Origin of the sequence: Mycobacterium sp., assembly GCF_044223235.1 — a bacterium.
In the GTDB taxonomy this organism is placed as follows: domain Bacteria; phylum Actinomycetota; class Actinomycetes; order Mycobacteriales; family Mycobacteriaceae; genus Mycobacterium.
The window spans coordinates 1-46,094 of sequence record NZ_JBGAME010000031.1 but is presented as its reverse complement, the minus strand read 5'-3'; the positions used below and the strand labels follow the sequence as shown (position 1 = coordinate 46,094).

Sequence of the window (46,094 nt, the reverse complement as noted above, 5' to 3'; positions counted from 1 at the left end):
GGCGACAGCGCAACCGACGTCCCCGCCGCCGTCGAAGCCCTCTACGCGCGAGCGGATCCAGAACGATTGCGCCAGCTCGCCACCGAACAGCGCCGCTTGGCCTCCCTGCGCCGGGCAGCAGACTGGGCGGGGGTCGATCATGGATCCTGACGAACGTGACTCAGTCGCAACGCAGTTCGGCGTGTCCAACGAACAAGTTGAGCGCGACCACCTCATTTCCCACGTCCTCGCGTTCCTCAGCCGTGAGTTCAGCGACCGCCTCCACTTCATCGGCGGCACCGCCCTGGCCCGCACCCACCTCCCCGACGGACGGCTAAGTGAGGACATCGATCTCATCGCCATCGGCCGCCGCGCGGACGTGGCACGAGAACTCGACCGCGCACTTCCGCGCGCAGTAGCACGAAGCCACGGAAGGCTGGCCGTGGAACCCGCCCTGGGCGACGCCCGAGACACGATCCCTGTTCTCTTGCGGCCGGACGACGGACGCCCAGTCCGGCTCCAATTGCTATCGCCACACGACCGCGTCGTTTGGCCCACGGAGCGCCGCGAACTCGTTCAACGCTATGCGGATGCTCCTGCCGCTGAATTGCTCGTGCCCACACTCCCCGCCTTCGCTGCCTCAAAGACCGCGACGTGGACGGACCGGCACGCACCCCGCGACCTCTGGGATCTGTGGGCGCTGAACCGACTCGGCGCGATCGACGCGAACGCCGCCGCGCTGTTTCGGCGGTACGGACCCACCAACAGACCACCGGCCCTGTACATGTTTGACCGCGCCCCGACGGACGCTCAGTGGCAGGCGCAACTCGCTGGACAGACCCGCCTCACCGTTACGGCAGCCGAAGCGCTCTCCGCTCGTACGCGGGGCGTGGCGGCAGGCCGTACAACCTGCGAAGACCGTCATAAACGGTGAATAAACGTTGAGTTCAAGATTTTGATCTTGAAAAACACCGTCTGAAGTGGGGCGGGCGGGGCTCGAACCCGCGACCAATGGATTATGAGTCCACGGCTCTAACCGACTGAGCTACCGCCCCTCGATGCGATGATCGCGGCACTCATGCTCGCACATCGCGATCCGCCCGAGCATCCGCGGCACCCCACCTCCGGTACCGCCGTCATCGCCCATAGGCCACCACAATATGGCACCTCCCGCGCTGGGCTGTAATGACAGATATTGCACGGCGGCGCAGGCAGCGCGGAAACGGGCTACCCGCCCACTAGGCTGGCGCCCGTGATCCGTTTCCTGCTGCGCACCGCGATCTTCCTGGGGTCCTCAGCGATCGGCCTGCTTGTCGCGGCGTGGCTGGTACCCGGCTTCACCGTCAGGCCTGCGGGGTTCATCACCGCGGTCGTCATCTTCACCGTCGCACAGGCCATCCTGTCGCCCTTCTTCCTGAAGATGGCCAGCCGTTACGCATCGGCGTTCCTCGGCGGCGTCGGGCTGGTCTCGACGCTGGCCGCGCTGATCCTGGCCTCGATCTTCACCCGCGGACTGAGCATCACCGGCATCGGATCCTGGGTGGGCGCCACGGTGGTCGTGTGGCTCGTCACCGCGCTGGCCACGGTCCTGCTTCCGTTGGTGGTCTTCAAGAAGAAGGCCACCAACGCCTAGCCGACGCAGCGGGTTGCAGGTTCACCCGCGCCGATGAGCGAAGTCGGGGCGCCGGCGTAGATTGCCGTTGAGGCCTCGACGGAAATTGGTGCGCTGTGGTCACGGTCGCTGGGCATGCGGTGGTGTTGGGTGCGAGCATGGCCGGACTTCTCGCGGCGCAGGCGCTGTCGGGCTTCTACGAAACAGTGACGATTGTCGAACGCGACGCATTGCCCGCCGCACCTGCCAACCGCCGCGGAGTGCCCCAGGGCCGACAGGTCCATGTGTTGCTGCCGCGCGGCGCGCTGGCATTCGACGAGCTGCTTCCCGGGCTGCTCGAAGAGCTCGTCGGCGGTGGCGCCCCCTGCCTCGACGGCAGCGACATGACACTGCTCCACTACGATCTGGCGGGCCACCGGATGGTCAACACCGGTTCCGTCGAGTCGTTCTGCGCCTACCTCGCCACCAGGCCGTTCCTGGAGCATCACGTCCGCCGCCGTGTCCGCGCCACCGCGAACGTGTCCATGCTCGACTGCCACGACGTCGTCGACGTGATCTCCACGACGGACCGCCGCCGGGTCATCGGGGCGCGGACGGTGGATCGGCGCACCCACGGCGAACACGAGCTGACCGCCGCCCTCGTCGTCGATGCCACCGGCCGCGGGTCGCGCACCCAGATCTGGCTCGACGACCTGGGCTACGACCGTCCCGCCGAGGACCACGTCGTGATGCACCTGAGCTATGGCACCCAGCTATTGCGGATGCCGCCGGATGCGCTGCACGAGATGGTCTTCGTCGTCGGCCCCGTGCCGGGCAGGCCAACGGGACTCGCGTTGCAGCGCTGCGAAGATGACACGTGGGTGTTCGCCACGTTCGGGATGGCAGGCCACGAGCCGGCCGACGATCTTGCCGGAATGCGGGAAAGCGCCACGGCTTTCGCCCCCGCGCACCTGCTGGCAGCCATCCGGGCGGCCGAGCCGATCGGACAGGTCGCGCGATACCGGATGCCGTCGAGCCAGTGGCGACGCTACGACAGGTTGCGACGATTTCCGGACGGACTGCTCGTCATCGGGGACGGGATCTGCAGCGTCAACCCGATCTACGCGCAAGGCATGACAGTGGCCGCGCTGGAAGCTCTGGCGTTACGGGACTGCCTGTCCGACGGGACCAACCGGCTGGCGCAACGCTTCTTCAAGGCCGCTGCCAAACCCATCCGTCAGGCCTGGCAGCTGGCTACCGGCAGCGATCTGGCGCTCCCCGAGATCGGAGGCAGGCAGCCCCTGCCGATGCGGCTCCTCAACGGCTACGTCGACCGGGTCCTCACCGCCGCCGAGCACGACACCGTCGCGCGAAATCAGTTTCTGCGGGTGACGGCACTGATCGACCCGACCGCCCGGCTGGTACGGCCCGAAATGCTGCGCCGCGCCGCCACGGCCAACCGCCGGCAATAGCGGGCGAACTACTGCGCCTGGCTCACCGAGGACATGTGGAAGTCGGGAATCCGCAGCGACGGCATCGCCGCCCTGGTCGCCCAGTCACCCCACTCCCGGGGCAGCGTCACCTCGCAAACCCCGGCCTCGGCGGTTCGCCGCAGCAGATCCAACGGTGATTCGTTGAACCGGAAGTTGTTCACCGCCGCCGTCACCTCACCGCCTTCGACCAGGTAGACCCCGTCACGCGTGAGCCCGGTCAGCAGCAGCACCGTCGGGTCCACCTCGCGGATGTACCACAGCGTGGTCAACAGCAGGCCTCTTTCGGTGCCGGCGATCATGTCCGACAGGCTGCCCGCACCACCCGTCATCAACAGATTGTCGGCGGGCACCGCGACGGGCTGACCGAACTCGGCGGCCGCGGCCCGCGGATACGCCAGTGTGTTGATCACGCCGTCGTTGATCCAATCCAGCCGGTGCAGCTCCATCCCGTTGTCGAATACCGACATCCGCTCCGACGAGCTGGGCACCGCGACGAACGGCATGCACTGCAGCGGCCTGACCGTCGGATCGGAGTACAAGGTCAGCGGCAGCTCGGTGAGTCGCTCTCCCACCCGGGTGCCGCCGGGCCCGGCCAGCGCCGTGCGCCCTTCCTGCGCACCGCGGCCGTCCATCGTCCACGCCAGGTAGATCATCATGTCCGCCACCGCCGACGGCGGCAGGATCGTCTCGTAACGTCCGGCCGGCAGCTGCACGGTCCGCGCCGCCCAGCCCAGCCGCGTCGAGAGTTCGTCGAGCATGGAATCGATGGGCACATCGACATAGTCGGGTGTGCTGATCCCCACCCAGGCGCTCGCCCCGTCGCGTTTGGCGTTGATCTCCACCGACCCGGTCGGCTGGGTGTAGCGCCTGCGCACACCACCGGAGGTCGCCACGAACGTCGTCTCCACGACATGCCTGGCGTAGCCGTAAAGCTGATCGGTGCCGCGAAAGCCGCGCGCCAGCCCGTCGGCAATCCGCGAGAACACCCTCGCCCGAGTCACCGGAACCGGCGCATCCCAATCGTCCGGCACGTCGGTGGCAGGCAGCTGTTCGGCGCTGTCGCGGGCCTGCGGCGCCCCCTGCGCGGCGGCCTGCGACGCCGCCACCAGATCCGGGATGCGCGCCGGGTCCACCTCGCTGGACTGGATCGACCCGACGTGTGCCCGATCCCCTTTGCGCACAACCGATATGACGGTGGTGCTGCGACTGACCGACTCGCCATTGGTGGTCATCGAGTTGCCCGCCCACCGCAGCGACGCGTCGGCGCGGTCGGTGACCAGAACCATCGTTTCGTCGGCACCACCCGCGCGCTCGGCCTCCGCCAGCGCCGTGTCGATGACCTGCTGCGCCCCGATCATCGGCCCCTCCTTCCCCCGGCGATTTCGGCGCGCTTTCCGTCGCTTAGCGCACGAAAGCGCGCCGCCACCCTCCTCGCGGGTGTTCAGCACATTGATCCCCCGAAACAGCGCCGAGGGACATCCATGGCTGACCGCGGCCACCTGACCGGGCTGGGCCTTGCCGCAGTTGAACGCGCCGCCGAGCCGCCAGGTCGACGGTCCGCCAACGGCTTCCAGCGCACCCCAGAAATCGGTGGTCGTCGCCTGATAGGCCACATCGCGCAGCTGGCCGTCCAGCTTGCCGTCACGGATCCGGAAGAACCGCTGGCCGGTGAACTGGAAGTTGTACCGCTGCATGTCAATTGACCACGATTTGTCGCCGACCACGTAGATGCCGTCCGCCACCCGTGAGATGAGATCCTCGGTGCTCACCTCGTCGGCACCGGGTGACAGGGACACATTGGCCATCCGCTGGATCGGGACATGGTGCGGCGAGTCGGCATACGAACAGCCGTTGGACCGCGCGACACCGAGTCGCGGCGCGAACACCCGGTCGAGCTGATAGCCGACGAAGATCCCGTCCCGCACCAGGTCCCAGCGCTGGGCGCGCACCCCTTCGTCATCGAAACCGACTGTAGCCAGACCGAATTCGACGGTACGGTCGGCGGTCACGTTCATCACCGGCGAGCCGTAGCGCATGACGCCGAGTTTGTTGGGCGTCGCGAACGACGTGCCCGCGTAGGCGGCCTCGTAGCCGATCGCCCGGTCGTATTCGGTGGCGTGGCCGATGGATTCGTGGATCGTCAGCCACAGGTTGGTGGGATCGATCACCAGATCCGTCGGCCCCGCGGACACGCTGGGCGCCTTGACCTTCTCCGCGAGCAGCGAGGGCAGCTCGGCAAGCTCACCCGACCAGTCCCACACCTCGTCGCCGGCCACCGCCTCCCAGCCCCGCGCGGTGGGCGGCGCCAGGGTGCGCATGGTGTCGAAGGTTCCCGCGGCGGCATCCACGGTCACCGCCTCCAGCGTCGGCTGCACCCGCACCCGCTGCTGGGTGATCGACGTACCGAACGTGTCGGCATAGAACGTGTGCTCCTTGGCCGCGTGCAGGCTCGCCGATACGTGGTCGACCCCGTCGGCGGCGAGCAGCCTGCCCGAGTACTCGCCCAGCACGGCGATCTTGTCCGCCGCCGTCACGGCGAAGGGATCGATCCGGTAGTCCGAGACCCAGCTGACGTCGGAGTAGACGGGCTCGGCGGCCAGCTCGATGCGCTCGCCGTTGAGCGGCGCGAGCGTCGTCGCCACCCGCACCGCGCGCTGCGCGGTCTCGGCGGCCACCGTCGGGTCCAGCTCGGCGTGCGAGGCGAATCCCCACGTTCCGTCCACGATGACCCGTACCGCCAGGCCGATCTCGCGGGTGACGACGGACGTCTCCAGCGCGCCGTCGCGCAGCTGCACGATCTCGGTGGTCACACCGTGAATGCGCAGGTCAGCGTACTCGGCGCCGGCCTTCACGGCCGCCGACAGCGCCGCGTCGGCGAGTTGGTGCCGCGGCAGGGCCAGGAACTCCGCGTCGACGCGGCGGAGACCGCGCAACGGGGGCCCTGGCGGCGCAGTCGGTGATGTGGGCTCTGTCACGGGTCATACCGTAGCGGCAGGACCCTCCCGGCGGCGCTCGTGTCGGGTGCGTTTCGATACGGTCTACAGGGGCCGTTCAGTGCAGCCCGTAGGGCATGGCCCGCTCCAAGACGACGGCCTGCACAGTTCCGTCCGGCAGCGCGTAGGTGCGCCGGTCGCCGGTGGCCGCCCCGCTGATCGCCCTGCCCAGCGGGCAATCCACTGAATAGACCTCGATGCCGCCGTAGTCCGCGCCGCCCGTGCCGAGCAGGAACGTCTCGGAGTCGGCGGTGCCCTCGTACCGCACGGTCACCACCATGCCGGGCTCGTCGATGCCGCCGTTGGGCGGCTCTTCCCCGATCACGGCGTTCATCAACATGTCGTGAATCTGCTGAATGCGGCCCTGCTGGGCGCGCCGCACGGCGACGGCGGTGCTGTCCGCAGACGCCTCGTCGGCGGGATCCGCGCTGTCCTTGCGCAGCTGGGCCAGCTCACGGCGCAGCCGGTCATGCGCGTCGGGGGTGAGCCAGACACGGTGCGCAGTGGTCATATCGGGCTCCTGACTCGAGGGGATTGCCGTCAGGGGCGGGTCCTACTGGAAACGCCGCCCCTGACGACGGGAGGAAAGCGGTGTGCGCCTTCGGCGCGGCGGGCTATCCCGCCGATGCCGCCATCATGGCCGGTTCCGGGATGCCGCGACTGGGGGCTTCCGACAATGCAGCCTCAGCCGATTGTGTGATTTCTACACGCGTGGATCCGGTAAGGCGGCCAGCTCGATCATCATCGCCAGTCGTTTGCGGGCGTCGTCCAGCTCCATCGACGTGATCTCGGCCATTCGGCGCAGCCGGTTACGCACCGTGTTTTCATGCACGCCGAGGGCCTCGCCGGCGCGCGCGGGTTCACCCTGCGCCTCCAGCCAGGCCCTCAGCGTCGCGACGTACGCGGTGCCGTGCTCGCGGTCGTGGCGCATCAGGTCGGCCACCGGCCCACGCTTCGGCGTCCGCCCCGACACGGATGCCGCGCGCAGCCGGCGCAGCAGAACGGCGTCCCAGGCTTCGTCGTAGGCGGGCACGACATCGGGCTGTCCCGACTCGTGCAGCGCCAGGCACTCGTCGGCCTCCCGGCGGGCCGCAGACAGCTCGCCGGCGTCGGCGACCCCGCTGATTCCCGCGAAGACGATCACCTCCGCAGGCAAGGACCGATGCAGCTCGGTCACCCAGCGACGCGCCGCGTCGGCCCCGCCGCCGGGCAGCACGGTGTAGACGGCGTTGTCCGCCAAGGCACTTCGGCCGGGTCGCGACCACCCGAAGCCGGCCGTCGCCGCGTCGAATGCCAACATCGGGGCGGTGTGCCGGTCGCCCGGCAGCCGCGCGTGCAGCGCGATCACCCGCAGCGGTCCGTTCGGCAGCCCCAACCTGCTGGCCAGCGTGGCCGCGTCCGCTGAACCGTCGAGCAGCCGCAGCACCGCGTCGGACTCCACCTGACGTTCCAGATCGGCGCTGGCGCGTGACCGCAGCAGATGCAGCGAGACCGTTCGCCCGCCGTCGCTGAGCGCAGCCCGGCGCGCTCCGCGCAGCGGCGCCGGGCAGCTCACCCACACCGAGCCGAGCAGCTCGCGCCCGACGCGGGCGGCGACGACCATCCGGCCGCCGACGCCGTTCCCGGGATCGGCCGGGATGAACAGCGGTTCGGCCGACGTCTCCAGGTGCGAGAAGACACCGGCGCCCTCGAACACCGCGCGCAAACGATCGGGGATCTGCCTGTTGAGGATCGTCTCGGCGCGCGCAGGGTCGTCGTCGGCCTGCATCCGCGAGTAGGCCAGCACCTGCGAGCGGCGATCGTCGATGACGATCGCCGCACCGATCGCGCCGGCCAGGCTGTCGGCCAGGGCGAACAGGTCCGTGGGTCCACGGCCCGACTCGGTTTCGCGTCCCTCCAGCACGAGGCCGTACACCACGGCGGCCAGCTCACTCCACGGCACGGAGCGATCCAACGACAGCACGGCGACGGCCCCGACATCCCCGACGAACGGCTCGTCCCCTGCACGCACCAGCACCGCGACCGCCCGCGCAGCCGTCGCCCACCGCAGCGCCTGCGTGACGGTGTCGGCGCCGATCGCCAGCAGCACATCGCCCGTCGCGGTGCCCGTCGCCTCGGGCACCGCCACACTGCGCAGTTCGGCCGACCGGGGCACCGATCCCAGCCGGGACCGGACGCCATAACCGCCCAACACGTTCACCAGACGGTCCAGGCTGATCACTACCGAAGCCTAACGAGCTGTTAAATGGCACCATGGCGGGCCGGCGGGGACGGGATACCACGCTCGGCTACGCGTTGTTGGCGCCCAGCCTGTTCGGGGTGGTCGCCTTCCTGGTGTTGCCCATGCTGGTGGTGCTGTGGCTGAGCCTGCAGCGCTGGGACCTGCTCGGCCCCATCGAGTATGTGGGGCTGCGCAATTGGCGGGCTGTGCTCACCGACGGGTCATTCGCCACCTCGCTGGTGGTGACGCTGCTGTTCATCGCGCTGGTCGTGCCCGTACAGACCGTCCTCGGCCTCGCGGCGGGCGCGATGCTCTCCCGCGGCCTGCCCGGCACCGGGTTCTTCCGCACCGTCTACGTGCTGCCGTGGATCTGTGCGCCGCTGGCGATCGCGGTGCTGTGGCGCTGGATCCTGGCACCCACCGACGGCGTCGTGAGCACCGTGCTGGGCCACCGCATCGAATGGCTGACCGACCCCACGTGGGCTCTTCCCGTCGTGTCGGCGGTGGTGATCTGGACCAATGTCGGCTACGTGACGCTGTTCTTCCTGGCCGGCATCCTGGCCATCCCCGAGGACATCAACCGCGCGGCCCGCATCGACGGCGCCACCACCTGGCAGCGGTTCTGGCGGATCACCCTGCCGATGCTGCGACCGACGACGTTTTTTGTCCTGGTCACCGGAATCATCAGCGCCGCACAGGTTTTCGACACCGTGTACGCGCTGACCGCGGGTGGGCCGCAGGGCCGCACCGACCTGGTGGCCCACCGCGTCTACGCCGAGGCGTTCGGCGCCGCTGCCGTCGGCAGGGCGGCGGTGATGGCGGTGATCCTGTTCGTCCTGCTGGTCGGCGTGACCATTGTGCAGCACCTCTACTTCCGACGACGGATCTCCTATGACGTCGTCTAACCGCATCCTGTCGGGGGTGCTGATCTACCCGATGCTGGCGCTGGGCGCGCTGATCACGCTGGCACCGTTCGCCCTTGGGTTGCTGACGTCGTTCACCTCGGCGCAGCAGTTCAACACCGGCACACCGCTATCGCTGCCGCGGCCGCCGACGCTGGAGAACTACGCCAGCCTGGGCGACGCCGGGTTCGGCCGGGCGATCGTGGTGACGGCGCTGATGGCGGCGGTCATCCTGCTGGGCCAGCTGACGTTCTCGGTCCTCGCCGCCTACGCCTTCGCCCGGCTGGAGTTCCCTGGGCGCGATGCGCTGTTCTGGATCTACCTCGCGACGCTGATGGTTCCCGCGACGGTGACCGTGGTGCCGCTGTATCTGATGATGGCCGAAGCCGGGCTGCGCAACACCTTCTGGGCGCTGGTGCTGCCGTTCATGTTCGGCTCGCCCTACGCGATCTTCCTGCTGCGGGAGCACTTTCGCGCCATCCCGGCCGAGCTCATCAACGCGGCCCGCATCGACGGGGCCAACACCCTGGACATCATCGTGCACGTGGTGGTGCCGTCCAGCCGCGCGATCCTGGTCACGCTCGGACTGATCACCGTTGTGTCGCAATGGAACAACTTCCTGTGGCCGCTGGTCATCACCAGCGGCGACAAGTGGCAGGTGCTGACGGTGGCGACCGCGGGTCTGCAGTCGCGCTACGACGCGCAGTGGACGGTCGTGATGGCCGCGACGACGGTGGCGATCGTCCCGCTGATCGTGCTGTTCATCGCCTTCAGCCGCCACATCGTCCGCTCGATCGTCGTCACAGGCCTCAAATGAGTTCCCCCGACGCCGAAATAGCGTTGGCGGTTGTGATTCGGCCCGATTCACAGCCATGGCTTCTCACTCGGTGCCGGGGTCAGACATGAGGCCCCGCTTCTCGACGCTGGTGGCCACCGCCCTGGCCCTGACGATGGCCGTGCTGCTGGTCTCGGCCATGCTGCTGGGCCGCTCGACCGAACCCGGCGACGGCACCACGGTCGTCACCGTGCGGCTGTGGGATGAGCAGGTCGCCGCGGCCTACCGGGAATCCTTCGCCGAGTTCCACCGCGAGAACCCCGACGTCGACGTGCGAGTGGGCGTGGTGGCGTACTCGACGTATTTCGACACCTTGCGCACCGATGTAGCCGGGGGCAGCGCCGACGACATCTTCTGGCTGTCCAGCGCCTACTTCGCGGGATACGCCGACTCCGGCCGCCTGATGGATATCCGGCAGGCGCTGGGGCCGGCCGCGCTACGGGACTGGGAGCCCTCGGTGGTCAACCAGTTCACCCGCGACGGCACGCTGTGGGCGGTCCCGCAGCTCACCGACGCCGGAATCGCGGTGTACTTCAACGCCGATCTGCTCGACGCCGCAGGCGTCCCGCTGAGCGAGCTGATGTCGCTGCGCTGGTCGACCGGTCCCGACGACACGCTGCGGCCGCTGCTGGCCCGGCTCACCGTCGACGCCGACGGAAACACCGCAGGATCACCGGGTTTCGACGCCGGACGGATACGGCAGTGGGGCTACAACGCCGCCAACGACCTGCAGGGTATCTACCTGAACTACATCGGCTCGGCGGGCGGCGTCTTCACCGTCGACGACCGGTTCGCCTTCGACAACCCCAACGCGGTGCAGGCCTTCGACTACCTGGTGGGCTTGATCAACGACGACCACGTGGCCCCGCCGGCGTCGGACACCAACACCAACGGCGACTTCTCCCGCAACCAGTTCCTCGCCGGGCGGATGGCTCTGTTCCAGTCCGGCACCTACAACCTGGCCGCGATCGCCGACCAGGCCCGCTTCCGCTGGGGTGTGGCGATGCTGCCCAGCGGACCCGAGGGCCGCGTCAGCGTGACCAACGGGATCGCCGCGGCGGGCAACGCCGCCACCCGCCATCCCGATGCGGTGCGCCGGGTGCTGGCCTGGATGGGCGGCAAGCGGGGCAACGAGTTCGTCGGTGCGCACGGTTCCGCCATCCCCGCCGTGCTGACCGCGCAGCCGGTCTACTTCGACCACTGGGCCGCCCGGGGAGTCGACGTGAGCCCGTTCTTCCGGGTGCTCAACGGCCCGCGCATCGCGGCGCCCGGCGGTCCCGGCTTCGCCGCCGGCTACCAGGCACTCGCCCCGTACTTCGACGAGATGTTCCTCGGCCGCCGCGACGTGGCGGGCACCCTGGCCGACGCCCAGTGGGCGGCCAACAGCGCCGCCGACCGCTAGTGCCGGGCTCGCGCGCTGGTCCCCCACACCGTCAGCTCCAACGCCAGCGCCGCACCGCACACCGCGATCACCACCGCGAAAGCCGCCCAGTCGATCGCCTTGGGCCGCGAGGGTGCCGCCGAGATCTGCCCGGCGCCGCCGCGGGCGGTGATTGCGTCGCCCATCTCGTCGGCCCGGCGCAGCGCCACGGTGATGGCGGCCGCCAGCAGGTCGACCAGTTCGATCATCCAGCGCCGTCCGCGCACCCGGCGGCTGCGCAGATGCGGCGGCTGGGGACGCAGCCTGCGGGCCGCGTAGAGCGTGCGGAACTCGTCGATGAGCATCGGGAAGGCGCGCAACGCCAGCGCGATGGTCACCGCCCAGTCGTCGACCGGGATACGAAAGAACCGCAGCGGGCGGCCCAACGTCGCCACCGCGGGCGCCACGTCGGCGACGTTGGTGGTCCACGACACCATCGCGCCCAGCCCGATCAGCACGATCGACAACGCGGTGATCCGCAGGAAGTTCAGCAACCCACCCAGGCCCACGTCGAACGATCCGACGCTGACGACGGGGCTGCCGCCGGCGAATGCCGCGGTCAGGGCCCCGAGCGCCAAAAGGATCCACAGGAACAGCGGGATAGTCGGCAGCACACCGCGCGGTATCCGCGCCATCCGGGCGGCGACCAGCACCAGCACCGCGACGAACCCGATCGGCACCCAGCCCGGATAGAACGTCAGCAGCACGCCGATGGCCGCCACAACGAGCAGCTTCGTGCCGGCCCACAGGTCGTGGATTACCGTCCTGCCTGGCACCGGGCGCAGGAGCACGATCGATTTGCGCTGCTTGCGGGCCCGCCCAGGGGCCGGACGCGCCGTCACGACAGGCCCCCCGCCTTCGTCGGGGCCGACGCGAGCACCCCGCCGTGCAGGTGCAGCGTGCGCGGGCACAGCTCCTCGAGGCCGTGGAAGTCGTGGGAGATGACGACAACCGTCAACCCGTTGTTGCGGCGCAACTCCTCGAGCAGCCGCAGCAGCCCGCGCTGGCTGGCGGCGTCCAGCCCGGCCAGTGGCTCGTCGAGGATCAGCGCCCGCGGCGAGCGGGCGAGCAATCCGGCCAGCACCACCCGGCGCATCTGACCGCCGCTGAGCTGGTCGATGCGCCGTGCACCCAGCGCGGGGTCGAGTCCCACCATCGTCAGGGCCTGCGCCACCCGGGCGCGGTCGCGCACCGAGAACCCGGCCGCCGCGGCCACCTCCACGTCGACACGGCTGCGCATGAGCTGCAGCCGGGCCGCCTGGAAGGAGATGGCCACCGCGCCGATCTGGTCCGAGACCGGCTTTCCGTCCAGCAGGCAGCTGCCGACGGTCGGCACGGTCAGGCCGGCCATGATCCAGGCGAGCGTCGATTTACCCGAGCCGTTCAGGCCGTGGATCAGCACCCCGTCACCCTCGCGGACGGTGAAGGTGATGTCGCGCAGCGCGGTCTTGGCCCACGGCGTCCCGCTGCCGTATTCGTGGCCGACGCCGACGAGTTCGAGCACCGGCTCGCCGCCGTGGTGCCCGGTCGGCATGGTGGCGGCGGGCGCCGCGGCCGTCTCCACCATGTCGGTGTTGTCCCCGGTGCCGGTCAGGTTGACGGTGCGGTCGGCCGAGGCGGCCTCGTCGTTGTAATGCGTGATGTGCACCAGCGACATGTCGTGGTGCTGAGTCAGGCCGGACAGCACCGCCATCAGCCCGTCGCGACCGTCCTGGTCGACCATGCTGGTCACCTCGTCGGCGATGAGCAGCGACGGCTCCCTGGCCAACGCGCCGGCCACCGCGAGGCGCTGCAACTCACCGCCGGACAACCCCCCGGTGTCACGTTCGGCCATGCCGTCGAGCCCGACCTCGCCGAGCAGCCGGTTGACATCGGTGGTCTTACCCGGCGGAAGGCCCCACACCACGTCGTCGGCCACCCGCGTCCCGAGCACCTGACTTTCGGGGTGCTGCATGATCACCGCGGTTCCGCCGAGCCGGCCCAGGCCCACCGCGCCGGGCCGCTCGACGCTGCCCGAGGTGGGTTTGCGGCCCACCAACACCAGCATCAGGGTGGTCTTGCCCGACCCGTTGGCGCCGGTCACGGCGATGTGTTCGCCGGGCTCGACGTCCAGCGTCACCGGGCCGAGCGCGTCGTGATCGGCGCCGGGATAGCGGAACCGAACATCGCGCAGCCGGGTGGGCACCGGCGCGATGGGCGGCTCCACACCCGATCCGGGGACCACGTCGAGTTTGTGGACATCGGGGACGCCGGCCAACCGGTTGAGCACCCGCGATAGCGCCCACCAGCCGATCAGCGACACGACCACGATCGCGAACATCCCATAGCCCAGGATCAGCCACTGCCAGTACGACAGCGCGGTGGCGAAGAACGTCTTGAGGTCGTCGGCGGCGGGGCGGAACTCGGGCACCCGGGACAGCACCGCGGCCACGCCGTTCACGTTGGCCGTCATGGAGTCGAAGATGAGATGGCGCAGCCGCGACAGGATCGTCAGGGCCAGCACCGCGGCACCACCGAACAGCGCCCCTGCGACGACGGCGGCGGCCAGTACGGTCGGGGTGCCGCGTCGGCGGCGTTTGACGATGCCGGTCAGCCCGCCGATGTAGGCGCAGTTGAGGACAGTCAAGAATCCGCCCATACCGGCGATCAGGAAGGCGATCATGGCACCCGCCACGGTTGCTGCGACCAGCACCTTCAGCCGATAGCGATAGGCCAGCAAACCCATCGGAACCGTGCCGAGCAGCGAAAGCCCCGCGGCGAACGGCACCACCACCGCGACGATAGCGGTGGCAGCGCACAGCGCGGCCATCACCGACGCCTGAGCCAGCTCACCGGGGGCCAGCGAGCCCGCTCGTCGAGGCTGGCTCGCCGGCCGGGTCGCGGTCATTTCACGATTCTGCCAGCCCTGGCCGACGCAACCTGGATACGCCCTGTGAGAGGTGCCACCCGTCGTGCGTTTGATGTACATAGAGGCTCTATGTAACTATGGTTTCATGCCCCCATCCGCACCCAAGACCGTCTCCGGCACCGTGGGCCGCCAGCTGGGGTCGGATCTGCTGACCGTGGTGGCACGCCTCAACCGGCTGGCCAACCAGCGCATTCGACTACCGGTGCCGTGGGCACAGGCTCGGTTGCTGTCGACGATCGATGATCACGGCGAGGCCCGCATATCCGATCTGGCTGCCCTCGATCACTGCTCCCAGCCGACCATGACGACGCAGGTGCGCAGGCTCGAGGACGCGGGCCTGGTGTCGCGCACCACCGATCCCGTCGACGCCCGCGCCGTGCTCATCCGCATCACCGACGACGGCAAGAGGGTCCTCGCCGACGCCAGACGCGACCGGGCCGAGGCAATCGATCCGTGGCTCGAGCGCCTCGGCGCCGAGGACCGCGAAACTCTCAGCGATGCGGTGGACGTCATCCGGCGGCTCCTACGCGACGTCGCCGAGAACTCCACCTTCGACAGGTAGGAGTAGTTCCCCGAAGTAGCGCCAACCCAAGGCGGTATGGGCCGTGGCAGCCTCAGCTGACGGAGCCGATGTCGTTGCATGGCAACTGCTGCAGCCCAGGCTAAGCGACCGTGGTGCCGACGAGCAGGCCCACGGCATAGGTGGCGGCGATCGCGACGGCGCCCAGCGTCAGCTGGCGCATACCGGCGACCCAGATCGGCTTTCGGGTGAACCGCGCCGCGACGGCGCCGGCGATCAGCAGGCCGACGCCACCGAACGCCAAACCGGCCCACAGTGATTCGTAGCCCAGCAGGTACGGGATCAGCGGGATGATCGCCCCGATCGCGAACATCGCGAACGACGATCCCGCGGCCACCCACGGCGACGGCTTGTCCTCCGGATGCACCCCGAGTTCCTGCACCAGGTGAAAGGTCACCGCACGGTTCTCATCGCGGTGGATCTCGTCGGCGGCAGTGGTCGCGGTCTCGGCGGTCAGGCCGATCTGCACCAGCGTCTCGACCAGCTCGGCCCGTTCGGCCCGCGGATCCTTGAGGAAGGAACGACGTTCGACGCGCACCTCCGAATCGATCTGCTCGTTGGCCGTGATGACCGACGTGTACTCGCCGAGTGCCATCGAGAACGCCCCGGCGAGCAGTCCCGCCACGCCGCTGAGCACCACGGTCTGCGCGCCGGCCGTTGCGGCGACACCTGCGATGAGCGCGGTGTTACTGACCAATCCGTCCATGGCGCCGAAGGTGGCCGCGCGCAGCCAGCCTCCGGTGACGTTGGCGTGCCGGTGGTCGACGACGTGCGGCATACCGACGGGTGGTGGCCCCTCCGACTCGGTCATGGCATCGATTCAAACGCAACGATCGGCGAGCGGCTCACTAAGGTCGCACTACGTTTGCGAACTCACAGTTTCCGTGACCGCCCGCGAGGTTACTGTCAAGTATGATCACCACCGCGGAGCACTTACGGAACGCGCTCGACGGCCGCTGGCGCGACACCAAGAACCGCGTGCGGGAAAAGCTGGCGCAGCCGGTGTTCCGCCCGCACTACACACCCAACACGGTCATCGCCCGGACCAAGGTGGGCCAACAGCTGAAGATCATGGCCGCCGCGGGGGCCGCCGAGGACGGCTTCCGCAAGGAACACGGCGGCAACGGCGACGTGGGCGCGGCGATCACCCAGATCGAGATGCTGGCCATGTCGGATCTGTCCCTCATGGTCAAAGCCGGTGTGCAATGGGGCCTGTTCGGCGGCGCCATCGAAAACCTCGGCACCGAACGGCATCACAAGGCCTACGTCCGGCGGATCATCGATCTCGACCTGTTGGGATGCTTCGCGATGACGGAGACCGGACACGGAAGCGACGTGCAATCGCTGGAGACCACCGCCACCTACGACGCCGCGACGCAGGAGTTCGTCATCGACTCTCCCACCCGCACATCGCGTAAGGACTACATCGGCGGCGCCGCCCAAACTGCCACCGTAGCAGCCGTTTTCGCACAGCTGATTACCAGCGAGGACGGGAAGCCGGTCAACCACGGTGTGCACTGCTTGGTGGTGCCGATCCGCGACGACGCCGGTAACGACCTGCCCGGCGTCACCACGTCGGACTGCCATTACAAGGGCGGACTGCCCGGAGTGGACAACGGACGCATCCAGTTCGACCACGTCCGGGTTCCCCGGGAGAACCTGCTCAACAAGTACGCCGACGTGGCGGTGGACGGCACCTACTCGTCGCCCATCGACAACCCCAGCCGCCGATTCTTCACCATGCTGGGCACACTGGTGCGCGGCCGGGTCACCGTCGGCGGCAGCGCGGCTGCGGCAGCCCGGGTGGCGCTGGACATCGCAACCCGGTATGCGTTGCAGCGCAAGCAGTTCAGTGCACCCGACGACAAGGGCGAGGTGGTCATCATGGACTACCTGTCTCACCAGCGCAGGCTGCTGCCGCTGATCGCACGGTCCTATGCGCTGCAGTTCGCGCAGAACGAGCTGGTGGCCAAATGCCATGAGCTGCAGACCTCCGACAACCCCGACCCCGAGGAGCAACGCGAGCTGGAGTCCCGCGCGGCGGGGCTCAAGGCGGCCAACACCTGGCACGCCAGCCGTGCCATCCAGGAGGCGCGGGAGGCATGCGGCGGCGCGGGATACCTGGCCGAGAACCGGTTGATCGCGCTGCGCGCCGACACCGACGTGTTCACCACCTTCGAGGGCGACAACCACGTCCTGACCCAGCTGGTGGCCAAGGAACTGCTCACCGCCTACGCCGACGACGTGCGGGGCATGAGCCCGGTGGAGTGGGTCCGGTTCGCGGCCAATGCGGTTGGCGATCGGGTGATGAAACGCACCGCGGCTGAGACGATCATGCAGACGATCCTCGACTCCCGACAGGACAACGAGGAGGAGGGCAGCCTGTTCAACCGCGGCACCCAGGTCGCGATGTTCGAGGACCGCGAACGGTACATGCTGAGCACCGTCGCGCGCCGGCTGCAGGGCAAGGCCAAGGAGATGCCGGCGTTCGACGCCTTCAACGCCGTACAGGACCACGTGTTGCACGTCGCCACGGCACACATCGACCGGGTGGTGCTGGAGGCGTTCGTCGCCGGGATCGCCTCCTGCGAGGACGAGCAGGCCCGCAAGATCCTCAACCTGGTGTGCGACCTGTACGCGCTGTCGGTGATCGAGGAGGACAAAGCCTGGTTCATCGAACACCGGTACCTGTCCACCGAACGCGCCAAGGCCGTGACCCGCGGCATCAACGAGCGCTGCCGCACGCTTCGGCCCCACGCTGAGACGCTGGTCGACGGCTTCGGCATCCCCGAGAAGCTGCGGTACGCCGAGATGCTGCATCCGGAGAAGATCCTCGACACCTGAGCGGGGCCGCACGAAGCTAGGACACCCCGCAACAGCGCCGCGATGCCTCTCCTACGCTGTCGGATGTCGTTCCGTCCGATGAAGGAGAAGCCGATGGCGTGGTTCCTCGCGCTGCAAGGGCCGCCCAGCAAGGTCGGCCAGTCCCTGGTGTATGAACTGCACGAGTCGGCCGACCATCAGCAGATCGCCCAGGACATGAGTGCCGCCGCGACCATCGACCGCGTGGTGGCCATTCCCGCGATCGTCGCAAACCGTCGACACCAGGTGACCACCATCTACGTGCGGCCCGCCGCCTGGGGCGTGTGGGCGTTCTATGAGATGAGCGAGGCCGAGCGGCGCGAGATGATGGCCGCCAACCCGCTGATCAACGCGATCGCCCAGGCCGCCAAACAGCAACAACAGGCCAAGAGGCCGGCAGGCGGATAAGCCCCGCGCGCCCGGTGCACCGTCGGCTCAGCGATCCTGTTGGGGACGATCCTATTGGGGCACAAGGACTTCGGGACGCGCCAGCCGCAACACCATCCGCACGTACAGAATTCGGCCGCGCACCAGGCCTTCTGAGTCGATACTGACCGGATGGTGTCGACACCGGATCCGCTGCCAACTGCCGAAACCCTCGATGAGGTCATCGAATCGATCGATGTGATCGTCCGCTGGTCGATCGCCGCATCGAGCCGCCTCGGGTACTTCGCGGCGCTCTACAAGCGGATCACCAAGGCCGTGAAGGTGGCCGTCGAGCAGGGGGCGTTCGAGGACCCGGCACGGATGGAGCGCTTCGACGTCGCTTTCGCGAACCGCTATTTCGACGCCGTGAACGGACACTTCCACCCGGGCCGGTATCCCAGGCCGACGCACTCGTGGCAGATCACGTTCGACGCGGCGGCCCGCAGGGAACCGATCATCGTGCAGCACCTGCTCGGCGGCGTTAACGCCCATATAGGTCTGGATCTGGGCGTCGCCGCGCAGGCCATCGCCCCTGATGCGCAACTACCTTCGCTACAAGAGGATTTCAACCGCATCAACGCGGTGCTGGCCAGCCAGGTCACCGGCATCGTCGAGAAGATCAACGAGTTGTCACCCGTGCTGGCCCAGCTCTATGCCGTTCTGCAGGATAACGAGATCAACCTCATAGCCCAAACGCTGATTTCGTTTCGCGACAGCGCCTGGCGGTTCGCCACGCTGCTGGCGATGCAGCCGAAGATCCTGCGGCCGGCGACCATTCTGGCGCGCGACCTGCACATCGCCCAGCAGGGGCTCGCGATGTATGACCCACCGCCACCGCTGGACGGGATCGTCGCCGCCATTGCAGCGCGGGAGAGCCGCGAGGTGGCGCACAACGTCGACGCGCTGGACCAGATCGCCAGGACACTTGCCCCGATCGAGACGACCTTGTGACCCTCGCACCGGTCGTTGGGTCCGCACACCACCACCGAGCGGCCAACCCACAGTTGTTGCACTTTCCGAGCAGTCACGGCGAAGGCATTCTCTTGGGGCGGCAAGCAGGGCGATACTGGGGATCGGGCCGGCGAGCGGAGCGAGCGTGAGGCCGGCGAGCGGAGCGAGCGTGAGGCCGGCGAGCGGAGCGAGCGTGAGGCCAAGGTGACGAGCCAGACAGGCGGACACGCCAGAGTCCGACGGACTGTGTCGGTGGTCTTCGCGGACGTCACCGCCTCTACCGCGCTGGCCGAACGTCTCGACCCCGAGTCGTTTCACGATGTGCTGGACCAATACTGCGCGGCCTGTACTTCTGCGGTCGAGCGCCATGGCGGCCGGGTCGCCAAATTCATCGGCGACGCCGTCGTGGGCGTCTTCGGTCTGCCGGCGGTGCACGAGGACGACGCGCTTCGCGCGGTGAGGGCCGCCCTCGAGATTCGCAGCGCAGTAGCGGCTCTCAGCGAGACCCTGCTGCGCGAACGCGGAATCGAACTGGGTTGCGCTGTGGGCGTGAACACGGGCGAAGTGTTCGCGGCCCCCGGCGCAGCGGCGCAGGAGCAATATCCGGCGGGTGACACGTTCTACGTCGCTGCACGCCTGCAGCAGATGGCGCAGGGTGGCGAGATTCTCATCGGCGAGCAGACTCACGCGTTCGTAGACCGGGCGGTTCGCACCGAGTCCCTGGGGCCGACCGCCTTGAAGGGCCGAACGGCACGAGTGAGTACATGGCGCGCGATCGAGCTCAGACCCCCCAACGATGCGGTGTTACCGGCGTCGTCGACGCCGTTCGTGGGCCGCGCCGCCGAGCTCGGTGAGCTGCGAGGCCTGCTCGCAGAGGTTCTCCAGACGCCGTCGTGTCAGATTTGCTCCGTCGTCGGGTCGCCAGGCATCGGCAAGTCACGGCTGATACGCGAGCTGCGCGCGATAGTCGACCGGGAGACAACGGCTGTGCTAGGTCGTTGCGTCGCCTACGGACAGGGCGTCACCTATCGGCCGCTGGCCGACATCGTCCGAAGCCTGGGGGACGGCGACCCGCGCTCGACGCTGCTCGAATTCCTCCACGATGACGAGCGGGCCGACGTGGTTGTCAGCCGGGTGCTCGGGGCGATCGGCCCCGCCGAGGGGGCGGCGCCACCTAGTGAGACGTCATGGGCCGTGCGGCGCCTCTTCGAAGCCCTCGCACGGAAGCGTCCACTCATCGCCGTGTTCGAAGACCTACACTGGGCCGAACCAACCTTGCTCGACCTGCTCGAGCACGTCGCGGAATCGTCGAGCGGCTTCCCCATCCTGCTCCTCTGCTCGGCGCGTCCCGAGCTACTGGAGACCAGACCGGGGTGGGCGGAGCAGCCGAAGCACCACCTGCTCGACCTCAAACCGCTGCCGACCGCCGACGCGAGCGAGCTTGTGTCCCGATTAGCGGCCGAGCAGCTTCGGAAGCCGACGCTCACGAGGATCGTCGAACGGGCAGAAGGCAACCCACTGTTTCTCGAGCAGCTCGTCGCCGTGCAGCAAGAGCACGGCCACGCCGCCACGCTGCCGCCGAGCATCCGCGCCGTGCTTGCGGCCCGCATCGATGCCCTCGAACCGGGCGAGCGGCTGGTGCTCGAACGCGCCTCTGTGGAAGGACGCAGCTTCCACACCGCGGCGGTCGTCGAGTTGCTTCCCGAAAGGGAGCGACGCGCCACCACCGCCACCTTGCACTCGCTCGTCCGCAGACAGCTGATCAAGCCGGACTCTGCGGACGCGGCCGGCGGGGATGCGTTTCGCTTCGCCCACGCGCTCGTGCGCGAGGCGGCGTACGAGGGGCTGCCGAAGCGCTTACGGGCGGAATACCATGAGCGCGTAGGTAATTGGCTCGCTACGCGCGGCGGCGAGAGCGACGAGATCGTCGGCTACCATCTGGAGCAAGCCCACCGGCATTGGCGCGAACTCGGCTTCCTCGGCCCCCGTACCCAGGACGTCGGCAGAGCCGCCGCGACACGGCTCGAGTCAGCGGCGCGCGGGGCTCTCCAACGCGGTGACCTGCCGGGTGCTGTCGCACTGCTCGAACGGGCAGCCGCGCTGCTCCCTCCAGAAGACCCGGAGCGCACTGCACTTCTGACTCGGCTCGGCGCAGCGCTCTTCGAGGCCGGGAGGCTCGCGGATGCCGACCGCGTGCTCGACGAGGCGACCGACACGGCGCGCAGGCTCGATCAGCAGAATCTTGAGTCAAGCGCAAGGGTCGAGCGCCAGTTCGTGCGGCTTCACCGCGAGCCCAACAGCGAGGCAGTCGAGGCCGCGTGCCGCGCTGCGGACGGCGCATTGCAGGTACTGGCGGAGTATTCCGACGACTTCGGCCTATCGCGTGCCTGGTGCCTGCGTGCCGCGATCGACTGGCTCCGCGGACAGGCGGCACGGGCCGATGACGCGTGGGCCCGGGCGGCGGAGCACGCGAAGCGAGCGGACGAACAATGGCAGTTGTTCTGGATCCTCGGTTGGCGTGCCTCCGCAGCAGTGTATGGACCGACTCCCGTCCGAGCTGCAAGCGAGCGCTGCGCCGCAATCCGTGAGCAGGTCGACACCAGCGCCGTTGCGGTCGCGGTCACGCTGCATCCGCTCGCGGTACTCCACGCGATGCTCGCGGAATTCGACACGGCTCGCTCGCTCATTCGCAAGGGCAACCAAATTCTCGAAGAGGTCGGCGGGACGCTGGTGATGCAATCCGCGCATGCGCACCACGAAGCAACCGTCGAGATGCTTGCTGGCCGCCCCGAAATCGCCGAGGATCGGCTGCGCGCCGGCTACCACAGGCTCGAGGAGATGGGTGAGCACGCGCTGCTGTCGACATCCGCGGCGATGCTTGCGCAGGCCATTTACATGCAGGGGCGCGCCGACGATGCGGAGCGGTTCTGTGCCGTGAGCGAAAGAACCGCGGCGGCAGACGACCTCTCGACGCAGGTGCTTTGGCGGAGCGTGCGTGGCAAGATCCTTGCCCACCAGGGGCGATTCGACGAAGGAACGGCGCTCGCTCGGGAAGCCGTGAGGCTCATCGAGCGAACCGACCTACTCTGCGACCACGCAGATGCCTTGCTCGATCTGGCTCAGGTGCTCAGTCTCGGGCCGCACCCGACCGAAAAAGAGGAACGTGCTCTTGTGCAGACGGCCATTGTGCTGTACCAACAGAAGGGCAATCTCGTCTCCGCGAAGAGTGCGCGGTCGCTCTTTTCAGCGCTCGCCAAGATCTGAGGAGACGCCGATCGACCGGGGGGTCAACGAAATGCCAAAAGGTGCGTTTACAAGAGCGATCATGAAAAAGGACGGCAGTGCCGCGGTGACGGGGCCGTTCAGCCTGCTGTCAGGCGAGCCCAAAAAGCCTGTCCTAGTGTCATTTTACCTCGTCCAGCCATCCGGCGAGGTCGATGATGAGGGAAATCCGAAGCTCATCACGGTGGGTGGAGACGGACGCTGGTCGGTCGACGCCGAGGAGTGGGAAGGAACGTGCGAGGCTAATCTGCTCCAACTGGGCAAAGCGTGGGGATACGGAATGGCTATCCTCGTGCAAGAGGATCCCCCAGGATTCGCGACTTGGACCTGGCAATCTCCACTTGACGTGACGTGATGAGCGCCTCCTCTACTTGAGCACGAACGAAGAGAAGTCCTGGGCGAAAAGCAGGTGGTGGTAGGCCTTCTCGAAGTCCAGCCGCTCTGAGGTGAACGTGCTGAACTGCTCGTTGCCGTACGGCGCCCACACCGCCTGCTCCATGTACGCCTTATCGAGCGCGGCGTACTGATCCGCGACGCCACCGTCGCCGAGCTGTTTCTGAAGCAATTCATCCAGCTCGGCGTCGTTGGCCGCAATGGCGACCCGGGAGAAGTTGTTGCTGTTGGTCGGCAGAATGCTCTCGCCGTACAGCAACGGACGGAAGAAGTCGTCAGGATGCGGGAAGTCCTGGAACCAGTTCGCGAATCCGGTGTCCAGGTCCGGCGTCGACTCGTTGCCGATCGTCGCCCAGTAGACGTCACCGGCGATCACATTCAACTTGGCGCGGAAACCCAATTGGGTGAGTACGTCGTGGTAGTACTCCCCGATCCGCTTGTGGTCGGGCTCGTCGTCCGTCCACACGGTGATGTCGCGGTCGGCTGGATTGGCCTCGGCGACAAGCTGTCTGGCCTTGTCCATATCGGGTCCCGGGTACAGTTCGTACTCCTGGTAGCCAGGCATACCCGGAGGCAAGATCTGCTGCGTCGGATGCAGGCGACCGCCGAAGATCCGGTTCAGCGCTTCGGGATCGACCGCATAGTTGACGGCCTGTCGGACCCGAACGTCGTTGAACGGGGGCTTCTGCGTGTTCATGAAGAAGTAGTACGTATTGATCGAATCCTCCAGGCGGAAGCGATCGCCGTACTGCGACGTGACCTCGGCCAGGCGGTCGGGCCCCGGCTGGTCGATCATGAAGTCGGTCTTGTTCTGCTCGATGTCGGTGACCTGTGCGCTGTCATTCTTGTTCTCGACGACGGTGATCGTGTCCACCCCAGCGTCGGCGACCTCGTCCGCGCCGGCGTCTTTCACCGTATGGAAGTTCGGGTTGCGCTCCATCGTCAGCGTGTGGGGCGCATCCACGTTGCCAATCATGAACGGACCGCTCGACGGCGGTGGGTTGTTCGTCGCGTCCTCATCAAGCGGGGTGGTGGGTGGAATGGGTGCGGCGAATATCAGCCCCAGCACGTTGTTGAACGTGCCGTTGGGGGCCGTCAACGCAATCGTGATCTCACCGGTCTCATCGTTGGTGGTGATGCCGCTGATCGTGTCGGCCCTGCCTTCGGCGTATTCGGTGGCACCCACGATGGCGTCGTAGAACACCGACCCGCCGGAATTGGTCTTGAACAGCCGTTTGATCGCATAGCTGAAGTCGGAGGCCTTGATCGGCGTGCCGTCGGAGTACTTCATGCCAGGCCGAAGCGTCAGCCTGTATGTCTTTCCGTCGAGCGAGATCTCCGGCATGTCTTTAGCCAGACCGGGAACGACCTGCGTGCCGGCGTCGCCCGCTTCGTGCTTGTACGTGAGCAAGGGGGTGTAGACATTCCACAGCACCTCCCAGCCCTCGACCGTGTAGGAAAGCTGCGGATCGATGTAGTCGGGGAACGACGTTGTGGTGACGGTGATGTCGCCGCCTCCCGGACCCGTACGCACGCTTTCCTGGTTGGCGCCGCAGGCGGCGATCCCCCATACGACCACCCCGATGACGCTGACGATGAAAACCGTACGCAGCGCACTCATAATTTCCCCGCGGTACGGAGTGCGGACGGTCCGTATCCGTACGCAGAACACTCTGCCCGATTCGGTTCACCGTTCGGAACAGATCGACGATCTTCGAATTCGAACGATCGATCAACGCTTGACCGCGCGGGTTGACCTGCTCTGATGCTTGCTCCCCCGGCTGGACTCGAACCAGCAACCCTTCGGTTAACAGCCGAATGCTCTGCCAATTGAGCTACAGGGGACTGCCACACCACGCGGATCCTGTCCGCGGGCCGAACGAGACTCTAGCGCACCGCGCACCCTGCCCGCCAATAGGATCCCGCTGGGGAGCACCTCGGCCGGTGAGGCAGGATGGATGGCACGCGCGTTCGTCGGGAAGGGGTCTCGTGATCGGGTACGTCGCCGCAGCGGCGGTCGGCTATGTGATGGGTTCGAAGGCGGGCCGACGCCGCTACGAGCAGATCGCAGGCACCTACCGCGCCATCACCAGCAGCCCGAGCGCCAAGGCGCTCATCGATGCGGGACGTCGCAAGATCGCCAAACGGGTCTCCCCCGACCCACAGCTGGTCACCCTCACGTCGATCGATGAGGAAACGTCAGTACTGGGTCCGGAGAACCCCTCAGCGCGCTAACTGCGCGTGAACGACCCGGCGGTCAGCCGATGGGCCGGCGCCGTCAGCCGATGGACTGGTTGATCGAGGTGCCAGGCAACAACGGCCCGGTGGTGATGCCGGGGCTGCCACTGCCCGGGCTGCCCCACGCGACCGGCGGAACACCGCCGACGACGGGCTGGCCGTTGGAGTACGACAGGCACTTGCCGTCTTCCTTGTTGCCGAACCACGCCAGGCAGGGCGGGGCGGCCTGTGTCTCCGCGTTGGGAGTAGTCAACGCCGACGCCGCGACGGGCGCCGCAACCGCGGCAGCCACGAATGCTCCGACGCCGATAAGCCGACGCACCCGGATGCTCGACGACGAATTGTTCGAAGTCACCTGCTCGCCTCTCTCGCGTGGTCCCCGACGCCAGGACAGCGACTACACCTTATCCCGAGTGCAGCGGTTCACGCAGTCAAGTCGTCTCCGCTGGCCTGTTCCAGCAGACTGCGGCGATACGCCTCCATCGCGACGAGATCCCCGAACAGTGCGTGGTACTCGTCGCCCTGTTCCACCGGCGACATCCGCTGCAGCTTGGACTTCACCTCGGCGATCTGCCTGCCCACCCACACTTCTTGCAGCCGCGCCAGCACCCCGCTGATATAGCGGGGCAGCCGCTCGTCATCCTCGACGCGGATGGCCTCCACTCCGAGCTCGTTGACCAGGCTAGCGGCGGCCTGCGACGCGGTGCGGTCGCGGACCGCCTCGATCCACTGCGCCCCGGACATCCCGGCCGACGTGCCGCCCGCGGCGTCGAGCGCCCCGCGCACCGCCGCGTAGCCGGGGTGGGTGAAGCTCTCGACCGTCAGCGCGTCGAAGACAGGACCGGCCAGCGCGGGATACTGCAGCGCGGCCTTGATGGCCTCCCGCTGGGGCCACAGCGTGGGGTCCGCCGGATCGGGCCGGGCCGGCGCGTCCGGCACCGTCCGGGCCGCACGCGGTCGGGTGGCCTCCGCCGCAGCACGTCGCCGTCCGCGTTCGGGCATGCCGCGGCCCTGCGCCTCCTCGCGCACCCGGTTGAGCACCTGCCCCTCGTCGAGCCAGCCGGTCCAGCCCGCCAGCCGTCGCGCGTACTCGTCGCGCAGCGCGTAGTCGCGGATCCGCGCCACCAGCGGCACCCCGCGGCGCAACGCGTCGACCTGCGCCTGCGGGTCATTGTCAAGGGCGTCCCCGTCGGGGATCAGGCTGCGGATGGCGAACTCGAACATCGGGATCCGGCGGGCGACCAAGTCGCGCAGCGCCTCGTCACCCGACTTGAGCCGCAGATCGCAGGGATCCATCCCGTCGGCGGCGATCGCCACGAACGACTTCCCCGCCACCTGCTGGTCGCCGTCGAAGGCCTTCAGCGCCGCCGCCTGACCGGCTTCGTCGCCGTCGAACACGAAGATCAGCTCACCGCGGTACCAGTTGTCGTCCATCATCAGGCGGCGCAGCAGCGCCAGATGTCCGTCGCCGAACGCGGTGCCGCACGAAGCGACCGCGGTGGTCTCGTCGGCCTCGTGCATCGCCATCACATCGGTGTAGCCCTCGACCACAACGGCCCTGTGCGACTTGGCGATATCACGCTTGGCCAGGTCGAGGCCGAACAACACCGACGACTTCTTGTACAGCACCGTCTCTGGTGTATTCACGTACTTGGCGCTGATCGGGTCGTCGTCGAACAGCCTGCGCGCTCCGAAACCGATGGTCTCACCGCTGCTGGCCCGGATCGGCCACAGCAGCCTGCGGTGGAACCGGTCGATCGGGCCGCGTCTACCCTCGCGCGACAACCCGGCCGCCTCGAGCTCCTTGAATTCGAAACCCTTGCGTAGCAGGTGCTTTGTCAACGCATCCCACCCGGACGGGGCGTAGCCGCAGCCGAACCGGCCGGCGGCGCCCGCGTCGAACCTGCGGTCGCGCAGATACTGGCGTGCCGGGCCGGCCTCGTCGGACTCCAGTGCGGCCGCGTAGAACTCCTGCGCGGCCGTGTTGGCCGCGAGCAGCCTGCTGCGGCTCCCCCGGTCGCGCTGCACGTTGGTGGTGGAGGCGCCGCTGTAGGTGACGGTGTAGCCGATGCGGTCGGCGAGCACCTCGACCGCCTCGACGAAGCTGACGTGTTCGATCTTTTGGATGAAGGCGTACACGTCGCCGCCCTCCCCACAGCCGAAGCAATGGAAATGGCCGTGATTGGGGCGCACGTGAAACGACGGTGACTTCTCGTCGTGGAAGGGGCACAGGCCCTTCAGCGAATCGGCGCCCGCACGGCGCAGCTGCACGTAGTCGCCGACGACGTCCTCGATGCGGATGCCCTCCCGGATGGCCGCGATATCGCGATCCGGGATCCGGCCCCGCCCACGGGTCGCTTCAGCCATCGGCTCAGTCTATGCGTGGCCGTCGGGCCCGCTACGCGGGTTCCAGTCGCTCCAGGCGCCCCTCGGTGAACGACGCGATCTGGTCCACGACGGCCCTCAGCCGGGCGCCGTCGTCGGCGGCCGCGTTGTACGCGGCGGCGTTGATCGGGTCCAGCGTCGCGGGGGCACCGGCCAGCAGCCAACCTGCGACCAGGTGGATCCGTTCGCGCTGTTGCTCCTGCAGCCTCAGGTGGCGGGGGTCGGACATGATGAACTGCAGCGCCAGGATCTTGAGCACGGCGACTTCGGCCCGCACCTCCTCTGGCACCTGCAGCGCGGCCTGGTACCGCACGTGCGGTCCCGGACCGGAGGCCTCCCGCGTCGCGGCGATGGCTGCGTTGGCGAACCGGCCAACCAGCTCGCTGGTCAGTCGCTTGAGCGCGACGGAGGCAGCCAGCGTCGCGTCGTACTTGCCGACCGCTGCCACGACGGGCAGCTCCGAGAGCCGTTCCGCGGCGGAGATCAGGTCGTCGGCGGTCAGCCCCGCACCCATCCCGTGCGACTCGCCAAGCCGCCCCAGCTCGTTGGCGGCGTCGGTGTCGGCAAGCACCCGGATGTCGATGCGCCCGGAGACCACGCCGTCCTCGACGTCGTGCACCGAGTAGGCGACGTCGTCGGCCCAGTCCATCACCTGCGCCTCCAGGCACGGCACGGCCGTCGGTGCGCCGTCGCGCACCCACTCCGCGACCGCGCTGTCGTCGTCGTAGAAGCCGAATTTCGCGCCCGGCGCAGCGCGTCGCCACGGATACTTCGTCACCGCGTCCAGACCCGCGCGGGTCAGGTTCAGCCCGACGCTGCGTCCCGCCAGATGGCCGTGAGTATCAAGAACTTTGGGTTCCAACCGGGTGAGGATCCGGAAGTTCTGCGCATTGCCCTCGAATCCGCCGTAGGGGGCCGCGAACTCGTTGAGCGCCCGCTCACCGTTGTGACCGTAGGGCGGATGGCCGATGTCGTGGGCCAGCCCGGCCATGTCGACCAGGTCGGGGTCGCAGCCCAGTCCGACGGCCATCCCGCGGCCGATCTGGGCGACCTCCAACGAGTGGGTCAGCCGGGTGCGCGGCGTCTCACCGTCGCGGGGACCGACCACCTGCGTCTTGTCCGCCAGCCGGCGCAGCGCGGCGGAGTGCAGCACCCGCGCCCGGTCGCGCGCGAAGTCGGTGCGATGCTCGCCGTCCGCGCCGGGCAGCGCGGCGCCCTTGGGCGCCTCGGCCACCAACCGCTCGCGGTCGAAGTCGTCGTAACTGTCCTGCGCGTTCACCGAGGCACAGTCTGCCAGGGTGCACCGGGCACGAGCCGACTGACCGATCACGCCAGGACAGCATCGAACGTCGGTACGAGTCACTACATTGGCCACCATGCGCATCGCACGCCTGCTGGCCATGCTGCTCGCCGTTGTGGCCGTCGGGGTTCTGATCGCCCCTGGCGCGACGGCCGAGCCGCCGTTCCGGCTGCAGACACAGGTCACCGATAACGCGGGCGCGCTGTCCGGTTCGGAGCTCGACCAGGTGCGCGGCGCCGTCGACAAGCTGTACGACGACCGCCGTATCCAGCTCTGGGTCGTGTTCGTACCGGACTTCGCAGGCCAGAGCGGCCCCACCTGGGCGCAGAACACCATGACGATGAGCGGTTTCGGCGACGATGACGCGCTGCTCGCCGTGGCCACCGAGGCCCGCGAGTATGCGTTCCAGGTGCCCTCGACGGCGCCGGGGGACGCGGCCTCGCGGGCCACCGAGATCCGCCGCAACGACATCGAACCCATGCTGAGGCAAGGAGATTGGGCGGGAGCGGCGGTGGCGGCCGCCGATGGTCTCAACACCTCGTCCGGATCCGGGATGTCGCCGCTGGCGATGGTGATCGCGCTGGTGATACTGCTGCTCCTGGTGGTGGCGCTGTGGCTGTGGTCGCGCCGACGCCGACGCAAGCGGCGTGAAGCCGAGTTCGCCGCCGCGAAGCGGGTGGATCCGACCGATCCGAACGCGCTGGCGTCGGTGCCGCTGGAGGCGCTCGATGACCTGTCACGATCGATCGTCGTCGATGTCGACAACGCGGTGCGCACCAGTGACGGTGAACTCGCTCTTGCGGTCGAGGAGTTCGGGTCGCGCGAGACCGAGCCGTTCAGCCACGCGGTGGCCAACGCGAAAACCGCGCTGGCGCAGGCGTTCAACGTGCGCCAGATTCTCGACGACGCGATCCCCGAGACCCCGCTGCAGCGGCGCGACCTGCTCACCCGGGTGGTGGTGGCCGCCGCGAAGGCCGACCGCGAACTGGAAGCCCGCAGCGATGCCTTCGAACAGCTGCGCGACCTGGTTATCAATGCGCCGACACGGCTGGACTCGATGACCCAGCAGATGGTCGACCTGACGGCCCGCATCGGCCCGTCGGAGCAGGCGCTGCGGGCGTTGCACCAACAGTTCGACCCCGCCGCGCTGACCTCGGTGGCGGGCAACGTCGACACCGCCAAGGAACGGCTGGCCTTCGCCGATCGCAACATCACCACCGGCCGCGGTCTCGTCGCCCGTCCGGCCGGTGGACAGACCGGCCTGGTGGATGCCGTCCGCGCCGCCGAATCGGCGTTGGGTCAGGCCCGCACGCTGCTCGACGCGGTGGACAGCGCCGCCGCCGACATCAACCGGGCTGTCGCCGGGCTGCCCGCCGCGATCGCCGATATCCAGAACGGCATCGACCAGTCGGGCACACTGCTGCAACAGCCCGATACGCCGCAGGCCGCCGAGCTCTCCTCGGCCCGCGACGCGGCGGCCGCGGCGGTGGCCGAGGCCAACAAGAACGGAACCGCCGATCCCCTCGGCACTTTCACCCGGCTCACCAAGGCCGACGCCGACCTCGACCGCCTGCTGGCCAGCGTTCACGAGCAACGTGATGCGGCCGAACGCCTGGCCCGCTCACTGGACCAGGCAATGTTCAGCGCGCAATCGCGGATCAAGGCGGTCTCGGACTTCATCGACACCCGCCGCGGCAGCATCGGCCCCGAGGCACGCACCCGGCTCGCCGAAGCCAACCGACACCTGGAAGCCGCGCAGGCGAAGCGGTCCAGCGATCCCACGGAAGCGGTAGCCCACGCCAACGGCGCGGCCATGCTGGCGGCGCAGGCGCAGTCGTTGGCGAATCAGGATGTGCAGGCCGCGCAGCGCTCCTACTCGCAGAGGCCCGGCAACGGCGGCGGGTCCGATATCGGCGCGGTGATCGGCGGCATCATCATCGGCAACGTGCTGCGCGGCGGGTTCGGCGGTGGCGGCGGCTACGGCGGCGGCCGCAGTTCGGGACGCCCGACGTCCTACGGCGGATCGTCACGATCGTCGGGCCGCAGCTACAGCGGCGGCGGCGGGCGCTTCTAAATTTCCCTCCCGGCGAGCGTGCGTGTTTGTGCACCGACACAGCGGCGTGTCGGTGCACCGACACGCACGCTCGCGCCAAGAAGGAAGAAGCCAGAAGAGAACTAGCAGCCCTTGAGGCGCACTGCCAGGTAGTCCGACACCTCCGACAGCGCAACCCGGTCCTGGGTCATGGCATCACGCTCACGCACCGTCACCGCGTGGTCCTCGAGCGAATCAAAGTCCACCGTCACGCAGAACGGCGTGCCGATCTCGTCCTGGCGGCGGTAGCGCCGCCCGATCGCGCCGGCGTCGTCGAAGTCGACGTTCCAGTTCTGGCGAAGCTCGGCCGCCAGGTCACGCGCCTTCGGCGACAGGTCGGCGTGCCGGGACAGCGGCAGCACCGCCGCCTTGACCGGCGCAAGCCGCGGATCCAGCCGCAGCACCGTGCGTTTGTCGACACCGCCCTTTGCGTTGGGTGCCTCGTCCTCGGCATAGGCATCGACGAGGAACGCCATGAACGAGCGTGTCAGCCCGGCCGCGGGTTCGATCACATACGGCACGTAGCGGGTGTCGGTGGCCTGGTCGTAGTACGACAGGTCGACGCCGGAATGCTTGGAGTGCGTGGACAGGTCGAAATTGGTGCGGTTGGCCACGCCTTCGAGTTCACCCCACGGGTTGCCCTGGAAGCCGAACTTGTATTCGATGTCGACCGTGCGGTCGGAGTAATGCGACAGCTTATCTTTCGGGTGCTCGTAGAGGCGCAGATTGTCCGCATCGATGCCGAGGTCGACGTACCACTGCAGCCGGGTGTCGATCCAGTACTGATGCCATTCGGCCGCGGTGGCGGGTTCGACGAAGAATTCCATCTCCATCTGCTCGAACTCACGGGTGCGGAAGATGAAGTTGCCCGGCGTGATCTCGTTGCGGAAGCTCTTGCCGGTCTGGGCGATTCCGAACGGCGGCTTGCGCCGCGAGGTGGTGACGACGTTGGCGAAGTTGACGAAGATGCCCTGGGCGGTTTCCGGACGCAGGTAATGCAGCCCTTCCTCGGTCTCGATGGGGCCGAGGTAGGTCTTGAGCATCATGTTGAAGTCGCGCGGTTCGGTCCACTGCCCCTTGGTGCCGCAGTCGGGGCAGACGACCTCGTCCATCGGCACCGAATCGGGGTCGCTGAGGCCCTTTTTGGCCGCGTAGGCCTCCTGCAGGTGGTCCTGCCGGTGCCGGTGATGGCAGTTCAGGCACTCCACCAGCGGGTCGTGGAACACCTCGACGTGGCCCGACGCCACCCACACCGGACGCGGCAGGATGATCGCGCTGTCCAGGCCGACGACGTCGTCGCGGCTGGTCACGACGGACCTCCACCACTGCCGCTTGATGTTCTCCTTGAGCTCGACACCGAGCGGGCCGAAGTCCCACGCCGACTTTGTGCCGCCGTAGATCTCGCCGGACTGGTACACCAGGCCTCGGCGTTTGGCCAGGTTTGCAACGGTGTCGATGATCGACGAAGACGGGGCCACGGTGCAACAGCGTAGCGACCGGCGTCGGCGGCCCTCGCCGCGCGTCCATCAGCGTTGACATGCGTGGCGGCGCATGTATTCTCAGACTCAAATGAAAACCATTTCCAATTCGCTCGGCGGCCACCTCCACGGCGCCACGCCCCCGCCCGACCTTCCCCCACGCGAGGTGCTCGACGCGGCGGGTGAGATCCTGCGCGCGCTGGCCGCCCCGGTTCGTATCGCGATCGTGTTGCAGCTGCAGCAGGCGGAGCGGTGTGTGCACGAGCTGGTCGACGCGTTGGAAGTGCCCCAGCCGCTGGTCAGCCAGCATCTGCGGATCCTCAAACAGGCAGGCGTGGTGTCCAGTGAGCGGTCCGGCCGCGAGGTGCTCTACCGGCTTGTCGACCACCACCTCGCCCACATCGTGGTCGACGCCGTCGCCCACGCCAGCGAGGACCGACGGTGAGCGGGACCGGGGTGCGCTCGACGCGCCAGCGGGCGGCGATCAGCGAACTGCTCAACGACCTCGACGACTTCCGGTCGGCCCAGGAACTGCACGACGAACTGCGCCGCCGCGGCGAGGGGATCGGCCTGACGACCGTGTACCGCACCCTGCAGTCGATGGCGGCGGCAGGCCTCGTCGACACCTTGCGCACCGACACCGGCGAATCGGTCTACCGGCGCTGCTCCGACGACCACCATCACCATCTGGTCTGCCGCGTCTGCGGTTCGACCGTGGAAGTGCAGGCCCGCCAGATCGAGTCGTGGGCTGCCGACGTCGCCCGCGAGCACGGCTTCTCCGACGTCAGCCACACCGTCGAGATCTTCGGCGTCTGCAGCGGCTGCGCGTCAGGACACTAGCGCCCTGCGCACGTCCGCGCCGTTGGACAGAACCATCACGATCAGTGTGCGCAGCGCGTCGTCGGTCAGACCCGCGGCGGGAAAGTTGTAGCGCAACAGGACATCCGCGGTCTTCTTCGAATTGCGCTTGGCCGCGGCGGCAGTCTCCGCATGGCCGGCCTTCGTGGCCAGCGACACCGTGCCCAACAGCGTGTGGTGCGCATGCTCGGCGACCGCGGCCCGAAGCTTGGCGTCCAGCGGCAGATCCCACGCCAGCACCTGGGTCAGCGACACCAGCTCCAGCCCCTCGGCGATGGTCACCACGCGCAGCGACCCGAAGGTGCCGTCGTGCTGCACGGTGAGCGCGCCGTCATCCTCGCGCTGGATCGGCATGACCGCGTCCAGAACGGTCACCAACCGCTCCTGGAGGTTCATTCGGCTCGGCCGCTCTGCTCGATCATTCGGCTCGGCCGCTCTGCTCGATCATTCGGCTCGGCCGAATCTGCGATTGCGGTTCACGTACTCCTCACACGCCGCCCACAAGTCCCGACGATCGTAATCCGGCCAGAGCTTGTCCTGAAACACGAACTCGGCGTAGGCGGCCTGCCACAGCAGGAAGTTACTCGCCCGCTGCTCCCCGGACGTCCTGATGAACAGGTCGACGTCCGGGATGTCGGTGCGGTGCAGGTGCGCGGCGATGGTGGCCTCGGTGATGCGGTCCGGGTTGATCAGGCCGTCCGCGGCTTCCTTCGCGATTTGCTTTGCGGCTTCCGCGATTTCGGTTCTGCCGCCGTAGTTGACGCAATAGTTGATGGTGATGACGTCGTTGTTGAACGTCATGTCCTCGGCGATCTCGAACTCCTTGATGACGCTGCGCCACAGCCGCGGGCGCGAGCCGACCCAGCGCATCCGCACCCCCATCGCGTCGAGGTTCTCCCTGCGCCGGCGCACCACCTCACGGTTGAAACCCATCAGGAATCGGACCTCTTCGGTGCTGCGCTTCCAGTTTTCGGTGGAGAACGCATACACGGTCAGATGCTTGATGCCGATTTCGATGGCGCCACAGGTGATGTCGATCAGCACCGCCTCACCCATTTTGTGGCCTTCCGTGCGGTGCAGCCCCCGCTGCTTCGCCCAGCGGCCGTTTCCGTCCATCACCACCGCGACGTGATTGGGCACCTGGTCGGCCGGGATCTTGGGGGCGGCGGCCTTGGAGGTGTGCTGCGGCGGGCGGCGGGGTCCGCCGCCGGGGACGGGCGGCAGGTCGGGGAACACCACGGGCCACGTCGACTTGTCCGGAAAGGTCGGATAGTCGTCAGGCGCCAGAGGCAGTTGAGGGTAGCTGGTCTTGCCCTGCCGTTTGATCGCCATGCGGCGAATTCTGCCCGAACACTGCCACCCGGTGATCGGCGACCGCGCGATCGACCCGGTACGCGCGCTCGACCAGCGGCAACGTCCGCAGCTGGCGTTCGAGGTGCCACTGCAGATGCGCGGCGACCAATCCGCTGGCCTGGCTGCGATGCGACTGCTGTGTCGCCTGCGCGTGCTCCCAGTCACCGTCGTGCAGTGCGGCCATCAGATCCAACACCCCCTGCGGCGGCGTCACCGCCCCGGACGGCCTGCAGTGCACACAGACGCTGCCGCCCGCGGCGATGTGGAACGCGCGGTGCGGACCGGGGGCCGCGCACCGGGCACATTCGGTGAGCGCGGGCGCCCATCCCGCGATCCCCATGGCGCGCAACAGGTAAGCGTCCAGCACCAGCTCCCTGGGGCGGCTGCCGTCGGCGACGGCCCGTAACGCTGCGACGGTCAGCCGGTGCAGCGCGGGCACCGGCGCCCGCTCCTCGCCCGCCAGCCGCTCGGCGGTCTCCAGGACCGCGCAGGCACACGTGTAACGGCCGTAGTCGCTGACGATGTCGGTGGCGAACGCGTCGATGGCGGCCACCTGGGTGACGATGTCGAGGTTGCGGCCGGGATGCAGCTGAACGTCGATATGGGCGAACGGCTCCAGCCGGGCCCCGAACTTACTGCGGGTGCGGCGAACCCCCTTGGCCACCGCGCGCACAAGCCCGTGATCGCGGGTGAGCAGGGTGACGATGCGGTCGGCCTCGCCGAGCTTGTGCTGGCGCAGCACCACCGCCCGGTCCCGATACAGCCGCATCGGCCCAGTGTCCCACCGCCGCCCGACAGGACCCGGTAAGCAGAGCCGTACGCTTACCCGGGATGGCCGAGTCCTTCCCCCACGGATACTCGGGCGCCGCCTTTCCGACCGTCGCCCAACAGCTGTTCGAACTCTCCGCGGGCACCGTCACATCCACCGAACTGGTCCGGCGATCGCTGCACGTGAACGGCTGCCCCTGCTGGGGATCCCGATCGCGGTCAAGGACGACGTTGACGTCGCCGGGGTGCCGACCAGGTTCGGCGTCGACGGCAACGTCCCGCCGGCCCGTGAGGACGCCGAGGTGGTACGACGGCTGCGCGCCGCGGGCGCCGTCATCGTCGGCAAGACCAACACCTGTGAACTGGGCCAGTGGCCATTCACCAGCGGGCAGGCGTTCGGCCACACCCGCAATCCGTGGTCGCGCAGGCACACCCCCGGCGGATCGTCGGGCGGCAGCGCGGCGGCGGTCGCGGCGGGCCTGGTGGCCGCGGCGATCGGCTCGGACGGGGCGGGCAGCGTACGGATCCCCGCGGCATGGACCCACCTCGTCGGGATCAAACCGCAGCGCGGCCGCATCTCGACCTGGCCGCTGCCGGAGGCGTTCAACGGGATCACCGTCAACGGGGTGCTGGCCCGTACCGTCAGCGACGCCGCGCTGGTGCTCGACGCCGCATCGGGAAACGTCGACGGCGATCTGCATAAACCGCCGCGGGTCACCGTGTCGGACTACGTCAGCGTGGCACCGGGTCCGCTGCGGATCGCGATGTCCACCAGCTTCCCGTTCACGCTTTTTCCTGCCACGCTGCATCCGGACATCCGGCAGGCCCTCGGCACCGTCGCGGGTCAGCTCGAACAACTGGGCCACACCGTCGTCGCCAACGATCCGGACTACGGCCTGCGCATGTCGTGGAGTTTCCTGGCGCGAGCAACGGCCGGGATGCTCGACTGGCACAAGCGGCTCGGCGATGTGCCCCTTGACCACCGCACGGTCGGCAACATCCGGCTCGGCCGGTTGCTGTCACAGAGCGTTCTGCGCCGGGCACGCGCCTACGAGACCGAAGCCCAGCGCCGCCTTGGCTGGATCTTCAACCTCGCCGACGTGGTACTCGCCCCCACCACCGCGCAGCCACCACCGCGGCTGTACGACTTCGACCACCGCGGCGGACTGTCCACCGACCGCGCGATCATCCGCGCATGCCCCGTGACCTGGCCGTGGAATCTGGTCGGCTGGCCGTCGATCAACGTGCCCGCCGGCTTCACCTCAGACGGCCTGCCCATCGGTGTGCAGCTGATGGGGCCCGCGAACAGCGAAGGCCAGCTGATCTCGCTGGCCGCCGAACTCGAAGCGATCAACGGCTGGGAGAGCGTACAACCCGACGTGTGGTGGAACACGCCGGCCGGCCGCCGGGATTCGGTAATCGACTAAAAGCCAAGCCGCCCAAGCTGTTTGGGATCGCGTTGCCAGTTCTTCGCGATCTTGACCCGCAGGTCGAGGTAGACCCTGGTGCCGAGCAGTTTCTCGATCTGGATGCGCGCCGCGGTGCCCACCTCGCGCAGCCGCGCGCCGCCTTTGCCGATGACGATGCCCTTCTGGCTGTCACGCTCGACGTAGAGCGTGGCATGGACGTCAACCAGTTCCCCCTGCTCCTCGGTCCGGCCCTCCCGTGGAATGATCTCGTCGATCACCACCGCCAGCGAGTGCGGCAGCTCGTCGCGAACCCCTTCGAGCGCCGCCTCCCGGATGAGCTCCGCCATCAGCGTCTCTTCGGGCTCGTCGGTGAGTTCGCCGTCCGGATAGAACGCGGGCCCCTCGGGCAGCTGCGCGGCCAGCACGTCGACCAGCACATCGAGCTGCTCTCCGCTGGTCGCCGACACCGGAACGATTTCGGTGTCGGGCCCGGCGAGCTCAGCCACGGCCATCAGCTGCGCGGCCAACCGGTCCTTGGCCACCTTGTCGATCTTGGTCACCACGGCAACCAGGGTGGTGTTCGGCGCGACCGCGCGGATCTGCTGGTGAATCCACCTGTCCCCCGGCCCAATCCCCTCATCGGCGGGGATGCACATGCCGATGACGTCGACCTCGGAGTACGTGTCCTTGACCAGATCGTTGAGCCGCTGACCCAGCAGCGTGCGCGGCCGGTGCAGGCCGGGTGTGTCGACGAGGACGATCTGGACATCCTCCCGGTGCACGATGCCCCGGATGGTATGCCTGGTGGTCTGCGGGCGGTTGGAGGTGATGGCCACCTTCGTACCGACCAGCGCGTTGGTCAGCGTCGACTTGCCGGTGTTGGGCCTACCGACGAAACAGACGAACCCCGAACGGAATTCCGTCCCATCGCTCACCGCAGGCCCCGCTCACCGAGCGTAACGTAATGGCGGGGTTCGGCCCGGAATCGCGCCGTGACGTTACCCTCGCGGCGGTGTCGGTCCATCAGTCGGCCGGTCACAGCACCCCGCCCGCGCGGTCGGTGACGATGATCGCCGCGTCCGGCGAGAGTTCACGGACCGCGGTCACCCCGGCATCGTCGGCCGAGCCGCCGACCAGAACCGCGGCCTCCAGCCCGATGGCCCCGCTGGACACCGCAGCGGCGACGGCGGCCTGCAGTGCGCTGAGCTCAAGGGCGGCCAGGGCGACGGGCGCGCCGGCATAGGTGCGGCCGTCGAGGTCGCGCACCGCCGCGCCGCTACCGGCCTCCGCCCTGCCCATCGCGCCGCGGGCCAGAACCACGAGTTTGGCGTCTTCGGAACCCAGTTCAGTCATCGCCCCGCGCCCTTTTGGTGGCCATCTCTTCGCCTTTCTTGACCTTTCGGGCCGGCTCATCACCACGCGCCCTTTTGGTGGCCGTCTCGTCGCCTTTCTTGACCTTTCGGGCCGGCTCATCACCACGCGCCCTTTTGGCTGGCTCATCGCCGTCGGCGTCGTCCTCGGGTTCCGGCGGATCGGTCGGACTGACCAGCACCGTGCCGATGCGCATCCGGCCACGATGGTCCTGTCCCCCCTCCGCGCGCAGGCGCAACCCGTCCCAGGTCACCTCGGCGCCCGGCAGCGGCACGCGGCCCAACTCGAGGGCGACCAGGCCGCCGACGGTGTCGACGTCCAGATCGTCGTCCAACTCGATGTCGAACAGTTCGCCGAGATCCTCGATGGGCAGCCGCGCCGACACCCTGAACTGGTGATCGCCCAGCTCCTCCACCGGCGCGACCTCGTCGATGTCGTACTCGTCGGCGATTTCACCGACGATCTCCTCGAGCACGTCCTCGATGGTCACCAGCCCGGCGATCGCCCCGTATTCGTCCACCAGCAGGGCCATGTGGTTGCGGGTGCGCTGCATCTCGCGCAGCAGGTCGTCGGCCGGCTTGGAGTCGGGCATGAACACCGCGGGCCTCATCAGCTGCGACACCAGGGTGTCCTGGCCGCCGTTGGTGGAGTAGTACGTCTGTTGGACCAGGTCCTTGAGATACACCACGCCGACGACGTCATCGACGTTCTCCCCGATCACCGGCATGCGGGAGTGCCCGCTGCGCACCGCCAGCGACGTGGCCTGACCCGCGGTCTTGTCGGATTCGATCCATACCATCTCGGTGCGCGGCACCATCACCTCGCGAGCCGGGGTGTCGCCGAGTTCGAACACCGACTGGATCATCCTGCGCTCGTCGTCGGCGACCACACCGCGCTGCTGGGCCAGGTCGACCACCTCCCGCAGCTCGATCTCGGAGGCGAACGGGCCGTTGCGGAACCCGCGGCCGGGGGTCAGCGCGTTGCCGAGGTGTACCAGCAGCCTGCTGATGGGGGTCAGCAAAACCGAGATCGCCTGCAGCGGCCAGGCCGCGACCAGCGCAATGCTGTAGGCGTTCTGGCGGCCGAGAGTACGCGGCCCGACACCGACCGCCACGAAGCTGAGTACCACCATGATCGCGGCCGCAGTGAACAGGCCCCAACCCACCCCGAGGCGGCCGTCGAGGTAGGCCACCAGCAGCACGGTCGCGGTCACCTCGCACGTGATCCGCAGCAGCACAATCAGATTGATGTAGCGCGGCCGTTCGGCCATCAGCCGGGCCAGGCGCGCCGCACCCGGCCTCTCCTCGCGGACGAGCTCGTCGACCCTGGCCATCGAGACGGTGCTGATCGCCGCGTCGATCATCGCGAACATCCCGCCGAGAGCGATGAGTACGATCGCGCCCAGCAGCGGGGCTATGCCGGTCACGGTTCGTCGAAGTATCGGGACTTGTCGAGCAGTCGCCGATCCTTCTCGGTCTGACGGTCCTGGTGGTAGGCCTCGACCTGATCGGCCACCCACTCCTCGAGCAGCTGACGCTGCAGGGCGAACATTTCCTTCTCCTCGTCGGGCTCGGCATGGTCATAGCCGAGCAGATGCAACACGCCGTGGACGGTCAGCAGCGCGAGTTCGTGGCCGAGTGAATGCCCGGCCGTCTCGGCCTGTTTCGCCGCGAACTCGGGGCACAGCACGATGTCGCCCAGCATGGCAGGACCCGGCTCGGGTGCGTCGGGTCTGCCGCCAGGCTCGAGCTCATCCATCGGAAAGCTCATCACGTCGGTCGGCCCGGGCAGGTCCATCCACCGCATGTGCAGGTCCGCCATCGCCGACGTGTCGAGCAACACCATCGAAAGTTCAGCCGCGGGATGAACATTCATCTTCGCGATGACGAATCGCGCGACGCTGATGAGCTCCTCTTCGGAGACGTCGATGCCCGACTCGTTGGACACCTCGATGGTCACCGGCGCGGCCTACTTCCGCCGGCACGCCGCTCGGCCCGGTTCGCGAGCGGGGGCTCCTCGAACTTCGCGTAGGCGTCCACGATCTCGGACACCAGCCGGTGACGCACCACGTCGGCGCTGGTCAGTTCGGCGAAGTGGATGTCTTCGATGCCGTCGAGGATCCGCACCGCGGCCCTCAGCCCCGAGGTGGCGTTGGCCGACAGGTCGACCTGCGTCACGTCGCCGGTCACGACGATCTTCGACCCGAACCCGAGCCGGGTCAGGAACATCTTCATCTGCTCGGGCGTGGTGTTCTGCGCCTCGTCGAGAATGATGAACGCGTCGTTGAGGGTGCGACCGCGCATGAACGCCAGCGGCGCGACCTCGATGACCCCGGCGCTCATGAGTTTCGGAATCGACTCCGGATCCATCATGTCGTGCAGCGCGTCGTAGAGCGGCCGCAGATAGGGATCGATTTTCTCGTAGAGCGTGCCGGGCAGGAAGCCCAGCCGTTCGCCCGCCTCCACCGCGGGCCGGGTCAGGATGATGCGGCTGACCTGTTTGGTCTGCAATGCGCGGACGGCCTTGGCCATCGCCAGGTAGGTCTTGCCGGTGCCCGCGGGCCCGATACCGAACACGATGGTGTGGGCGTCGATGGCGTCGACGTAGCGCTTCTGGTTGAGCGTCTTGGGCCGGATGGTCTTGCCGCGCCGCGACAGGATGTCGAGCGTGAGCACCTCGGCGGGCGATTCGTCGCCGGTGCCGGTGAGCATCGCGACGCTGTGGCGCACCGCATCGGGGGTCAGCGGATGGCCGGCGGCGACGATCGCGATCAGCTCGGACACCACGCGCTCGGCCAGCGCGACATCGGCCGGTTCACCGGACAGGGTCAGCGCATTGCCACGCACGTGCAAGTCGGCGGCCAGCAGGCTCTCGAGGGCACGCAGGTTCTCGTCGGCGGAACCCAGCAGGCCCATGACATGGTCAGGCGGAACATTGATGCTGCTGCGTACCGGAGAGTCCGAGGTATCGGGAGCCAGCGAAGTGCCTGCTTTCTGTGTTCTTCGTGCGTGTCGACTGCTGCTGGGTGCTGACTCAGTTTACCGCCGGGCACCGTCACGTCCCAGCCGTTAACCGTCCGAACGGCGATAATCCCCTGGTATCCACATCGCAGCGCGCCGTGCTGGTCTGCGGCGGCGCCGCAGGAATCGGGCGCGCCATCGTCGCCACCCTGGCCGCCGCGCAGCTCGGCGCGCTGGTCCTCGACGCGGAAATGGTGGACGCCGGTCTCGGCGACACCTCTCGGGTGCAGCTGGCGGAGACCCTGCATGTGAACGTCACCGTCCCGGTGACGCAGGCGCAGACGGCGCTGCTGGCCGCCGCTGCGCAGGACGGCCCACGTGCACGCACCGGGCGACGAGGGGGCGTTAACCGACGGTTAGTCCGGGCCGCGCGGCACTGATTCGCTCCTCACGTCCGCGCGGCACTAATTCGCTCCTCACGTCCGCGCGGCACTAATTCGCTCCTCACGTCCGCGCGGCACTAATTCGCTCCTCACGTCCGCGGGGTCTTATTCGCTCTTCGCGTCCGCGGGCGGACGCGAATCGCGGCGGCATGGGTGCGGCAGTAGCGACCCGACCGGGTCGGTAACCAGCCGTAGTCGACCAGCAGTTCATTGAGCGCCTGGATCAGCCGGACATCGTCGGGCGTGCGGTCGGCGGCGACGACGCCCAGCCGGATCACGACGAGGCAGGTTTCACAGCGCACTGTGTAGTCGGCGGTGCTCATAATCGGTCCTCCACGTCAGCAGTGCCAACGCCCCGATGCGCCGATTTCCGAACTTTAGCCCCGCGCAGGCCCGGCCTCCACGTGAGGCGTCAGCCCGGCCTCCACGTGAGGCGTCAGCCCGCCCACCGCGGGGTGAGTGCGCCCAGCGCGCCGAGCGCAACGGCGGCGGCGGTCGACGTGCGCAGCACCGTCGGCCCGAGGCGCACAGGCGTGGCACCCGCGCCGGACAGCGCGGCGATCTCGTCGTCGGAGATGCCGCCCTCTGGTCCGACGATCACCGTCACGGAGTCGGCCTGGGCGAAGGGCACGCCGGTGATCGGGCCGCTCGCCGACTCGTGGAGGGCCAGCACCACGCCGCCGGACCCGACGTTGTCGGCGACGGTGTGCACCAGTTCGGCGGTCGACACCACACCGTCCACCGGCGGGATCCAGGCTCGGCGGGACTGGCGGGCGGCCGACCGGGCGACGGCGCGCCAGCGGCGCAGTCCCTTCTCGGCGCGCGGCCCGTCCCAGCGGGCCACGCAACGCGCCGCCTGCCAGGCGACGAATGCGTCGGCACCGGCCTCGGTGGCCAGCTCAATGGCCAGCTCGGAACGATCGGTTTTGGGCAGCGCCTGCACCACGGTCACGGTCGGCGTCGGCGGGCCCACGTCCTCGCGGCGCAGCACCCGCGCTGAGAGCCGGGCCTTGCCTGCGTCCTCGACGACGCAGTGCGCTACCGCACCTGCCCCGTCCCCGATGTCGAGGCGCTCGCCGGGGCGGATCCGCCGGACATTGGCCGCGTGGAAGCCTTCATCGCCGTCGAGGACCACCAGCTCGCCCGCGGCGGGCAGCGCCTCGACGTAGAAGACCGCCCGAAACCCTGCGCGATCGGGATCGTCGGTCACGATCGCTAGCGGCCGGTGAATGTATCGCGCAGCCGGCTGAACAGACCACCCGAGCCCGACGACGACTGAGACGACCGGACCTCGGCGACGTCTCGGGTGCGGTTGTCCTTCAGCTTGCGCAGCAGGTCGATGTCGGTGTGGTCCAGCCGGGAGGGCACCACCACGTCGATATGGGCATGCAGGTCGCCGCGCACTCCGGAACGCAGATGGGGCATGCCGTGGCCACGCAGTGTTGTCACCGAACCGGGCTGGGTGCCCGCGGCGATGGTGATCTCCGTCGGACCGTCGAGAATCGCGTCGACGGTGACCGCGGTGCCCAGCGCGGCGTCGACCATCGGCACCGAGACGGTGCAGTGCAGGTCGTCTCCGTCGCGGACGAACACGTCGTGGGCCTTCTCGTGGACCTCAACGTACAGGTCACCAGCGGGGCCTCCACCCGGCCCGACCTCGCCCTGGGCGGCCAGCCGCACGCGCATCCCGTCGCCGACGCCTGCCGGGATCTTGACGCTGATCTCCCGGCGGGCCCGTACCCGGCCGTCGCCGCCGCAGCGATGGCAGGGATCGGGGATGACCTCACCCACGCCGCCACACACCGGGCAGGGCCGCGACGTCATCACCTGTCCGAGCAGGGACCGCTGCACAGTCTGGATTTCGCCGCGGCCGCCGCAGGTGTCGCAGGCAACCGGGGTCGACCTGCCGTTGGTGCCCCGGCCCTGGCACAGGTCGCACAACACCGCGGTGTCGACGGTGACCTGCCTGGTCACGCCGGTGGCGCATTCGCTCAGGTCCAGACGCAGGCGCAGCAGTGAATCGGAGCCGGGCCGGACGCGCCCGACGGGTCCCCGCGACGTGGTGCCACCGCCGAAGAAGGCCTCGAACACGTCACCCAGCCCGCCGAATCCGGCGAACCCGTTACCGGCGGCGCCCGCGGACTCCATCGGATCACCGCCGAGGTCGACGACGCGGCGCTTCTCGGGATCGCTGAGCACCTCGTAGGCGACGCTGATCTCCTTGAATCGGGCCTGCGCCGCCTCGTCGGGGTTGACGTCGGGGTGCAGCTCGCGAGCCAGCCTCCGATAGGCGCGCTTGATCTCCGATTCGCTGGCGCCCCTGCTCACCCCGAGCAGCCCGTAATAGTCGCGTGCCACGCCTGTACCTTTCCCACCGCTTGACGCGGCCGTACGGCAGCTTTATCTGCTGCCTAGAACTTCGCCGATATAGAGAGCAACCGCCGCGACGTTGGCGATGGTTCCCGGATAGTCCATCCGGGTGGGACCCACCACGCCCATACCGCCGTACACCTTGCTCGACGTGCCGTACACGGTGCTGACCACCGACGTGCCCGCCATCTGCTCGGCCTCCGTCTCGTGGCCGATGCGCACGGTGACCTTACCCGTCTCCTGCTGCGCCGCAAGCAGTCGCAACACCACCACCTGCTCTTCCAGCGCCTCCAGGACCGATCGAAGGGACGGACCCAGATCGGCGCTGCTGCGGGTGAGGTTGGCGGTGCCGCCGAGCAGCAGCCGCTCCTCGACGTGCTCGACGAGCGTCTCGACCAGGACGGTGGCCGAGCGCCCGACGGCATCGGACAGGCCGCCGTGGCCGTTGAGGCTGCTGGCCAGGTCGGAGACCGCGATCGACGCCGCCGTCAGCGGCTTACCCTCCAGCGCCTGGCCTAGCAGTTCCCGCAACCGGCCAAGCTGGTGTTCGTCGATCGCGTCGCCCAGCTCGACGATGCGCTGATCGACCCGACCGGTGTCGGTGATCACCACCAGCAGCAGCCGAGCCGGCGTCAGCGCGACGACCTCGAGGTGGCGCACCGAGGAGGTCGACAGCGTGGGGTACTGGACGATGGCTACCTGCCGGGTCAGCTGGGCCAGCAACCGAACAGCGCGGCGCAGGACGTCGTCGAGGTCGACCCCGGACTCCAGGAAGGACAGGATGGCGCGGCGCTCGGAGGTGGACAGCGGCTTGACGTCGTCGAGACGGTCGACGAACTCGCGGTAGCCCTTCTCGGTGGGGATCCGTCCTGAGCTGGTGTGCGGCTGGGTGATGTAGCCCTCGGCCTCCAACACCGCCATGTCGTTGCGCACGGTCGCGCTGGAAACCCCGAGGTTGTGCCGCTCGACGAGCGATTTCGAGCCGATCGGTTCCTTGGTGGCCACGAAGTCGGCGACGATGGCGCGCAGCACCTCGAAGCGCCGGTCGTCGGCACTACCCATGGTTCACCCACCCCTTCCGGCGTGTTCGTCGCCCATTTTACGGCCATCAACAGGCCGGATACCGCCCGAGCGAGCGTTTGGGTGGCCGACTCGGTTAGTCTTGCTAGCCGAGCCATAGTTGCGGGGGTACGAGTCACCTAAAGGGCCGCCGATGATCTTCAAGGGTGTGCACGACGGTAAGCCGTATCCCGACCACGGATTGAGCTATCGCGACTGGTCGCGCATTCCGCCCCGGCAGATCCGCCTGGACGAGCTCGTCACCACCACGACGGTGCTGGCGCTGGACCGGCTGCTCTCTGAGGACTCCACCTTTTACGGCGACCTGTTCCCGCATGCGGTGCGCTGGCACGGCGTGGTCTACCTCGAGGACGGGCTGCACCGGGCGGTCCGCGCGGCGCTACGCAACCGGACGGTGCTGCACGCGCGGTTGTTCGACATGGACCTGCCGCTGTCGCACCAGGTCAGCCTCGGGCGTTAGGGCTGCCGGCCGGCGGCCTCGCGCAGGCTCCTCTGCGAACGATCGGCCGCCGGCCGGTCCCTGGCGCTCAGCACCCGGTCGGACAGCAGCCCGAGGCAGCTGAGGTTGGGGAATCCGGGGCCCTGGGTCAGTCCGGCCAATCCAGGCAGGAACAGCTTCGGCCTGACGTCGGTGACAGCCAGGTCGTACCCGATGGCGTCCTGCAGAGCCTCGCCCGTCAGCGGGGCGCCGATACCGAGCTCGAGCAGGTCGAGTCCGTCCTGGCCGAACAGCGGGACGAACCACAGGGGGTCGGCGCCGGAACCGTCGATGACCAGGTCGAAGCCGTGCACCGTCTCGACGCGCTCGCTGGCCCGATCGGTCTGCAGCGTCAGCCGGATCCGGTCCTCCCTGGCCACCGCGTGCGCGACCCGGCCCCGCAGGTGCCTGATGCGGTCGTCGGCCAGCAGCGCCTCCTGCACCCTGGCGGAGAACACGCCGCGGTCGGTGCGGGCCATGGCGTCTCGGCGCTCGTCCGGTGTCAGCTCGGCCCACCGGCTGGGGTCGGAGAACAGCGTGTTCTCGAAGAAGCTCTCCCCGCGGGTGAACAGCGTGGCCTGCGGTGAGATCACGGTGATGGTCGAAACCCGATGCCGGAAAAGCTCATTGAGCATCGATGCCGCGGTCTCGCCACCACCGATCACGGCGACCCGG

42 protein-coding genes, 2 tRNA genes and 1 pseudogene are annotated in these 46,094 nt (G+C 68.4%); 19 read left to right on the top strand and 26 right to left on the bottom strand.

Annotated features, from left to right (window positions below; all coding sequences use genetic code 11):
• The first annotated feature begins 139 nt into the window (after positions 1 to 139).
• Positions 140 to 913 carry a nucleotidyl transferase AbiEii/AbiGii toxin family protein gene (locus ADBZ6K_RS24070; protein ID WP_526351428.1) on the top strand — a complete coding sequence of 258 codons (774 nt, stop codon included), beginning with the start codon at positions 140 to 142 and terminating at the stop codon, positions 911 to 913.
• Positions 914 to 960: 47 nt separating this feature from the next.
• On the opposite strand, the gene ADBZ6K_RS24065 is transcribed toward ADBZ6K_RS24070, so the two are convergent.
• A tRNA-Ile gene (locus tag ADBZ6K_RS24065) sits at positions 961 to 1,034 on the bottom strand.
• Positions 1,035 to 1,231: 197 nt separating this feature from the next.
• Here ADBZ6K_RS24065 and ADBZ6K_RS24060 point away from each other — a divergent pair.
• Together ADBZ6K_RS24060 and ADBZ6K_RS24055 are read left to right on the top strand one after the other, a co-directional pair.
• The gene (locus ADBZ6K_RS24060; protein ID WP_526351426.1) at positions 1,232 to 1,612 is read left to right on the top strand and encodes a phage holin family protein; all 381 of its coding nucleotides are present in this window, start codon (positions 1,232 to 1,234) and stop codon (positions 1,610 to 1,612) included.
• A 137-nt stretch (positions 1,613 to 1,749) separates the two neighbouring features.
• On the top strand, positions 1,750 to 3,042 hold the full coding sequence (locus tag ADBZ6K_RS24055; protein ID WP_526351424.1) for an FAD-dependent monooxygenase family protein: 1,293 nt from the start codon (positions 1,750 to 1,752) through the stop codon (positions 3,040 to 3,042).
• 8 nt (positions 3,043 to 3,050) lie between these two features.
• Here the strand turns inward: ADBZ6K_RS24055 and ADBZ6K_RS24050 are convergent, their stop codons facing one another.
• From ADBZ6K_RS24050 to ADBZ6K_RS24040, 3 genes are all read right to left on the bottom strand, one after another.
• Positions 3,051 to 5,996, bottom strand: coding sequence for a metallopeptidase TldD-related protein (locus tag ADBZ6K_RS24050; RefSeq protein WP_526351434.1), 2,946 nt, complete (start codon positions 5,994 to 5,996; stop codon positions 3,051 to 3,053).
• Between the two features lie 118 nt (positions 5,997 to 6,114).
• Positions 6,115 to 6,567, bottom strand: coding sequence for a GreA/GreB family elongation factor (locus ADBZ6K_RS24045; RefSeq protein ID WP_526351422.1), 453 nt, complete (start codon positions 6,565 to 6,567; stop codon positions 6,115 to 6,117).
• Between the two features lie 192 nt (positions 6,568 to 6,759).
• The gene (locus tag ADBZ6K_RS24040; protein WP_526351420.1) at positions 6,760 to 8,277 is read right to left on the bottom strand and encodes a PucR family transcriptional regulator; all 1,518 of its coding nucleotides are present in this window, start codon (positions 8,275 to 8,277) and stop codon (positions 6,760 to 6,762) included.
• 32 nt (positions 8,278 to 8,309) lie between these two features.
• Between ADBZ6K_RS24040 and ADBZ6K_RS24035 the strand changes: the two genes are divergently transcribed.
• The 3 genes from ADBZ6K_RS24035 to ADBZ6K_RS24025 all read left to right on the top strand — a co-directional run bounded on the left by ADBZ6K_RS24035 (position 8,310) and on the right by ADBZ6K_RS24025 (position 11,416).
• On the top strand, positions 8,310 to 9,182 hold the full coding sequence (locus tag ADBZ6K_RS24035) for a carbohydrate ABC transporter permease (protein ID WP_526351418.1): 873 nt from the start codon (positions 8,310 to 8,312) through the stop codon (positions 9,180 to 9,182).
• Positions 9,169 to 9,996: a carbohydrate ABC transporter permease gene (locus ADBZ6K_RS24030; RefSeq protein ID WP_526351416.1), complete on the top strand. Its 828-nt coding sequence runs from the start codon at positions 9,169 to 9,171 to the stop codon at positions 9,994 to 9,996. The genes ADBZ6K_RS24035 and ADBZ6K_RS24030 overlap by 14 nt, the downstream gene beginning before the upstream one ends.
• An 85-nt stretch (positions 9,997 to 10,081) precedes the next feature.
• Complete coding sequence (locus tag ADBZ6K_RS24025) at positions 10,082 to 11,416, top strand: ABC transporter substrate-binding protein (protein WP_526351414.1); 1,335 nt, start codon at positions 10,082 to 10,084, stop codon at positions 11,414 to 11,416.
• Here ADBZ6K_RS24025 and ADBZ6K_RS24020 read toward each other — a convergent pair.
• On the bottom strand, positions 11,413 to 12,276 hold the full coding sequence (locus ADBZ6K_RS24020) for an energy-coupling factor transporter transmembrane component T family protein (RefSeq protein WP_526351412.1): 864 nt from the start codon (positions 12,274 to 12,276) through the stop codon (positions 11,413 to 11,415). The two genes, ADBZ6K_RS24025 and ADBZ6K_RS24020, sit on opposite strands and share 4 nt — an antisense overlap.
• A complete protein-coding gene (locus tag ADBZ6K_RS24015) occupies positions 12,273 to 14,321 on the bottom strand; it encodes an ABC transporter ATP-binding protein (protein WP_526351409.1) in 2,049 nt (682 codons plus the stop codon). Before ADBZ6K_RS24015 ends, ADBZ6K_RS24020 begins: the two co-directional genes overlap by 4 nt.
• 106 nt (positions 14,322 to 14,427) lie before the next feature.
• Here ADBZ6K_RS24015 and ADBZ6K_RS24010 point away from each other — a divergent pair, with 106 nt between their 5' ends.
• Positions 14,428 to 14,904 carry a MarR family winged helix-turn-helix transcriptional regulator gene (locus ADBZ6K_RS24010; protein ID WP_526351407.1) on the top strand — a complete coding sequence of 159 codons (477 nt, stop codon included), beginning with the start codon at positions 14,428 to 14,430 and terminating at the stop codon, positions 14,902 to 14,904.
• A gap of 100 nt (positions 14,905 to 15,004) precedes the next feature.
• Here ADBZ6K_RS24010 and ADBZ6K_RS24005 read toward each other — a convergent pair whose 3' ends face one another.
• A complete protein-coding gene (locus ADBZ6K_RS24005; RefSeq protein WP_526351405.1) occupies positions 15,005 to 15,733 on the bottom strand; it encodes a VIT1/CCC1 transporter family protein in 729 nt (242 codons plus the stop codon).
• A gap of 101 nt (positions 15,734 to 15,834) precedes the next feature.
• On the opposite strand from ADBZ6K_RS24005, the gene ADBZ6K_RS24000 reads away from it, so the two are divergent.
• The 5 genes from ADBZ6K_RS24000 (at position 15,835) to ADBZ6K_RS23980 (ending at position 22,798) form a co-directional block, all read left to right on the top strand.
• Entirely contained in the window at positions 15,835 to 17,766 is a 1,932-nt protein-coding gene (locus ADBZ6K_RS24000) for an acyl-CoA dehydrogenase family protein (protein ID WP_526351403.1), read from the top strand.
• A 63-nt stretch (positions 17,767 to 17,829) separates the two neighbouring features.
• Entirely contained in the window at positions 17,830 to 18,192 is a 363-nt protein-coding gene (locus tag ADBZ6K_RS23995) for a hypothetical protein (protein ID WP_526351401.1), read from the top strand.
• 150 nt (positions 18,193 to 18,342) lie between these two features.
• The gene (locus ADBZ6K_RS23990; protein WP_526351399.1) at positions 18,343 to 19,161 is read left to right on the top strand and encodes a DUF5995 family protein; all 819 of its coding nucleotides are present in this window, start codon (positions 18,343 to 18,345) and stop codon (positions 19,159 to 19,161) included.
• A gap of 252 nt (positions 19,162 to 19,413) precedes the next feature.
• Positions 19,414 to 22,425: an AAA family ATPase gene (locus ADBZ6K_RS23985; protein ID WP_526351396.1), complete on the top strand. Its 3,012-nt coding sequence runs from the start codon at positions 19,414 to 19,416 to the stop codon at positions 22,423 to 22,425.
• A 61-nt stretch (positions 22,426 to 22,486) separates the two neighbouring features.
• Positions 22,487 to 22,798 (top strand): hypothetical protein, encoded by a 312-nt coding sequence (locus ADBZ6K_RS23980; RefSeq protein WP_526351394.1) that lies wholly within the window; start codon positions 22,487 to 22,489, stop codon positions 22,796 to 22,798.
• Between the two features lie 12 nt (positions 22,799 to 22,810).
• Here the strand turns inward: ADBZ6K_RS23980 and ADBZ6K_RS23975 are convergent, their stop codons facing one another.
• Together ADBZ6K_RS23975 and ADBZ6K_RS23970 are read right to left on the bottom strand one after the other, a co-directional pair.
• The gene (locus tag ADBZ6K_RS23975; RefSeq protein WP_526351392.1) at positions 22,811 to 24,457 is read right to left on the bottom strand and encodes an ABC transporter substrate-binding protein; all 1,647 of its coding nucleotides are present in this window, start codon (positions 24,455 to 24,457) and stop codon (positions 22,811 to 22,813) included.
• Between the two features lie 151 nt (positions 24,458 to 24,608).
• Positions 24,609 to 24,681: transfer RNA gene (locus ADBZ6K_RS23970), tRNA-Asn, on the bottom strand.
• A 144-nt stretch (positions 24,682 to 24,825) separates the two neighbouring features.
• On the opposite strand from ADBZ6K_RS23970, the gene ADBZ6K_RS23965 reads away from it, so the two are divergent.
• A complete protein-coding gene (locus ADBZ6K_RS23965; RefSeq protein WP_526351390.1) occupies positions 24,826 to 25,071 on the top strand; it encodes a hypothetical protein in 246 nt (81 codons plus the stop codon).
• A gap of 43 nt (positions 25,072 to 25,114) precedes the next feature.
• Here the strand turns inward: ADBZ6K_RS23965 and ADBZ6K_RS23960 are convergent, their stop codons facing one another.
• From ADBZ6K_RS23960 to ADBZ6K_RS23950, 3 genes are all read right to left on the bottom strand, one after another.
• Positions 25,115 to 25,429, bottom strand: coding sequence for a DUF7155 family protein (locus ADBZ6K_RS23960; protein WP_526351388.1), 315 nt, complete (start codon positions 25,427 to 25,429; stop codon positions 25,115 to 25,117).
• Between the two features lie 68 nt (positions 25,430 to 25,497).
• A complete protein-coding gene (dnaG, locus tag ADBZ6K_RS23955; RefSeq protein WP_526351386.1) occupies positions 25,498 to 27,441 on the bottom strand; it encodes a DNA primase in 1,944 nt (647 codons plus the stop codon).
• 31 nt (positions 27,442 to 27,472) lie between these two features.
• Positions 27,473 to 28,738, bottom strand: coding sequence for a deoxyguanosinetriphosphate triphosphohydrolase (locus tag ADBZ6K_RS23950; protein WP_526351384.1), 1,266 nt, complete (start codon positions 28,736 to 28,738; stop codon positions 27,473 to 27,475).
• 97 nt (positions 28,739 to 28,835) lie between these two features.
• On the opposite strand from ADBZ6K_RS23950, the gene ADBZ6K_RS23945 reads away from it, so the two are divergent.
• Positions 28,836 to 30,833, top strand: a complete 1,998-nt coding sequence (locus tag ADBZ6K_RS23945; protein ID WP_526351382.1) for a TPM domain-containing protein — start codon at positions 28,836 to 28,838, stop codon at positions 30,831 to 30,833.
• Positions 30,834 to 30,934: 101 nt separating this feature from the next.
• Here the strand turns inward: ADBZ6K_RS23945 and ADBZ6K_RS23940 are convergent, their stop codons facing one another.
• Positions 30,935 to 32,329 (bottom strand): glycine--tRNA ligase, encoded by a 1,395-nt coding sequence (locus tag ADBZ6K_RS23940; protein WP_526351380.1) that lies wholly within the window; start codon positions 32,327 to 32,329, stop codon positions 30,935 to 30,937.
• Positions 32,330 to 32,402: 73 nt separating this feature from the next.
• Here ADBZ6K_RS23940 and ADBZ6K_RS23935 point away from each other — a divergent pair, with 73 nt between their 5' ends.
• The gene (locus ADBZ6K_RS23935; protein ID WP_526351378.1) at positions 32,403 to 32,774 is read left to right on the top strand and encodes an ArsR/SmtB family transcription factor; all 372 of its coding nucleotides are present in this window, start codon (positions 32,403 to 32,405) and stop codon (positions 32,772 to 32,774) included.
• The gene (locus tag ADBZ6K_RS23930) at positions 32,771 to 33,169 is read left to right on the top strand and encodes a Fur family transcriptional regulator (protein WP_526351376.1); all 399 of its coding nucleotides are present in this window, start codon (positions 32,771 to 32,773) and stop codon (positions 33,167 to 33,169) included. Before ADBZ6K_RS23935 ends, ADBZ6K_RS23930 begins: the two co-directional genes overlap by 4 nt.
• Here ADBZ6K_RS23930 and ADBZ6K_RS23925 read toward each other — a convergent pair.
• The 3 genes from ADBZ6K_RS23925 to recO are packed head-to-tail and all read right to left on the bottom strand — an operon-like array spanning position 33,158 to position 35,309.
• Complete coding sequence (locus ADBZ6K_RS23925) at positions 33,158 to 33,583, bottom strand: hypothetical protein (protein ID WP_526351374.1); 426 nt, start codon at positions 33,581 to 33,583, stop codon at positions 33,158 to 33,160. The two genes, ADBZ6K_RS23930 and ADBZ6K_RS23925, sit on opposite strands and share 12 nt — an antisense overlap.
• A gap of 48 nt (positions 33,584 to 33,631) precedes the next feature.
• A complete protein-coding gene (locus tag ADBZ6K_RS23920; protein ID WP_526351372.1) occupies positions 33,632 to 34,519 on the bottom strand; it encodes a decaprenyl diphosphate synthase in 888 nt (295 codons plus the stop codon).
• Positions 34,464 to 35,309 (bottom strand): DNA repair protein RecO, encoded by an 846-nt coding sequence (gene recO, locus ADBZ6K_RS23915; protein ID WP_526351370.1) that lies wholly within the window; start codon positions 35,307 to 35,309, stop codon positions 34,464 to 34,466. Before recO ends, ADBZ6K_RS23920 begins: the two co-directional genes overlap by 56 nt.
• Here recO and ADBZ6K_RS23910 point away from each other — a divergent pair.
• Positions 35,308 to 36,735: an amidase gene (locus ADBZ6K_RS23910; RefSeq protein WP_526351432.1), complete on the top strand. Its 1,428-nt coding sequence runs from the start codon at positions 35,308 to 35,310 to the stop codon at positions 36,733 to 36,735. The two genes, recO and ADBZ6K_RS23910, sit on opposite strands and share 2 nt — an antisense overlap.
• On the opposite strand, the gene era is transcribed toward ADBZ6K_RS23910, so the two are convergent.
• From era to ADBZ6K_RS23885, 5 genes are all read right to left on the bottom strand, one after another.
• On the bottom strand, positions 36,732 to 37,652 hold the full coding sequence (era, locus tag ADBZ6K_RS23905; protein ID WP_526351368.1) for a GTPase Era: 921 nt from the start codon (positions 37,650 to 37,652) through the stop codon (positions 36,732 to 36,734). The two genes, ADBZ6K_RS23910 and era, sit on opposite strands and share 4 nt — an antisense overlap.
• A gap of 100 nt (positions 37,653 to 37,752) precedes the next feature.
• The gene (locus tag ADBZ6K_RS23900; protein ID WP_526351365.1) at positions 37,753 to 38,070 is read right to left on the bottom strand and encodes a cytidine deaminase-like protein; all 318 of its coding nucleotides are present in this window, start codon (positions 38,068 to 38,070) and stop codon (positions 37,753 to 37,755) included.
• Positions 38,063 to 39,514, bottom strand: coding sequence for a CNNM domain-containing protein (locus ADBZ6K_RS23895; protein ID WP_526351363.1), 1,452 nt, complete (start codon positions 39,512 to 39,514; stop codon positions 38,063 to 38,065). Before ADBZ6K_RS23895 ends, ADBZ6K_RS23900 begins: the two co-directional genes overlap by 8 nt.
• Positions 39,511 to 40,047: an rRNA maturation RNase YbeY gene (gene ybeY / locus ADBZ6K_RS23890; RefSeq protein ID WP_526351361.1), complete on the bottom strand. Its 537-nt coding sequence runs from the start codon at positions 40,045 to 40,047 to the stop codon at positions 39,511 to 39,513. The genes ADBZ6K_RS23895 and ybeY overlap by 4 nt, the downstream gene beginning before the upstream one ends.
• A complete protein-coding gene (locus ADBZ6K_RS23885) occupies positions 40,044 to 41,066 on the bottom strand; it encodes a PhoH family protein (RefSeq protein ID WP_526351430.1) in 1,023 nt (340 codons plus the stop codon). The genes ybeY and ADBZ6K_RS23885 overlap by 4 nt, the downstream gene beginning before the upstream one ends.
• A 17-nt stretch (positions 41,067 to 41,083) precedes the next feature.
• On the opposite strand from ADBZ6K_RS23885, the gene ADBZ6K_RS23880 reads away from it, so the two are divergent.
• Positions 41,084 to 41,488, top strand: coding sequence for a hypothetical protein (locus ADBZ6K_RS23880; RefSeq protein ID WP_526351359.1), 405 nt, complete (start codon positions 41,084 to 41,086; stop codon positions 41,486 to 41,488).
• Positions 41,489 to 41,580: 92 nt separating this feature from the next.
• Here the strand turns inward: ADBZ6K_RS23880 and ADBZ6K_RS23875 are convergent, their stop codons facing one another.
• The 4 genes from ADBZ6K_RS23875 to hrcA form a co-directional block, all read right to left on the bottom strand.
• A complete protein-coding gene (locus ADBZ6K_RS23875) occupies positions 41,581 to 41,814 on the bottom strand; it encodes a hypothetical protein (protein WP_526351357.1) in 234 nt (77 codons plus the stop codon).
• A 113-nt stretch (positions 41,815 to 41,927) separates the two neighbouring features.
• Positions 41,928 to 42,701 carry a 16S rRNA (uracil(1498)-N(3))-methyltransferase gene (locus tag ADBZ6K_RS23870; protein WP_526351355.1) on the bottom strand — a complete coding sequence of 258 codons (774 nt, stop codon included), beginning with the start codon at positions 42,699 to 42,701 and terminating at the stop codon, positions 41,928 to 41,930.
• A gap of 5 nt (positions 42,702 to 42,706) precedes the next feature.
• A complete protein-coding gene (gene dnaJ / locus ADBZ6K_RS23865) occupies positions 42,707 to 43,849 on the bottom strand; it encodes a molecular chaperone DnaJ (RefSeq protein ID WP_526351353.1) in 1,143 nt (380 codons plus the stop codon).
• A gap of 42 nt (positions 43,850 to 43,891) precedes the next feature.
• On the bottom strand, positions 43,892 to 44,923 hold the full coding sequence (gene hrcA, locus ADBZ6K_RS23860) for a heat-inducible transcriptional repressor HrcA (protein ID WP_526351351.1): 1,032 nt from the start codon (positions 44,921 to 44,923) through the stop codon (positions 43,892 to 43,894).
• Positions 44,924 to 45,074: 151 nt separating this feature from the next.
• Between hrcA and ADBZ6K_RS23855 the strand changes: the two genes are divergently transcribed.
• Positions 45,075 to 45,401 (top strand): type II toxin-antitoxin system VapB family antitoxin, encoded by a 327-nt coding sequence (locus tag ADBZ6K_RS23855; protein WP_526351349.1) that lies wholly within the window; start codon positions 45,075 to 45,077, stop codon positions 45,399 to 45,401.
• On the opposite strand, the pseudogene mbtG reads toward ADBZ6K_RS23855, so the two are convergent.
• Positions 45,398 to 46,094 (bottom strand): annotated as a pseudogene (gene mbtG / locus ADBZ6K_RS23850) (NADPH-dependent L-lysine N(6)-monooxygenase MbtG); the annotation flags it as partial. The gene ADBZ6K_RS23855 and the pseudogene mbtG overlap by 4 nt on opposite strands.

Excerpts from the sequence above, each read along its gene's own strand:
- ADBZ6K_RS24070 (WP_526351428.1), top strand. The coding sequence starts at position 140 with ATGGATCCTGACGAACGTGACTCAGTCGCAACGCAGTTCGGCGTGTCC.
- ADBZ6K_RS24055 (WP_526351424.1), top strand. The coding sequence starts at position 1,750 with ATGGCCGGACTTCTCGCGGCGCAGGCGCTGTCGGGCTTCTACGAAACA.
- ADBZ6K_RS24045 (WP_526351422.1), bottom strand. The coding sequence starts at position 6,567 with ATGACCACTGCGCACCGTGTCTGGCTCACCCCCGACGCGCATGACCGG.
- ADBZ6K_RS24035 (WP_526351418.1), top strand. The coding sequence starts at position 8,310 with ATGGCGGGCCGGCGGGGACGGGATACCACGCTCGGCTACGCGTTGTTG.
- ADBZ6K_RS24030 (WP_526351416.1), top strand. The coding sequence starts at position 9,169 with ATGACGTCGTCTAACCGCATCCTGTCGGGGGTGCTGATCTACCCGATG.
- ADBZ6K_RS24025 (WP_526351414.1), top strand. The coding sequence starts at position 10,082 with ATGAGGCCCCGCTTCTCGACGCTGGTGGCCACCGCCCTGGCCCTGACG.
- ADBZ6K_RS24015 (WP_526351409.1), bottom strand. The coding sequence starts at position 14,321 with ATGACCGCGACCCGGCCGGCGAGCCAGCCTCGACGAGCGGGCTCGCTG.
- ADBZ6K_RS24010 (WP_526351407.1), top strand. The coding sequence starts at position 14,428 with ATGCCCCCATCCGCACCCAAGACCGTCTCCGGCACCGTGGGCCGCCAG.
- ADBZ6K_RS24005 (WP_526351405.1), bottom strand. The coding sequence starts at position 15,733 with ATGACCGAGTCGGAGGGGCCACCACCCGTCGGTATGCCGCACGTCGTC.
- ADBZ6K_RS24000 (WP_526351403.1), top strand. The coding sequence starts at position 15,835 with ATGATCACCACCGCGGAGCACTTACGGAACGCGCTCGACGGCCGCTGG.
- ADBZ6K_RS23995 (WP_526351401.1), top strand. The coding sequence starts at position 17,830 with ATGTCGTTCCGTCCGATGAAGGAGAAGCCGATGGCGTGGTTCCTCGCG.
- ADBZ6K_RS23990 (WP_526351399.1), top strand. The coding sequence starts at position 18,343 with ATGGTGTCGACACCGGATCCGCTGCCAACTGCCGAAACCCTCGATGAG.
- ADBZ6K_RS23980 (WP_526351394.1), top strand. The coding sequence starts at position 22,487 with ATGAAAAAGGACGGCAGTGCCGCGGTGACGGGGCCGTTCAGCCTGCTG.
- ADBZ6K_RS23975 (WP_526351392.1), bottom strand. The coding sequence starts at position 24,457 with ATGAGTGCGCTGCGTACGGTTTTCATCGTCAGCGTCATCGGGGTGGTC.
- dnaG (WP_526351386.1), bottom strand. The coding sequence starts at position 27,441 with ATGGCTGAAGCGACCCGTGGGCGGGGCCGGATCCCGGATCGCGATATC.
- ADBZ6K_RS23945 (WP_526351382.1), top strand. The coding sequence starts at position 28,836 with ATGCGCATCGCACGCCTGCTGGCCATGCTGCTCGCCGTTGTGGCCGTC.
- ADBZ6K_RS23935 (WP_526351378.1), top strand. The coding sequence starts at position 32,403 with ATGTATTCTCAGACTCAAATGAAAACCATTTCCAATTCGCTCGGCGGC.
- ADBZ6K_RS23925 (WP_526351374.1), bottom strand. The coding sequence starts at position 33,583 with ATGAACCTCCAGGAGCGGTTGGTGACCGTTCTGGACGCGGTCATGCCG.
- ADBZ6K_RS23920 (WP_526351372.1), bottom strand. The coding sequence starts at position 34,519 with ATGGCGATCAAACGGCAGGGCAAGACCAGCTACCCTCAACTGCCTCTG.
- recO (WP_526351370.1), bottom strand. The coding sequence starts at position 35,309 with ATGCGGCTGTATCGGGACCGGGCGGTGGTGCTGCGCCAGCACAAGCTC.
- ADBZ6K_RS23900 (WP_526351365.1), bottom strand. The coding sequence starts at position 38,070 with ATGACTGAACTGGGTTCCGAAGACGCCAAACTCGTGGTTCTGGCCCGC.
- ADBZ6K_RS23875 (WP_526351357.1), bottom strand. The coding sequence starts at position 41,814 with ATGAGCACCGCCGACTACACAGTGCGCTGTGAAACCTGCCTCGTCGTG.
- hrcA (WP_526351351.1), bottom strand. The coding sequence starts at position 44,923 with ATGGGTAGTGCCGACGACCGGCGCTTCGAGGTGCTGCGCGCCATCGTC.
- ADBZ6K_RS23855 (WP_526351349.1), top strand. The coding sequence starts at position 45,075 with ATGATCTTCAAGGGTGTGCACGACGGTAAGCCGTATCCCGACCACGGA.